General features: G+C 58.9%; 56 protein-coding genes (1 of these 56 only partly in view). 24 read left to right on the plus strand and 32 right to left on the minus strand.

Annotation, left to right across the window (positions count from 1 at the left end; all coding sequences use genetic code 11):
• Positions 1 to 80: 80 nt before the first annotated feature.
• Positions 81 to 1,103 (minus strand): GGDEF domain-containing protein, encoded by a 1,023-nt coding sequence (locus NOM06_RS12330; protein WP_019445736.1) that lies wholly within the window; start codon positions 1,101 to 1,103, stop codon positions 81 to 83.
• A gap of 134 nt (positions 1,104 to 1,237) precedes the next feature.
• On the opposite strand from NOM06_RS12330, the gene rnr reads away from it, so the two are divergent.
• The 5 genes from rnr (at position 1,238) to NOM06_RS12355 (ending at position 6,753) form a co-directional block, all read left to right on the plus strand.
• A complete protein-coding gene (gene rnr, locus NOM06_RS12335; protein WP_106844083.1) occupies positions 1,238 to 3,631 on the plus strand; it encodes a ribonuclease R in 2,394 nt (797 codons plus the stop codon).
• Positions 3,628 to 4,377 carry a 23S rRNA (guanosine(2251)-2'-O)-methyltransferase RlmB gene (rlmB, locus tag NOM06_RS12340; protein WP_064339385.1) on the plus strand — a complete coding sequence of 250 codons (750 nt, stop codon included), beginning with the start codon at positions 3,628 to 3,630 and terminating at the stop codon, positions 4,375 to 4,377. The genes rnr and rlmB overlap by 4 nt, the downstream gene beginning before the upstream one ends.
• A gap of 2 nt (positions 4,378 to 4,379) precedes the next feature.
• Positions 4,380 to 4,943, plus strand: a complete 564-nt coding sequence (locus NOM06_RS12345) for a Crp/Fnr family transcriptional regulator (protein ID WP_255911788.1) — start codon at positions 4,380 to 4,382, stop codon at positions 4,941 to 4,943.
• Between the two features lie 95 nt (positions 4,944 to 5,038).
• Positions 5,039 to 6,208, plus strand: coding sequence for a lysozyme inhibitor LprI family protein (locus NOM06_RS12350; RefSeq protein WP_255911789.1), 1,170 nt, complete (start codon positions 5,039 to 5,041; stop codon positions 6,206 to 6,208).
• Between the two features lie 89 nt (positions 6,209 to 6,297).
• Positions 6,298 to 6,753: a GNAT family N-acetyltransferase gene (locus NOM06_RS12355; protein WP_255911790.1), complete on the plus strand. Its 456-nt coding sequence runs from the start codon at positions 6,298 to 6,300 to the stop codon at positions 6,751 to 6,753.
• A gap of 72 nt (positions 6,754 to 6,825) precedes the next feature.
• On the opposite strand, the gene srmB is transcribed toward NOM06_RS12355, so the two are convergent.
• Positions 6,826 to 8,049, minus strand: coding sequence for an ATP-dependent RNA helicase SrmB (gene srmB, locus NOM06_RS12360; protein WP_058059701.1), 1,224 nt, complete (start codon positions 8,047 to 8,049; stop codon positions 6,826 to 6,828).
• Positions 8,050 to 8,168: 119 nt separating this feature from the next.
• On the opposite strand from srmB, the gene NOM06_RS12365 reads away from it, so the two are divergent.
• From NOM06_RS12365 to brnQ (NOM06_RS12375), 3 genes are all read left to right on the plus strand, one after another.
• Positions 8,169 to 8,879, plus strand: coding sequence for a tRNA1(Val) (adenine(37)-N6)-methyltransferase (locus NOM06_RS12365; RefSeq protein ID WP_255911791.1), 711 nt, complete (start codon positions 8,169 to 8,171; stop codon positions 8,877 to 8,879).
• A 190-nt stretch (positions 8,880 to 9,069) separates the two neighbouring features.
• Positions 9,070 to 10,374, plus strand: a complete 1,305-nt coding sequence (gene brnQ / locus NOM06_RS12370; RefSeq protein WP_005335813.1) for a branched-chain amino acid transport system II carrier protein — start codon at positions 9,070 to 9,072, stop codon at positions 10,372 to 10,374.
• A gap of 451 nt (positions 10,375 to 10,825) precedes the next feature.
• On the plus strand, positions 10,826 to 12,103 hold the full coding sequence (gene brnQ / locus NOM06_RS12375) for a branched-chain amino acid transport system II carrier protein (RefSeq protein WP_255911832.1): 1,278 nt from the start codon (positions 10,826 to 10,828) through the stop codon (positions 12,101 to 12,103).
• A 73-nt stretch (positions 12,104 to 12,176) separates the two neighbouring features.
• On the opposite strand, the gene NOM06_RS12380 is transcribed toward brnQ (NOM06_RS12375), so the two are convergent.
• Genes NOM06_RS12380 through zur form a run of 3 tightly spaced genes read right to left on the minus strand, consistent with a single transcriptional unit; the run spans position 12,177 to position 13,321 of the window.
• Complete coding sequence (locus NOM06_RS12380) at positions 12,177 to 12,407, minus strand: hypothetical protein (RefSeq protein WP_118854576.1); 231 nt, start codon at positions 12,405 to 12,407, stop codon at positions 12,177 to 12,179.
• A 4-nt stretch (positions 12,408 to 12,411) separates the two neighbouring features.
• Positions 12,412 to 12,873 carry a chemotaxis protein CheX gene (locus NOM06_RS12385; protein WP_005335807.1) on the minus strand — a complete coding sequence of 154 codons (462 nt, stop codon included), beginning with the start codon at positions 12,871 to 12,873 and terminating at the stop codon, positions 12,412 to 12,414.
• Positions 12,863 to 13,321, minus strand: a complete 459-nt coding sequence (gene zur / locus NOM06_RS12390; RefSeq protein WP_005335805.1) for a zinc uptake transcriptional repressor Zur — start codon at positions 13,319 to 13,321, stop codon at positions 12,863 to 12,865. The genes NOM06_RS12385 and zur overlap by 11 nt, the downstream gene beginning before the upstream one ends.
• Positions 13,322 to 13,458: 137 nt before the next feature.
• Between zur and dusA the strand changes: the two genes are divergently transcribed.
• On the plus strand, positions 13,459 to 14,445 hold the full coding sequence (dusA, locus tag NOM06_RS12395; RefSeq protein ID WP_058059697.1) for a tRNA dihydrouridine(20/20a) synthase DusA: 987 nt from the start codon (positions 13,459 to 13,461) through the stop codon (positions 14,443 to 14,445).
• Positions 14,446 to 14,513: 68 nt separating this feature from the next.
• Here the strand turns inward: dusA and NOM06_RS12400 are convergent, their stop codons facing one another.
• From NOM06_RS12400 to NOM06_RS12410, 3 genes are all read right to left on the minus strand, one after another.
• A complete protein-coding gene (locus NOM06_RS12400; RefSeq protein ID WP_255911792.1) occupies positions 14,514 to 16,073 on the minus strand; it encodes a PAS domain-containing methyl-accepting chemotaxis protein in 1,560 nt (519 codons plus the stop codon).
• A gap of 136 nt (positions 16,074 to 16,209) precedes the next feature.
• Positions 16,210 to 16,509 (minus strand): hypothetical protein, encoded by a 300-nt coding sequence (locus NOM06_RS12405; RefSeq protein WP_013723462.1) that lies wholly within the window; start codon positions 16,507 to 16,509, stop codon positions 16,210 to 16,212.
• Between the two features lie 118 nt (positions 16,510 to 16,627).
• Positions 16,628 to 18,232 (minus strand): ABC transporter substrate-binding protein, encoded by a 1,605-nt coding sequence (locus tag NOM06_RS12410; RefSeq protein ID WP_255911793.1) that lies wholly within the window; start codon positions 18,230 to 18,232, stop codon positions 16,628 to 16,630.
• 184 nt (positions 18,233 to 18,416) lie between these two features.
• On the opposite strand from NOM06_RS12410, the gene NOM06_RS12415 reads away from it, so the two are divergent.
• Positions 18,417 to 19,124, plus strand: coding sequence for a ParB-like protein (locus NOM06_RS12415; protein WP_255911794.1), 708 nt, complete (start codon positions 18,417 to 18,419; stop codon positions 19,122 to 19,124).
• Between the two features lie 94 nt (positions 19,125 to 19,218).
• On the opposite strand, the gene NOM06_RS12420 is transcribed toward NOM06_RS12415, so the two are convergent.
• Positions 19,219 to 19,878 (minus strand): CatB-related O-acetyltransferase, encoded by a 660-nt coding sequence (locus tag NOM06_RS12420; RefSeq protein ID WP_255911795.1) that lies wholly within the window; start codon positions 19,876 to 19,878, stop codon positions 19,219 to 19,221.
• A 285-nt stretch (positions 19,879 to 20,163) separates the two neighbouring features.
• Here NOM06_RS12420 and NOM06_RS12425 point away from each other — a divergent pair, with 285 nt between their 5' ends.
• Positions 20,164 to 20,592 (plus strand): DUF2753 family protein, encoded by a 429-nt coding sequence (locus tag NOM06_RS12425; RefSeq protein WP_255911796.1) that lies wholly within the window; start codon positions 20,164 to 20,166, stop codon positions 20,590 to 20,592.
• A gap of 17 nt (positions 20,593 to 20,609) precedes the next feature.
• Here the strand turns inward: NOM06_RS12425 and NOM06_RS12430 are convergent, their stop codons facing one another.
• Positions 20,610 to 21,359 carry an enoyl-CoA hydratase-related protein gene (locus NOM06_RS12430; RefSeq protein WP_255911797.1) on the minus strand — a complete coding sequence of 250 codons (750 nt, stop codon included), beginning with the start codon at positions 21,357 to 21,359 and terminating at the stop codon, positions 20,610 to 20,612.
• A gap of 90 nt (positions 21,360 to 21,449) precedes the next feature.
• Here NOM06_RS12430 and NOM06_RS12435 point away from each other — a divergent pair, with 90 nt between their 5' ends.
• From NOM06_RS12435 to NOM06_RS12445, 3 genes are all read left to right on the plus strand, one after another.
• Complete coding sequence (locus NOM06_RS12435; RefSeq protein ID WP_005335782.1) at positions 21,450 to 21,899, plus strand: copper chaperone PCu(A)C; 450 nt, start codon at positions 21,450 to 21,452, stop codon at positions 21,897 to 21,899.
• A gap of 95 nt (positions 21,900 to 21,994) precedes the next feature.
• Positions 21,995 to 22,627: a TIGR04219 family outer membrane beta-barrel protein gene (locus NOM06_RS12440; RefSeq protein ID WP_167557605.1), complete on the plus strand. Its 633-nt coding sequence runs from the start codon at positions 21,995 to 21,997 to the stop codon at positions 22,625 to 22,627.
• Between the two features lie 31 nt (positions 22,628 to 22,658).
• Positions 22,659 to 23,339, plus strand: coding sequence for an SDR family oxidoreductase (locus tag NOM06_RS12445; RefSeq protein ID WP_255911799.1), 681 nt, complete (start codon positions 22,659 to 22,661; stop codon positions 23,337 to 23,339).
• Positions 23,340 to 23,433: 94 nt separating this feature from the next.
• Here NOM06_RS12445 and NOM06_RS12450 read toward each other — a convergent pair whose 3' ends face one another.
• Positions 23,434 to 25,158: a proline--tRNA ligase gene (locus NOM06_RS12450; protein ID WP_040066982.1), complete on the minus strand. Its 1,725-nt coding sequence runs from the start codon at positions 25,156 to 25,158 to the stop codon at positions 23,434 to 23,436.
• A 274-nt stretch (positions 25,159 to 25,432) separates the two neighbouring features.
• Between NOM06_RS12450 and rlmD the strand changes: the two genes are divergently transcribed.
• A complete protein-coding gene (rlmD, locus tag NOM06_RS12455) occupies positions 25,433 to 26,785 on the plus strand; it encodes a 23S rRNA (uracil(1939)-C(5))-methyltransferase RlmD (RefSeq protein ID WP_255911801.1) in 1,353 nt (450 codons plus the stop codon).
• A 188-nt stretch (positions 26,786 to 26,973) separates the two neighbouring features.
• Here rlmD and thyA read toward each other — a convergent pair whose 3' ends face one another.
• The 4 genes from thyA to rppH all read right to left on the minus strand — a co-directional run bounded on the left by thyA (position 26,974) and on the right by rppH (position 31,481).
• Positions 26,974 to 27,768: a thymidylate synthase gene (thyA, locus tag NOM06_RS12460; protein ID WP_255911802.1), complete on the minus strand. Its 795-nt coding sequence runs from the start codon at positions 27,766 to 27,768 to the stop codon at positions 26,974 to 26,976.
• Positions 27,768 to 28,592, minus strand: coding sequence for a prolipoprotein diacylglyceryl transferase (gene lgt / locus NOM06_RS12465; RefSeq protein WP_041201849.1), 825 nt, complete (start codon positions 28,590 to 28,592; stop codon positions 27,768 to 27,770). Before lgt ends, thyA begins: the two co-directional genes overlap by 1 nt.
• Positions 28,593 to 28,659: 67 nt before the next feature.
• Complete coding sequence (gene ptsP / locus NOM06_RS12470) at positions 28,660 to 30,939, minus strand: phosphoenolpyruvate--protein phosphotransferase (RefSeq protein WP_255911803.1); 2,280 nt, start codon at positions 30,937 to 30,939, stop codon at positions 28,660 to 28,662.
• A 14-nt stretch (positions 30,940 to 30,953) separates the two neighbouring features.
• A complete protein-coding gene (gene rppH, locus NOM06_RS12475) occupies positions 30,954 to 31,481 on the minus strand; it encodes an RNA pyrophosphohydrolase (RefSeq protein ID WP_005340421.1) in 528 nt (175 codons plus the stop codon).
• A 733-nt stretch (positions 31,482 to 32,214) separates the two neighbouring features.
• Between rppH and mutH the strand changes: the two genes are divergently transcribed.
• Positions 32,215 to 32,889: a DNA mismatch repair endonuclease MutH gene (mutH, locus tag NOM06_RS12480; RefSeq protein ID WP_042084339.1), complete on the plus strand. Its 675-nt coding sequence runs from the start codon at positions 32,215 to 32,217 to the stop codon at positions 32,887 to 32,889.
• Positions 32,890 to 32,969: 80 nt separating this feature from the next.
• Entirely contained in the window at positions 32,970 to 33,293 is a 324-nt protein-coding gene (locus tag NOM06_RS12485; RefSeq protein WP_005348910.1) for an isoamylase early set domain-containing protein, read from the plus strand.
• Between the two features lie 108 nt (positions 33,294 to 33,401).
• Here NOM06_RS12485 and rplS read toward each other — a convergent pair whose 3' ends face one another.
• The 5 genes from rplS to ffh all read right to left on the minus strand — a co-directional run bounded on the left by rplS (position 33,402) and on the right by ffh (position 36,914).
• Positions 33,402 to 33,749, minus strand: a complete 348-nt coding sequence (gene rplS / locus NOM06_RS12490) for a 50S ribosomal protein L19 (protein WP_005313505.1) — start codon at positions 33,747 to 33,749, stop codon at positions 33,402 to 33,404.
• Between the two features lie 32 nt (positions 33,750 to 33,781).
• Complete coding sequence (trmD, locus tag NOM06_RS12495; RefSeq protein WP_005340400.1) at positions 33,782 to 34,531, minus strand: tRNA (guanosine(37)-N1)-methyltransferase TrmD; 750 nt, start codon at positions 34,529 to 34,531, stop codon at positions 33,782 to 33,784.
• Positions 34,532 to 34,565: 34 nt separating this feature from the next.
• A complete protein-coding gene (gene rimM / locus NOM06_RS12500; RefSeq protein ID WP_005340394.1) occupies positions 34,566 to 35,087 on the minus strand; it encodes a ribosome maturation factor RimM in 522 nt (173 codons plus the stop codon).
• 24 nt (positions 35,088 to 35,111) lie between these two features.
• Positions 35,112 to 35,360 carry a 30S ribosomal protein S16 gene (gene rpsP / locus NOM06_RS12505; RefSeq protein WP_005340392.1) on the minus strand — a complete coding sequence of 83 codons (249 nt, stop codon included), beginning with the start codon at positions 35,358 to 35,360 and terminating at the stop codon, positions 35,112 to 35,114.
• Between the two features lie 177 nt (positions 35,361 to 35,537).
• Positions 35,538 to 36,914, minus strand: a complete 1,377-nt coding sequence (gene ffh / locus NOM06_RS12510; protein WP_005340391.1) for a signal recognition particle protein — start codon at positions 36,912 to 36,914, stop codon at positions 35,538 to 35,540.
• A 202-nt stretch (positions 36,915 to 37,116) separates the two neighbouring features.
• On the opposite strand from ffh, the gene NOM06_RS12515 reads away from it, so the two are divergent.
• Positions 37,117 to 37,905: an inner membrane protein YpjD gene (locus tag NOM06_RS12515; protein WP_005340390.1), complete on the plus strand. Its 789-nt coding sequence runs from the start codon at positions 37,117 to 37,119 to the stop codon at positions 37,903 to 37,905.
• 42 nt (positions 37,906 to 37,947) lie between these two features.
• The gene (locus NOM06_RS12520) at positions 37,948 to 39,228 is read left to right on the plus strand and encodes an HlyC/CorC family transporter (RefSeq protein WP_058058355.1); all 1,281 of its coding nucleotides are present in this window, start codon (positions 37,948 to 37,950) and stop codon (positions 39,226 to 39,228) included.
• A 27-nt stretch (positions 39,229 to 39,255) separates the two neighbouring features.
• On the opposite strand, the gene NOM06_RS12525 is transcribed toward NOM06_RS12520, so the two are convergent.
• Positions 39,256 to 39,726 carry an Rrf2 family transcriptional regulator gene (locus NOM06_RS12525; protein ID WP_158109146.1) on the minus strand — a complete coding sequence of 157 codons (471 nt, stop codon included), beginning with the start codon at positions 39,724 to 39,726 and terminating at the stop codon, positions 39,256 to 39,258.
• Between the two features lie 111 nt (positions 39,727 to 39,837).
• Between NOM06_RS12525 and hmpA the strand changes: the two genes are divergently transcribed.
• Entirely contained in the window at positions 39,838 to 41,031 is a 1,194-nt protein-coding gene (gene hmpA / locus NOM06_RS12530; RefSeq protein ID WP_255911804.1) for an NO-inducible flavohemoprotein, read from the plus strand.
• 99 nt (positions 41,032 to 41,130) lie between these two features.
• On the opposite strand, the gene NOM06_RS12535 is transcribed toward hmpA, so the two are convergent.
• The 6 genes from NOM06_RS12535 to NOM06_RS12560 all read right to left on the minus strand — a co-directional run bounded on the left by NOM06_RS12535 (position 41,131) and on the right by NOM06_RS12560 (position 46,087).
• Positions 41,131 to 41,715, minus strand: a complete 585-nt coding sequence (locus NOM06_RS12535) for a tetratricopeptide repeat protein (protein ID WP_026034955.1) — start codon at positions 41,713 to 41,715, stop codon at positions 41,131 to 41,133.
• A 392-nt stretch (positions 41,716 to 42,107) separates the two neighbouring features.
• Positions 42,108 to 43,043, minus strand: a complete 936-nt coding sequence (gene mdh / locus NOM06_RS12540) for a malate dehydrogenase (protein WP_005340384.1) — start codon at positions 43,041 to 43,043, stop codon at positions 42,108 to 42,110.
• Positions 43,044 to 43,264: 221 nt separating this feature from the next.
• Positions 43,265 to 43,927, minus strand: a complete 663-nt coding sequence (gene artM, locus NOM06_RS12545) for an arginine ABC transporter permease ArtM (RefSeq protein ID WP_005348902.1) — start codon at positions 43,925 to 43,927, stop codon at positions 43,265 to 43,267.
• A gap of 3 nt (positions 43,928 to 43,930) precedes the next feature.
• Complete coding sequence (artQ, locus tag NOM06_RS12550; RefSeq protein ID WP_139741551.1) at positions 43,931 to 44,581, minus strand: arginine ABC transporter permease ArtQ; 651 nt, start codon at positions 44,579 to 44,581, stop codon at positions 43,931 to 43,933.
• 3 nt (positions 44,582 to 44,584) lie between these two features.
• Positions 44,585 to 45,322 carry a transporter substrate-binding domain-containing protein gene (locus NOM06_RS12555; protein ID WP_005348898.1) on the minus strand — a complete coding sequence of 246 codons (738 nt, stop codon included), beginning with the start codon at positions 45,320 to 45,322 and terminating at the stop codon, positions 44,585 to 44,587.
• A gap of 24 nt (positions 45,323 to 45,346) precedes the next feature.
• On the minus strand, positions 45,347 to 46,087 hold the full coding sequence (locus NOM06_RS12560) for an ATP-binding cassette domain-containing protein (RefSeq protein WP_255911805.1): 741 nt from the start codon (positions 46,085 to 46,087) through the stop codon (positions 45,347 to 45,349).
• A gap of 201 nt (positions 46,088 to 46,288) precedes the next feature.
• On the opposite strand from NOM06_RS12560, the gene argR reads away from it, so the two are divergent.
• Positions 46,289 to 46,759 carry a transcriptional regulator ArgR gene (gene argR, locus NOM06_RS12565; protein WP_005340378.1) on the plus strand — a complete coding sequence of 157 codons (471 nt, stop codon included), beginning with the start codon at positions 46,289 to 46,291 and terminating at the stop codon, positions 46,757 to 46,759.
• 90 nt (positions 46,760 to 46,849) lie between these two features.
• On the opposite strand, the gene NOM06_RS12570 is transcribed toward argR, so the two are convergent.
• From NOM06_RS12570 to dmeF, 5 genes are all read right to left on the minus strand, one after another.
• On the minus strand, positions 46,850 to 47,755 hold the full coding sequence (locus NOM06_RS12570; protein ID WP_139408499.1) for a Dyp-type peroxidase: 906 nt from the start codon (positions 47,753 to 47,755) through the stop codon (positions 46,850 to 46,852).
• Positions 47,756 to 47,858: 103 nt separating this feature from the next.
• Positions 47,859 to 48,893, minus strand: a complete 1,035-nt coding sequence (locus tag NOM06_RS12575; RefSeq protein ID WP_255911806.1) for an ABC transporter ATP-binding protein — start codon at positions 48,891 to 48,893, stop codon at positions 47,859 to 47,861.
• An 82-nt stretch (positions 48,894 to 48,975) separates the two neighbouring features.
• Positions 48,976 to 50,601 carry an iron ABC transporter permease gene (locus tag NOM06_RS12580; protein ID WP_255911807.1) on the minus strand — a complete coding sequence of 542 codons (1,626 nt, stop codon included), beginning with the start codon at positions 50,599 to 50,601 and terminating at the stop codon, positions 48,976 to 48,978.
• Positions 50,602 to 50,640: 39 nt separating this feature from the next.
• Positions 50,641 to 51,648 (minus strand): Fe(3+) ABC transporter substrate-binding protein, encoded by a 1,008-nt coding sequence (locus tag NOM06_RS12585; protein WP_005340374.1) that lies wholly within the window; start codon positions 51,646 to 51,648, stop codon positions 50,641 to 50,643.
• 202 nt (positions 51,649 to 51,850) lie between these two features.
• Positions 51,851 to 52,807 carry a CDF family Co(II)/Ni(II) efflux transporter DmeF gene (gene dmeF, locus NOM06_RS12590; RefSeq protein WP_255911809.1) on the minus strand — a complete coding sequence of 319 codons (957 nt, stop codon included), beginning with the start codon at positions 52,805 to 52,807 and terminating at the stop codon, positions 51,851 to 51,853.
• Positions 52,808 to 52,878: 71 nt separating this feature from the next.
• Between dmeF and NOM06_RS12595 the strand changes: the two genes are divergently transcribed.
• From NOM06_RS12595 to NOM06_RS12605, 3 genes are all read left to right on the plus strand, one after another.
• Entirely contained in the window at positions 52,879 to 53,154 is a 276-nt protein-coding gene (locus tag NOM06_RS12595) for a metal/formaldehyde-sensitive transcriptional repressor (protein WP_005340299.1), read from the plus strand.
• A 127-nt stretch (positions 53,155 to 53,281) separates the two neighbouring features.
• Entirely contained in the window at positions 53,282 to 54,478 is a 1,197-nt protein-coding gene (locus tag NOM06_RS12600; RefSeq protein WP_255911810.1) for an amino acid aminotransferase, read from the plus strand.
• 164 nt (positions 54,479 to 54,642) lie between these two features.
• Positions 54,643 to 55,494, plus strand: the 5' portion of a protein-coding gene (locus NOM06_RS12605; RefSeq protein WP_058056481.1) for a LysR family transcriptional regulator. Its footprint extends 81 nt past the window's final position; the window shows 852 of its 933 coding nt (coding positions 1–852); its start codon is at positions 54,643 to 54,645; its stop codon lies beyond the right edge, outside the window.

Raw genomic sequence — 55,494 nt, forward strand, 5'->3', positions numbered from 1 at the left:
TATCCACCTTGCGTTACTGACGCTGGCTTGCGCCGTGATCTGCTCGCGCTTCGCTGAGAGGTTTTGTTAGCGGCTCTAAATCAGGAAGGGAGCGGCATCACCCGGTTGCGTCCCAGCTCCTTGGCCTTGTAGAGCAGCTTGTCGGTACGTTCGACCAGACAGTCTGCGCTCTCCTGACCGTTGAACTCGCCCACGCCAAACGAGGCTGTGATGTGGTCGATGCGGCGGCCCGATTTGCGATCCAGAATCGACATCCGCTCGATGGCCCGGCGCATGCTTTCCGCCATCTGTCTGGCCAGCGCCAGAGAGCGATGGGGGACCAGCATGGCGAACTCCTCCCCACCCAGCCGATAGGCGGTGACCCCCTCCTTGCAGGCATCGCGCAGCCGTTTGCTGAAGGCGCGCAGCACCTGATCGCCGAGCAGATGCCCATATTCGTCGTTGAAGTTCTTGAAGCGATCGATATCGGCGAGGATCAGCGAGAAGGGGTGCTGGCTGCGGATCAATCCTTCCAGCTCCAGATCGAAGGCGCGGCGGTTGAGCAGGTTGGTGAGGGCATCCTCGTTGGCCAGTTTGCGTGTCTCGTTGAGCGCCGCCCGCAGTTCCTTGATCTCTTTTTCCGCATTGCTGAGCTGGTTGCGAAAGTGCATGGTGGACATGCGCACATCCCGCGATTCGCGCACCAGCTCCCGCAGGATCCCCATGGTGTCTTCCAGGCTGAAGCCCTCGTCATCAATGCGGCTGAGCTTGTCAAAACTCTTGTCGAGCATCTCCTGAAACATGCCGGTATCGGAGATGGCGTCCTGCATGGAGTGGCCGAGCTCGTTGGCCATGGCGGCGAGGCTCAGTTTCATCGCCTCCATCTGCTTCTCGTCCTGAGCGGCCAGATACTGGTGATAGAGCCGCTCGCAGGTGGTGAGCGAGCAGGTTCCCTGCATTTTGACTGCCTGATCAATCGCCTGGTTAAGCTCGGGCATGCTGGCCGAGACATAGTTGTACCACAGGTGGTAATTGTCCGGCGTCGTGGGGATCTGGTACTTGATCATCAAGGGAACCGCCTGTTTGAGATAGGCGGCGGATTGGGCAAATGTGTCCTTACTCATGAGTTCTGTGTCTCATCATGCCAGCGAACTGAAGATAGTATGACAGAGAGATTGGCCAAAAGGCAGCCGATGGATGCCATTCGCCCCCCCCTCCGATATAATGGCACCGTTACCACCTACCCTAAGGCCTGCTTATGTCTCAAAAAGATCCTTTCCTCGAACGCGAGGCCGAAAAATACGATAACCCCATCGCCAGTCGCGAGTTGATCCTGGAACTCATCAAGGGCCATGAAAAGCCCATGTCCCGTGAAGAGTTGGCCAAGGTCCTCAAGCTGAAAGATGAAGAGCCGTTGGAAGCCTTGCGTCGTCGTCTGCGCGCCATGGAGCGCGATGGACAACTGGTATTCACTCGCAACCAATGTTATGCCCTGCCGGATCGCCTGAATCTGGTCAAAGGTTATGTAATCGGCCACAAGGATGGCTTCGGTTTTCTGCGTCCGGAAGGTGGTGGTCCGGATCTGTATCTGAACAACCGAGAGATGCAACGCCTGATGCATGGCGATTACGTGCTGGTGCAGCCGACCGAGATCGACCGCAAGGGTCGTCAGGAAGCGCGTCTGGTGCGCCTGCTCAAGTCCCGTGAGGCAGACATTGTCGGCCGTTACTTCGTCGAGAATGGCGTTGGTTTCGTGGTGCCGGATGACAGCCGTATCGGCCAGGACATCATCATCCCGGAAGGGGAGAACAAAGGGGCTCGCCAGAGCCAGGTCGTGGTTGTGCGCATCAATCAGCGCGCCACCTCCCGCATCAATGCCGTCGGCACCGTACTGGAAGTGCTGGGCGAGAACATGGCACCGGGCATGGAGATCGAAATTGCCCTGCGTACCCACGGTATCCCGCACACCTGGCCGGAAGAGGTGACCAAAGAGGTTGCCGGTCTCGGTGAGCAGGTGCCTGAGAAAGCCAAAGAGGGCCGCATCGACCTGCGCGCCCTGCCGCTGGTGACCATCGACGGGGAAGATGCCCGTGACTTCGATGACGCCGTCTTCTGTGAAGCCAAGCGTGGTGGCGGCTGGCGTCTGTGGGTTGCCATTGCGGACGTTTCCGCTTACGTGAAGCCCGGCACGGCGCTGGATGCCGAAGCGTATCAGCGTGGCAACTCCGTCTACTTCCCCGAGTTCGTGGTGCCCATGCTGCCTGAGGTGCTCTCCAACGGCTTGTGTTCCCTGAACCCGCAAGTTGACCGCCTCTGCATGGTGTGCGAGATGACCATCTCCGCCGCTGGCCGCATGTCCGGCTACAAGTTCTACGAAGCGGTAATGAACTCTCACGCCCGTCTGACCTACACCAAGGTTGCCGCGATCCTCGATGGCGATCCCAAGCTGCGCCAGCAGTATGATCCGCTGGTGGGCCACATCGAAGAGCTCAACAACCTCTATAAGGCGCTCAAGCATGCCCGTCATCAGCGCGGTGCGGTGGAGTTCGAGAGCGAGGAGACCCGCTTCATCTTCAACGCCCAGCGCAAGATCGACCGCATCGTGCCGCTGGTGCGTAACGACGCCCACAAGATCATCGAAGAGTGCATGATCCAGGCGAACGTGGCTGCTGCTCGTTATATCGAGAAGAACGAAGCCGCCGCCCTGTTCCGGGTCCACGACCGTCCGGGCGAAGAGCGTCTGACCGGTTTCCGCGATTTCCTGGCCGAACTGGGTCTGGAGCTCAAAGGCGGTCTCGAGCCCGAGCCGAAAGACTTTGCCGAGCTGGCAGCCAAGTTTGAAGGGCGCCCGGATGCGGAGCTGCTCTCCACCATGCTGCTGCGCTCCATGCGTCAGGCCATCTATCAGGCCGACAACATCGGTCACTTCGGTCTGGCGTTGAAGTCCTATGCGCACTTCACCTCGCCAATCCGTCGCTACCCAGATCTCATCCTGCACCGGGCGATCAAGTATCAGACCGCCAAGGAGCAGCAGGGCAACCTGCGCCACAAGTGGACCCCGAGCGGTGGTTATCACTACCAGCTGGAAGAAGTGGACCCGATGGGCGAGCACTGCTCCATGACCGAGCGCCGTGCCGACGATGCGACCCGCGACGTGGCCGACTGGCTCAAGTGCGAGTACATGCTGGATCACGTGGGTGACGAGTTTGACGGCGTTATCGCCAGCGTCACCGGCTTTGGCTTCTTCGTGCGTCTGGCCGAGATCCACATCGATGGTCTGGTGCACGTCAGCACCCTCACCAACGACTACTACCAGTTTGATCCCCTGCACATGCAGCTGATTGGCGAGAACTTCCGCCGTCGCTACCGTCTGGGTGACAAGGTGCGGGTCAAGGTGATGGGCGTGAACCTGGATGATCGCAAGATCGACTTCGTGATGGTCGAAGAGCCGCTCAAGGCTACCGGCAAGAACGCCAAAGAGATGGCGCGCAAGCAGGCCGAGATCAAGAAAGAGAAGGCCAAGAGCGCCCAGCGCCACGAAAAACGTAAAGAGGGCAAGGATCACGGCAAATCCGACAAGGGTGGCCGCGCCAAACCGAGCAACAGACGACCGAGCAAAAAGGCTCGCGATAAGGCCAAGAGCACTAAATGAGTACTGAACTGATCTACGGCATTCACGCTGTCACCGCGCTGCTGGAGCGCACTCCCGAGCGCTTTATCGAAGTGTGGGCCCTCAAGGGGCGGGATGACGACCGGCTGCAACCCCTGCTGAACGAGCTGGAATCCCTCGGCCTTAAGGTGCAGAGCGTGAACCGCAAGACCCTTGATGACAAAGCGGAAGGCAACAATCACCAGGGCATCATGGCCCGGGTGAAAGAGGCGCCGAAGCTGGCCGAGCACGATCTGGCCAGCCTGCTGGACGAGCTGGCGGCACAACAGAGCCAGCCCTTCCTGCTGGTGCTGGATGGCGTGACCGATCCGCACAACCTCGGCGCCTGCCTGCGTAGCGCCGATGCTGCCGGGGCTCATGCGGTGATCGTGCCGCGGGACAAGGCCACTGGTCTCACCCCGATCGTGCGCAAGGTTGCCTGTGGCGCCGCCGAAGTGGTGCCGCTCATTCAGGTCACCAACCTGGCCCGGACCCTGCGCGAATTGCAGGAGCGTGGCGTCTGGATCGTCGGTACCGCTGGCGAGGCCGATCACGACCTCTATCAGGCCAAGCTGACCGGCCCGATGGCGCTGGTGATGGGAGCTGAAGGTAAAGGCATGCGCCGTCTGACCCGCGAGCACTGCGACGAGTTGGTGAGTATCCCGATGGCGGGGGCGGTATCCAGCCTCAACGTCTCGGTGGCAACCGGCGTTTGCCTGTTTGAAGCCGTGCGTCAGCGTCGCGGTTAATCATGTTGACTGACAGACCCCCCTTCGATTGGGCGCAGGTCGCAGATAAAGAGGAGGCCGCGCGCCTCCTCTCTTTTGCCCGCCCGCTGACCCTCAGCCCGAAAAGCTGCCTCTGGCTCGCCGGCGACAGCCCTGATCTGCTGGTCAGGGTTGAGCAGGGGCTGCTGCGGGCCAAGCTGGTGCTGGAGGATGGCCGCGAGTACATCAAGGAGTTCTACTGGGAGGGGGACGAGTTTCTCGACTTCCACCACCTGCTTAGTGGCGAGCCAGCCCGCTACAGTGTGGAGGCGCTGGAGCCCTGCCGTCTGCAGCTGTTCAGCCTGGTCGACTTGCGCCAGCTGCCCGGCTGGCCGCGCTGGTACCAGCACCTGTTGGAGGTGCAGCTGCGCATCAAGGAGGAGAAGGAGCAGTTGCTGCTGACCGGCAGCCCGCAGGCGCGCTATCAGCACTTTCTGGATAGCTTTCCTGCACTCGATGCCAGAGTGCCCGACCACCAGATCGCCGCCTATCTCGGTATCACTGCCATTAGCCTTAGTCGCATTCGCAAAAGGTTGCGTTTTGTTTAATAAAGGCTGAGGTTCATAGTCTTACGTTAGCGTTGTTCTCATTTGAGTTCAAAATTACCATGTGTAGTATTTTCAACAGAATGTGGAATTTATCCATGAGATGGTCATTAACTGTGGGTCAGTTAGTTTTAATGCTTTTTGGCAGTGTTTCGGCGGCTTACTCTGCTTCATTTGACTGCTCAGTTGCTGGCACAGTAATAGAGCGAGAAATTTGTCATAACCAGGGACTTGGTGTTCTGGATGAACAACTTGCTGAATCATATCGGGATCTGATCAAAAGAGCCCCGTTAGCTAAACGGAGTGTGCTGCGCACTGAACAGCGACAGTGGTTGAAACAGCGTAATAGCTGTAGTGAACAGTCATCAATGCTGGTGCATTGTCTGAAAAATAGTATGACTGAACGGCTCAAAGCGCTTGATGAGCGTCTGTCACTTCAAGAGCAAGAGTTTGCCAAGGTTGTGAGTTCAATTCCTGGCAACCCTGCTGTCGCCGCGACCAAATTAAAGGACTACAGCACAGCAGAAGCATCAGCCTGGTTGGTCTATCTCAATCAGTTTGAGCCAACTAGCAAGGTGAGTGATGAACTGGCTCAAGCCCGCTATGAACAAGCGTTGGCTAATTTCAGCGACAAATCTGTCGCTCTTATGGCATCAGACAATGGTTACGATGCGGCTGCCACAAAGGCTAAGGCTGCGCTCATTCTGCTACGTTTAGCCCTCGAAGATGCCTCCAGAAATGAATCACAGATGCACTGTTTTATTTTTAAGCGGGTCGGTTGGCCTGCGTATGAGGCATTTGGCGGGTTCTGGGGTTCCAGTCGTGACAGTCAAGTGCCCTATTGCACAGTGCCGAAGAATTTGTTCAATCAACCCGCATGGAAACGGCTGTGGCAGACACTGGAGGTCCAGATGGGGCGAGTGTCCCCGAATTTTGGCACGATCGTGCATGGATACTATGCCAGTTGGACGATCAATGAGTTGCACGTCAATATTGCTCCGCAGGATTTTATGGCAATAGATCAGAAGTTCATGTCAACCCAACCAGTCGAGCCGCGCCTCAGCAACTGGGATGAGAAATCTTGGCCGGCCATAGAACGTGACGCTGTGATTAAGGCTCTTCCTACTGTTCGCCAGATCACCAAGATGTGGTTGCAGGATGAGAAGGGAATGCAGGCATCGGCTGCCACAATTGCTGCGAACAATATTGTTGCAATTTGGATGAACCAGAGACTTGATCTCATCGAAGAGTTTTCTGGGGCTGAATAACTCGTTACAGGCACTGAACTTAACAAAGGTTAATGCGGGGCGCTGGCGCCACGATTATGCTGGCAGGCCGAACTGATAAGGAGTTGCCGATGAACTGGATCCTGAAACCCTGGTCTGAACTGACCACAGACGAGTTGTATGAGTTGCTGGCGCTGCGGGCCGAGGTGTTCGTGGTGGAGCAGACCTGCCCCTTTCAGGATCTGGACGGGCTCGATCGCCGCGAAGGGGTCTTGCACCTGCTCGGATATCAGGGCGACCAGCTTGCTGCTTACGCGCGGATCATGGCGCCCGGCATCGGCGATGAGAGCGGCGCCGCTATCGGCCGGGTGGTGACCTCACCCAAGGCGCGTGGCGGTGGTCTTGGTCACCAGCTAATAGGCGAGGCGGTCAAGGCGTGCGAGGCGCGCTGGCCGACTCACAGCATCTGGCTGGGGGCACAGGCCCATCTGCAGGGCTTCTATGGCCAACACGGTTTTGTGGCGGAAGGAGAAGGCTATCTCGAAGATGATATCCCCCATATGGGAATGCGCAGAGTGGTGGCATAACCACTCGTCAGCGTGATTCAGAATGCAGAAGGGCCATCCCGCGGGATGGCCCTTCTCTTTATCGCCAGGCGATCACTTCTTCTTTTTCTTCTTGGCGGACTTCTTCTTGTCGACCGGCTTTTTCTTCTTCACCGGTACCCGCGCTTCCTTGTGTTTCGGGCGCAGCTCGTCGATCACCCGGCGCTTGAGGCGCTCCTCGGTGTAGCGTTCGATTTTGGCGACCATCGCCATGTCGTGGGCTTCCACCAGGCTGATGGCACAGCCACGGTTGCCGGCGCGGCCGGTACGGCCGATCCGGTGGACGTAAACGTCGGCGCCGTAGGGCATGTCGTAGTTGATGACATGGCTGACGTTCGGCAGGTCGATGCCGCGGGCGGCGACGTCGGTGGCGATCAGGAAGGGTACTTCCCCTTCGTGGAACTTGCGGATCGATTCGATACGCTTGCTCTGCTCCATCTCGCCACGGATCCAGGCGCAGGAGATACCTGCAGCCTGCAGCTGGCCGGAGAGCTCCGCCAGACGCTCGCGAGTCTTGACGAAGATAATGGCCTTCTGGGTTTCCGGATCTTTCAGGATATGGGTCAGCAGCGCCAGTTTGTGGGTGGCGTCATCGGCCAGATGGATCCACTGGGTAATGGGGCGACGTTCGCTGCGGGGCGGTTCGGCATGCAGCTCCACCGGATCCTTGAGGATTTCGTTGGCGAACTTCTCAAGGCCGGCCCCTTCCAGGGTGGCGGAGAAGAGCATGGTGTGCTTGCGGTAGCGCGCCTCTGCCACGATGCGGTTCACATCCTTGATAAAGCCCATGTCCAGCATGCGGTCCGCTTCATCCAGCACCAGCACTTCGATGTCGTGGCTCTCGAACTCCTCTTTCTCGATGTACTCGAGCAGACGGCCCGGGGTGGCGACCACGATGTCGGTGGTCTTGGTCAGGGCAGGCAGCTGCTCTTCATGGCTGACGCCGCCGATGATGGTCTCGATGCTGAGGTTGGTGTGAGCCGCCAGCGCCTTGGCGTGGGCGGTCACCTGCAGCGCCAACTCGCGGGTCGGGGTCAGGATCAGCATGCGGCAGGGGCCCGGCTTGCGGCGCGGGAAATCCAGCAGGTGCTGGAGTGCCGGCAGCAGGAAAGAGGCGGTCTTGCCGGTACCGGTCGGAGCGGATGCCAGAATATCGCGGCCGTCCAGGGCTGGCTCCAGCACCATCTGCTGGATGGTGGTGGGGCGGGTGAATCCCATCTCGGCCAAGGCCCGGTTGAGGGCTGGGTGCAGGTCGAAATCATCAAAGGACTGGCTCATGGCAATACTCGGTCATTAAGGAAACGGCAGATTATAGGCGATTATCTCGTCGGCTCCTATTGGTGAGTGTGTCTTAGCCGCTATAATCGCCCACCATTTTTGCAGATGACGGGGGCCAGATGGGACGTAGTCGCGGATTTACCTTCAAACAGTTCCATATCAATCACGATTGCTGCGCCATGAAGGTGGGCACCGATGGCATTTTGCTCGGTGCCTGGGCGCCGGTCGAACAGGCGCGTCGAGTGCTCGATATCGGCACCGGCAGCGGCCTGATTGCCCTGATGCTGGCCCAACGCAGCAGATCAGACTGCCGTCTTGATGCGGTCGAGCTGGATATTAATGCGGCCAGTCAGGCGCGGGAGAATGCTGCTGCTTCTCCCTGGGCCGATCGGGTGACCGTCATAGAGAGTGCCATTCAGGATTATCAGGCCGACCCTTACGATCTTGTCGTCTCCAACCCTCCCTATTTCGTGGCAGGCCAGTCATTTAGCGATCCGGCGCGGGCGTTGGCCCGCCATACCGGTGCCCTCGACAGCCACGCATTACTGGCGGCCTGCGATCGTTTGCTGAGCCCGAACGGGCAGGTGGCGCTGGTGCTGCCGACGGCGATGGCCGATGAAATTTTATGCATTTCGGCGAATTATGATCTGCATGGCATTTGTTATACAGCTGTTATCACCAGAGGGGGTAAAGAGGCAAATCGTGTTTTATTGCTACTTGGCAGAGGATTAAACAGGTGTGAGAGGGGTGAAATTGTGATCCATTCTGCTGATGGGGCCTATTCCGACAGATATATCCAACTGACCAACCCCTTCTATTTGAAGATGTAAATTTCGTCTTGAACTATTTTTTCACGCCATTATGCTGGTTCCAGATCGAGCGCCCGCTCCAGACCAGCTAAAACCACTGGTTGCGATGAAAAAACATGCGGGGCTCTTTTTTTATACCCCCTGAACACACCGGTCAGCGACCGATAAAAACTATAACAAGCAATAATTTACAAGACAGACGAGGTTGAACTTGACGAAATCACTCACATTGTCCGATGTACTCGGATTAGGGTTTATGACCTTCGCCTTCTACCTGGGCGCCGGTAACATCATTTTCCCGCCGTTGGCCGGTTACATGGCTGGTGAGCACCTCTCCCTGGCGATGTTTGGCTTCCTGGTCACTGCCGTGGGCCTGCCTCTGGTGACCATTCTGGCCGTGGCGAAAGCCGGTAACGGTTGGGCTGGCATGACCAAGCTGCTGCCTGCCGGTGTCGCGACTGCGCTGGCCGTTGCCATCTATATCATCATCGGCCCGGCCTTTGCCGCGCCCCGTACTGGTCTGGTTGCCTACGAGATGGGCCTCAAGCCGTTCATCGGTGACATGGGGCAAGCGGGTCTGGCTGCCTATACCGTGATCTTCTTTGGTGTGGCCATTCTGGTTTCCATGAACCAGGGCAAGCTGATGGACGCCATCGGCAAATACCTGACTCCGGTACTGATGCTGCTGCTGCTGACTCTGGCGATCGGGGTATTTGTTGCGCCGCAAGGCTCCATGCCTGATGCATCCGGTGACTATCAGAACAGCCCCTTCGTGAAAGGGATCCTGGAAGGCTACAACACCATGGACACCCTGGCGTCCCTGATGTTTGGCGCCCTGATCGTCGATCTGCTGCGCCAGAAAGGCATCAACGATTACAAGAGCCAGTTCAAGTATCTGGCCATTGCCGGCCTTATCTCTGCCGTTGGTCTGAGCGTGGTGTACGTCTCCCTGTTCCAGCTGGGTAACACTGCCGCCGGTGTGGCGACCGATGTCAGCAATGGTGGCGCCATCGTCAACGCCTACGTACTGAGCCTGTTTGGTCAGCCGGGTCAGTTCATTCTGGCGGCCATCATCACTCTGGCGTGCTTTACCACTGCAGTCGGTCTGATCTCCGCCTGTTCCGATTTCTTCCACAATCTGACCGGCATGGCTTACAAGAAGCTGGTGGTGTTGCTGGGCGTTATCTGTGCCGTGGTGGCCAACGTGGGCCTGAGCCAGTTGATCAGCCTCTCCATTCCGGTGCTGGTTGCCATCTATCCCGTTGCTGTGGCGCTGGTACTGGTCACCTTCCTGAAGGGTTATTTCGGCCGTCCCCGTCTGGTGTTCCGTGGCGTGTTGATGGTTGCCTTCCTGTTCGGTTGCCTGGATGGTCTGGGTGCTGCCGGGATGAAGATGGATGCGTTTGCCTTCCTGCCGCTGTTCGACAAGGGCCTCGCCTGGCTGATGCCGACCCTGCTGGCTTGCGTAGTTGGCGTGATGGTGCGTCCAACCGAGATGGCTGCCGAAGCTGCCTGATCACACCCGATCTGATATTGCCAAGAGCCTGCCCCGTGCAGGCTCTTTTGTTTTCTGTGAGCCTAGCTTCTCGCCTCGCTTTGCACTGCCGTAGTTGTCCCCGTGCTCAGATAGCATCTGAGCAGCCGTATTTGGCCGCTATAACCTGTTCCCCCCTTCTCACCTCCCATACGCCACATGCGACACCTGTTTATGGAGCGCTGAGTTATTCGGTGATTAATTCCACAGCGGTAAATTGTTTCAAGATATTAATTGGTGATTGAGATCGAACTCCTCTTCTTTATGCTAAAGGTGGTGCGCCTCATCCGGTCCGCGGGCCGTGTGGGGACGAGAGGTATTGTTACCGGTTATCTGCCAGGCAGTGGGTGCAATCAATAACAAGCTGATAAGGCAGATGAGGTTGAGTTTGACGAAATCATTGAAGTTGTCCGACGTATTCGGATTGGGGTTTATGACGTTTGCCTTCTATCTGGGGGCTGGCAATATCATTTTTCCGCCGCTGGCCGGTTTTATGGCCGGTGAGCATCTGCTGGCCGCCATGTGCGGCTTTTTGCTGACGGCGGTGGGTTTGCCGCTGATCACCCTGATTGCGGTGGCCAAGGGGAGCTCGGGGGGTGGCGCGAGTGGCTGGACCGGAATGACCCGCTATCTGCCCGCCGGGGCGGCGACGGCGCTGGCCATCGCCATCTATATCATCATGGGGCCAGCCTTTGCCATTCCCCGCACCGGTCTGGTCGCCTACGAGATGGGGCTCAAGCCCTGGCTCGGCGATGCCGGTCATGAGGGGCTGCTGATCTACACCCTGAGTTTCTTCGCGCTGGTGATCCTGGTGGCGCTTGATCGGGGCAAGCTGCTTGATGCGGTCGGCAAGTATCTGACCCCAGCCCTGATGGCGATGCTGCTCATTCTTGCGGTCGGGGTCTTTATGACGCCGCAGGGCACCATGCCTGATGCCAGCGGTGAGTACATAGATGCGGCTCTTACCAAAGGAATGCTGGAGGGGTACAACACCATGGATACCCTGGCCTCCCTGATGTTTGGTGCCCTGATCATCGGGTTGCTGCGCCAGAAGGGGATCGAGGATTATCGCAGCCAGTTCAAATATCTGACCATCGCGGGCTTGATCTCGGCGGTCGGGTTGTCGGCGGTGTATGTCTCGCTCTTTCAGCTGGGCAACAGCGCCGGTGGGGTGGCGAGCGATATCAGCAATGGAGGCGCCATCGTCAATGCCTACGTCCTGAGCCTGTTTGGCCAACCGGGTCAGTTTATTCTGGCTGCCATTATCACCCTGGCCTGTTTTACCAGTGCGGTCGGCCTGCTCTGTGCCGGTGCCGACTACTTCCATGGCCTGACAGGTTGGGCCTATCGTAACTGGGTGATCCTGCTGGGGGCGCTCTGTGCACTGGTGGCCAATGTGGGGTTGAGCGAATTGATCGGCCTCTCCATTCCGGTGCTGGTGGCCATCTATCCGGTTGCCATCGCGCTGGTGCTGGTGACCTTCCTCAAGGGATGGTTTGCCCAGCCACGGCTGGCGTTTCGCGGCGTGCTGACGGTCGCCTTTTTGTTTGGTTGCCTCGATGGGCTGGGGGCTGCCGGGATGGCGATGGACGGCTTTGCCTTCCTGCCGCTGTTCGACAAGGGGCTTGCCTGGCTGCTGCCGACTCTGTTGGCCTGCATCGTTGGCATCCTGGTGCGACCAAGCGGTAAACTGGCGGCCGAAGCGGCTTGATTCAGAAACAACGAGATAGCAAAGAGGCCAGCAGCTGCTGGCCTCTTCTGTTTCTGCCGGATCCGTTACCGGATCAGATTTGCGGGCCTTTCGGCTTGGGTTTGCCCTCCAGACCATACCAGTGGGTTTCTACCCGTCCGGCATGCCACTCGAAGGAGCCCCAGGGCTGCTTGGCTTCCCAGCGCGGGAAGTTGATGAGCACCCGGTTATCTTCGTACTTGTAGAGGGAGGTGCTGATCTGAATGTCCGACAGGATCAACAGCAGGGCCCAGCAGATGAAAATCCATTTCAATGCTTTCCACATAGGGTTACTCGAAGCAAATTTCGATAGTGGCGCGACCGAAATCCGATTCGAACGGCATCATGATCTTGGTGCCATCGGCACGGTGGGTAATGGTGTGGTTGGGGCCGGAGACGATGATGGGGGTAGCCATGTCAAACTCGTAGCCCTTCTCGCCCAGCATCCGCTTGGCACCGCCGGTCACCATGTTGGTGATTTCACCGACCATGTCGGTCACCTCTTCGTTGATGTTGGCGGGAGCTTCCCCCAGCATGCGGCGCATGATCTCCAGCGCCAGTCCCTTCTCGAAGCTGATGGAGAGGGAGCCACGGGTCTGCGGGCCGACCATGCCGATCAGGCCGGAGACGTCGCCGCGCGCCAGCTCATCCATCTTGCGTTTCGGTTTGCCCGGTTTGAGTTCCAGCTGTGCCATGGTCGAGAGCACATTGAGCAGGGATAGCAGGAACGGATTTACAAAATCAGCCTTCATGATGACTTCCTACAGTGGGCGTACAACGGGCACATTGGCCATGTGCCTCTATCGTCTTATTGGTAATAGTAAAACCATGCAAGTGGGCCTGCTCGGAAAACGCGCTATCGATCGCCGTATCGTGAAGCTCGACCACATCCCCGCACTCGTCGCAGATCAGCAACTGCATCGGGTGAGCGTGATCGAAGTGGCAGCAGAAGATAAACGCGTTGAGAGATTCCACCTTGTGAGCAAAGCCCTGTTCGAGCAAAAAATCGAGTGCCCGATAGACGGTTGGCGGCTTGGCATTGGCTTCGGTTTGTTGCAGCTGGGCCAACAAATCATAGGCGCTGATGGCGTTGCCGTGTGCCGCCAGCAGGCGAAATACCTGACGTCGGGTCGGGGTGAAGCGGATCCCTCGCTGTATACAGAGTCGCTCGGCTCGTTGTAAAAGTTGGTCTTGATTCATGATCGCGCAGATACCCTTTCTATTAGCCGGATACTATCACAGGGCCTCGCATGGCGCGGCGACAAAATTCATTTTCTGGGGCTGCTTCACGTTGTGATAAAATCCGCCCCTTTCTTTAGCCAACCCGGATGATTTTTATGCAGGCGCAGCGTTTTTCCATCGCCCCCATGCTGGACTGGACTGATCGGCATTGCCGTTACTTTCATCGACTGATGAGCCGCCAGACCTTGCTCTATACCGAAATGGTGACCACCGGTGCCATCATCCACGGCAAGGGGGATTATCTGGGTTACAGCGAGCAGGAGCACCCCATCTCCCTGCAGCTGGGTGGCAGCAATCCGGCTGATCTGGCGCGATGTGCCAAGCTGGCCGAGGAGCGCGGCTATGACGAGGTGAACATCAACGTCGGCTGCCCCTCCGATCGGGTGCAGAATGGCCGCTTTGGTGCCTGCCTGATGGGTGAACCGGCGCTGGTGGCGGACTGCGTCAAGGCGATGCGCGATGTAGTCGATATTCCGGTGACGGTGAAGACCCGTATCGGCATCGACGATCAGGACTCCTACGAATTTCTGCAGGCTTTTATCGAACAGGTGCGCGATGCTGGTTGCGATACCTTCATCGTCCATGCCCGCAAGGCCTGGCTGAGCGGCCTGAGCCCCAAGGAGAACCGCGAGATCCCGCCCCTCGATTATCCCCGCGTCTATCGGGTCAAGCAGGATTACCCGGATCTCACCATCGCTCTCAACGGCGGCGTCACCTCCATGGAGCAGACTCTGGAGCACCTGCAACACGTCGATGGCGTCATGATGGGGCGTGAAGCCTATCAGAACCCCTACATTCTGGCGCAGGTGGACAATCTGGTGTTCGGCCAGAACAACGCCGTGCCGAGCCGCCACGAAGTGGTGCGGATGATGCTGCCCTATATCGAGCAGGAGCTGGCCAAGGGCAACTACCTCTCCCACATGACCCGCCATATGCTGGGGCTGTTCCAGAACATGCAGGGGGCTCGCGCCTGGCGCCGTCACCTGAGTGAGAACGCCTGCAAACCGGGCGCCGGTATTCAGGTGGTGCTGGATGCCATGGCCAAGGTGCCGGAGTTTGCCAGCAGCGAGGCGGCCGAATAAGCCAGTTGTGCCAAGACAAGAGCAACAAAAAGCGCGTCAGTTGACGCGCTTTTTTGATCGCTATCGCTTCAATATCTGAACTGGTTGATCAGCCGCGAGAGATCCTGCAGCCGCTCTACCAGCAGGGTGATGCCATCTAGCGCCTGCCTGCTGTTGTCGGCAGTGTGGCTGGCCAGTTGGTGGATCTGGTGCACCCCTTCATCGAGGGTCGCCGTGACGTCGGCCTGCTGACTCACCGCCTGGGCGATCTCGTCGCTGGTGCGGGTTACCTGCCCCAACATTTGGTTTATCTGGGTAAGCACATCGGCGGTGGTGCCCGCGTGCTGCTGGCAGCGCACCGAGGTCTGCGCCCCTTGTGTCATCCCCTCCGACAGCTGTCGTGTAGTCTGTTGCAGCGCCTGGATCATCTCGTGGATCTCGCTGGTCGAGGCACGGGTCTTCTGGGCCAGCGCCCTCACTTCATCCGCCACCACGGCAAAACCGCGCCCCTGTTCGCCCGCCCGGGCGGCCTCGATGGCCGCATTGAGTGCGAGCAGGTTGGTCTGGTCGGCGATTTGACTGATCACCTCCAGAATACCGCTGATCTTCTGGCTGTCGCTGGTGAGCTGGGCCAGCACGGCGTGGTTGGCATCCAGCTCCTGATGGAGTTGGTTGACGGCAGAACGGGTGGTCGCCAATGCTTGCAGCCCCTCGTCGGAGACCTGCTGTACCTCTATGACCAGATTGCTCGCCTCATGGGCACTGTGGGCCACATCGCGAATGGAGTGGCTCAGCTCGGTGATGGCGGTCGCCAGCTGCTCGCTGTGGGCGCGCTGCTGCTGCAGATGGGTATCGATGGTCTGGATATTGCCCCGGTCATCTTCGGCTGCCTGCAGGATCTGCTGGTTGGTGTCGGCACTGCGCCCGACCACTGCCTTGAGCTCGGCCTGCTTCATCCGCAGGGCCAGTTCGACGGCAGCCAGGGTGTCGCGCCGTCGGGTGTAGAGCACCTGACAGAGGCGGGTTCCCTTGTCTTGAGCGGCAAGGGTAAGCAGATGAGCCAGCCGTTGCTGCAATCGCCAGCCGTGGATTGCCTGTGCCAACAGCAACAAGGCGGTGGGCAGCAGCCATAACAGGTTGCCGGTGGCAAAGGTAGCAAGGGTGGTGAGCAAGGCAGAAATGGAGAGCCAGAGGGTCAGCCGACCCGGTTCAATGTGACACCGGCTCAGCCAGGGGAGCGCCTTGCCGCTGCGCAGCAGGCCATAGAGCTGCTCGGCCCAGGCCACATCGCTGGCGGCGGGTTTGGTGCGCACCGACTGGAACTCGACGATCTCCTTCTGCGCATTGAGGATCGGGGTGACGTAAGCGTTTACCCAATAGAACTGACCGCTTTTGGCGCGGTTCTTGACCAGTCCCATCCAGCTTTTGCCCTGTCGCAGCCGCTGCCACATGTCGGTGAAGGCCGCCTTGGGCATGTCGGGGTGTCGCACCAGATTGTGGGGTACCCCTTCCATTTCGGCAGCACCATACCCGGCCACATCACAGAAATGCTGGTTGGCATAGGTAATATGACTGGCGGGATCCGTGGTCGAGATGAGTGCGATGTTGTCGGGGAAGTGTATCTCCCCCTCCTGATGGAGTTTGGTCATGTGTCGTTCCTGAAAAAGCCAAGTAACTGATAAATATATTTTTATTGTCGTTCTCAGTTAATCATTCTAAGGCTCTTCAGTGACCCGAACTTGGCTTGGGTCAATTAATCAACACAATGAATTGATGAAGTGAGGGTCAGCTGGCCGGTGTGAAATCGTGAACTTCACCCTTTCTTGGGGCGAGGCGAGGATCATCATCTTTGTACTCATGTACAAGCTGCATGGTTTTGCAGAAGCTGGCTTGTTTGTCGTACTCCTGACGAGCCAACTCGATGGCCCGCTCGGCCCGGCGCCGCTCCATCTTGTCAGACTTGCGATCGCTGAACTGTTGCTGCTGGTGCAGCATCCAGCCGACAAACTCTTGCTGGCATTGGGATTCGCTGTTGGCCTGAGCAGGCAGGGTCCACAACAATGAGAGCAGTATCAAATAACGCATGTCTGACTGGGTATTGAAGATTAATTGAACAGAAGGGGCGGCATTTTAGGCTGGAAATCGGGGTGTGAACAGTATCAATAGCGAGGCCCTGCGGGGCCTCGCATCGTTGTGGCCGGTCTCAGTGTTTGACGAGGTACAGCTGGCGGCTGTAGGCCACATCTTCCGGGTTGTTGATGGGGTAGCCCTTGAGCCATGGCTTGATGAGGCGGGCATTGGTGTACTGGTAGATGGGGGCGATGGGGGCTTGATCCAGCAGGATCGCCTCCGCCTCGCCAAACAGCTTGCTGCGGCTGGCGGCATCCTGAGTGCTGGCCGCCTCTGCCAGCAGCTGGTCATAACGGGCATTGGCAAAGCCAGCCATATTGCCGCTGTGACGGGAGCCCCACAGGCCGAGGAACACTGACGGGTCGTTGTAATCTGCGACCCAGGAGGAGCGTATCACCTCGAACTGACCGCTCTGGCGACTGTCGAGATAGGTTTTCCACTCCTGATTGGTCAGCTCGACCTCGGCGCCCAGCTTCTGCTTCCACATGCTGGCAATCGCCAGTGCCATCTTCTTGTGAATTTCCGCGGTGTTGTAGAGCAGGGTCAGCTTGAGCGGCTTGTCCGGGCCGTAACCAGCCTCCTTGAGCAGGGCCTTGGCCTTGCTGTCCAGCTCCGGTTGGCTGCTGGTGGAGAGCAGGTTGGCGGCCGGGGTAAAGCTGGCGGTCACATCCGGAGTGAAGTGATAAGCCGGTTTCTCGCCGGTACCGAGCACCTTGTCGGCGATCAGGGCGCGGTCGATGGTGTAGGAGAGCGCCTTGCGTACCCGCACATCGTTCAGTGGTGCCTGACGGGTATTGAAAGCGTAGTAGTAGGTGCCGAGCTGATCCGGGGTGTAGACCTCATTCGGGATCTGCTGCTTCAGCTTGTCGTACTGCTCCTTGGGGAAGGATTCGGTGATATGCAGATCGCCAGCCAGGTAGCGGTTGGTCGCCGCGCTCTCCTGATTGATCGGCATGAAGATCACCTTGGTCAATACGGTATGGGCCCGATCCCAGTAATAAGGGTTGGGGGTCAGCTCCAGCTTCTCGTTGACCACCCGGTTGTTCAGCACAAATGCACCGTTGCCCACCAGTTTGCCGGGTTGGGTCCACTGGTTGCCGTACTGCTTGATGCTGGCCTGATGGAGCGGCGACAGGCTGGGGTGGCTCAGCAGGTTCAGGAAGTAGGGTACCGGCTGGGAGAGGGTCACCTGCAGGGTGTGGTCATCGAGGGCCTTGACCCCCAGCTCGCTGGCAGGCAATTTGCCAGCCACGATCTCGTCCACCTTGTCGAAACGGGCCAGTTGGGCAAACCAGGCGAAGGTGGCCGCCTCTTTCGGGTCGACCAGCTTGCGCCAGCCGTAGACGAAGTCGCCGGCCTTGACCGGATCGCCGTTGGACCAGCGCGCATCCGGGCGCAGATGGAAGGTAAAGAACTGGTTGCCCTTGTTCTCCCAGCTGGCCGCCACCCCGGCAACCGGTTTGCCATCCGGCCCCTGGGTCAGCAGCCCCTCGAACAGATCCCGCAGTACCTGCAACTCCGGCAGGCCGACCAGCTTGAGCGGGCTCAGGCTCGCAGGTTCATCCTTGAGGTGGCGAACGACAATCTGCTCGGCGGCGAGTTGTGTTCCGGCGGGAATATCGGCAGCCTGGACAGCAGCACAGCCCAGCAGGGCCAGCAAGGGGCTCCATCCTTTCATGGGTCGGATCCTTCAAATAGTGTGAAGCGGGGAGAAAACTCGGCGAGAAAATATCGCCGACAGATGGGAAATCATGATATCCCGTTTGCTGGTCTGACCGCCAGCATTCGACTCTCACTCCCAATCGGGGTAGAAGAGCGTTCCCGGCGTCTGAGCAGTTCAATGTGGTGAGGAGTGTCAAACGATGAAAGCATGGTTATTGCTGGCCTGTGTGCTGAGCCAGGGTGCCTGGGCGTTGGCCCCGTGCCAGAGCGACACGGCGGTGGGCAACTGGTGCGAGATCGGCATCGATGCCTTGCACCCGACCCAGGGGGGCGTCGGCCAGATCCAGGTCGATGAGACCCAGGCCACATTGGTGGGCATGAGCGCAAAGCAGCTCGACAAGTTGATGAAAAAGAAAGAGATTCCTGTAGTGATTGCGCCGGATGGCAGTTACTGGCTGGTGGACAGGCACCATCTCACCAAGGCGTTGTGGCAGCAGGGCGTCAAGGATGCCCGGGTCAAGGTGATTGGCCGTCTGCAGGACAAAGCCAACTTCTGGAGCCAGATGCAGAACAACCATTGGGCCTGGCTCAAGGATGAGAAGGGGCTGCCGCTGACCCCGGAGCAGTTGCCGACCAGTATCGACAAGCTGCCTGATTACCCCTATCGCACCCTCGCCGGACTGCTGCAGAATGCGGGCTACTTTCGCAAGGATAAACAGGTCTATTTTGTCGAGTTTGCCTGGGCCAGCTGGCTCGGCAAGCAGATGCAGTGGATGCCGGTGGACAGCGCCAATCTGGCGGCCCGGCTGCAACAGGCCAAACGGCTCGCCTGCGGCAGCGATGCCAAGGATCTACCCGGTTATCCCGGCAAGCAGTGCAGCCTCAACCAGTCCAAAAGCGCGCAATGAGTGGATGTGCGATGACGGCATCCAGAGCATGCCGGAGATAAAAGAGGGCGACCCCGGGGTCGCCCTTATGCTGTCAGCTACTGGTTAGCGGTGGTCACTCATGGCGCTCCGCCCAGTGGGCAGCCGCCTGTTCAAGCAGGGCGACGTCACCTTGCTGGATCAGCGGCAGCAGATCGTTGACCTGTTGATCCGGCCAATCCCACCAGGCGAGGGCCTGTAGCCGGGCTATCTCCTCCTCGCCAAAGCGCATTCGCACCACCCTGGCCGGGGTGCCCGCCACCATGGCATAGGGCGGCACATCCTGATTGACCAGCGAGCGGGCGGCGATGATGGCGCCGTCGCCAATGGTGACGCCGGGCATGATCATCGCCTCCATGCCGATCCAGACATCGTTGCCGATGCGGGCATCGCCAGCGGGGCGGTAGCTGCGCTGGAGCGCCGCCAGATCGGCGAACGGATAGGTGCTGATGAAGGCCGTATTGTGGGTGTGGTTGCCCCCCATGATGATCTTCACTCCGGCGGCAATCTGCACATAGTCGCCGATATGGAGGCGGTCGATATGCCAGAGCGGCTCCCAGCCGGTTTCCGGGCTGCGGCTGAAGGGATCGCCATGGAGGTAGCGCACTGCCACCTCTTCGAAGGGGCCATCCCAGGCACCCGAGTAGTAGCTGTGTTGCCCCTTGAGGCAGATATTGGGGTTGGTCACCGTCAGGTGCAGGTATTCGACCTGCGACCAGTGTTGGCAGGTGCTCATATTGGTACTCCTTTGCTGAATGGATCGGATGGGTTGCGTTCGCTTGAGCGCAGCTAATAGATCCAGACCAGCATGCGGGGCACGCAGAGCAGGGAGCAGCCCAGCATCTGCGGGAGGCGTGGTCGCATTGTGGTGTGCTCCAAAGAAGGGGGGAAGGGCACGATCATAAGGTCGGGCGCCGGGTTTGCCAAGGTTGCGCAGAGATCCTGCACTAACCCTCTGGTTGATATTTATTCTCAATTAGCCATGATAACACTCCCACCATGACGGACTCGGGAGAGCGAGATGACACCGCAAAGTTGGCAACGATACATGCTGGAGGCGGAGCGTGCCTGGCAGGCCGGTTCGCTGGGGGCGGCGATCTGCTTTTATCAGCAGGCGCTGGGGGATGTTTACGAGATGACCCAGGTGGAGTTGACCGAACTGGCCACCATGCGGGTCGCCACCTGTCACCGGCTGGCTGACTTCTGGCGGGCGATGGATGAGCCGACTTACGAGTTGCGCTACCTGAAGCTTGCCTCCGAGCTGGTGACTGCGCTGGTGCCACAATGCCCGAACTGGGAATGCGAGGCGCTGATCAGCGAGCTGGGTTGCTGTCGCGGTGCCCTGCTCGCCTTTCTCAAGCGCCACCCCAATCCGGAAATTGCCCGGCTGATCCAGTTGCAGGACAAGGTGCAGGGCTGCGAGCTGATCGGCCGTTTTCGCCTCAACTGAACGGGTTTGGGCGCGGCTCAGCTCCGCCGTTTGAGTTTCTGGGCGATGCGCTGCTGCGCCTCTTCCCCTTGCAGTGCCTGGGCGAAGGCGCGCGCTTCCAGATCAATGACGAAGTGCACCGCCTGTTTAAGCTCCTGTTTCAGCAGCACCTTGCTCTTTTGCAGCGCTCTGGGCGGTTTGGCCGCCAGCTTCAGTCCCTGCTCGCGGGCAAGGGAGAGCACTCCATTGGCCGCCACCACCTTGTTGGCCAGCCCTAGCCGCAGAGCCTCTTCAGCATCCATCGCCTCGGCCAGCAGCAACAGCTCGGCCGCCTTGAGGTGTCCCACCAGACGCGGCAGCAGCAGGCTGGAGGCGAACTCCGGCACCAGTCCCAACTCGACGAAAGGAAGCTGCAAGCGGGCATTATCCCCTAGATAGACCAGATCGCAGTGCAGCAAAATGGTGGTGCCAATCCCCACTGCAGGGCCTGCAACAGCGGCGATCACCGGTTTGGGGAAATCGGCCAGGGTATGGAGGAACTGCAGGATGGGGTCGTCGGGCTCCAGCGCGCTCTTGCCCATAAAGTCAGCCAGATCATTGCCCGCGGTAAAGCAATCCTGCTGCCCCTGCAACAGCAGGACATGCACCTCCTCATCGGCTGCCGCCTCTCGCAGCACTGCCACCAGTTGCTTATAGAGCTCGGTATTGAGAGCGTTGCGTTTGTCGGGGCGGTTGAGGGTCAGGGTGAGCAAGCCATCCTGCTGCTCGGCAATGAGAATGGGGGCCATGTCTAAATCCTTGTTATTGAAAGGTGCAAAAAAGGTTGCTGCTGGGGTAACCTTGGCGCCGTTTAACAACATCATAAAAGGATTTCAACCATGTTTAAACGTGCGTTTTATTCTCTGCTGGTTCTGGGGATGACTGCGCCTGCACTGGCCAAGGTCGAGGCCGTCGACGGCTATGTGCGCCTGTTGCCGCCTGGCTCCCCCAACACTGCCGCCTTTATGGTGCTGAAGAATGACGCCGACCAGCCGGTCAAGCTGGTGGCGGCGGCTTCTGCTGCGGCCGGGCGTGCCGAGCTGCACACTCATCTGCACGAAAATGGCGTGATGAAGATGCGTCAGGTCGAGAACATCGAGATCCCGGCCAAGGGCGAGGCGGTGCTGAAACCGGGCAGCCTGCACATCATGCTGTTCGAGGTGGGCACGCTCTCCGAGCAGACCCCTTTCCCGCTCACCCTCACCATGGATGATGGTCAAAAGCTGGATCTGTCACTGCCGGTCAAGCCGATTGAGCCGATGGCAGAGATGAAGCATATGAAGCACTGACATTTGTCGTCGTTTGTTCAGGATTGACGCTGGGTATTTTGGCTGCACCGAGTAAAATAGTGCTCTTTTCCATGTATGCAAGAGGAAGTGACGTAATGAAAAAGACGCTGATTGCCGGTTTTGTGCTGGCTCTGTGCAGCCAGAGTGCCATGGCCGCTGACGACTGGCGTTTTGCCGCCGGTGCCGACGTATGGGCCGCCAAGGGCAGTGGTCAGGCTTATGGCACCAGTGCTGATGGCAGCTATGACGACAGCTACAACTGGAACGGCTATCTGCAACTGGAACACGGCATCATCTTCTTGCCGAACGCCAAGTTTGAAGTCTCCGATTTCAGCACCTCCGGCGGCAACTTCAAGAACGATCTGACTGCCTACGATCTGAGCCTTTACTACCGTCTGTTCAACAACGATCTGTTCAAGATCGATCTGGGTATGACCGGCCGTCACTACGATGGCGAGCAGGTCTACTTCGGTCGCAAGGGTTATGACGAAGATACCCTGATGGCCTATGCCGGCAGCGAAGTGAAGATCCCGGGCACCGGTATCTCCTTCTTCGGCGACCTGCGTACCCACGATGCAGACAACTATGACTACCGTCTGGGTGGCGCATACAAGTTCTCCTCCATGCCGATCAAGCTGCGTGCCGGCTGGCGTGAAGCCAAGGTCGACTTCGCCAATATCGACCAGTCTGTCGATGGCTGGTTCATGGGCGGCGAATTCACTTTCTAATCTGACCGTCAACTGACGACGAGGAGCGATAATGGGCCACATCATAGTGACAGGTGCCGGTTCTGGTCTCGGCCGGGCGCTGACCATCGGACTGGTTGAGCGGGGCCATCAGGTCTCCATGATGGGGCGCCGTTATCAGCGACTGCAGGAGCTGGAGCAACTGCTCGGCAGCGCGGTGATCGGCATTGCGGCCGATCTGGCGCACCATGAAGAGGTTGATGTCGCCTTCGCTGCGGCGGTGGAATGGGGTGGTCTGCCCGACATGGTGATCCACTGCGCCGGGGTGGGCGAGTTTGGCCCGGTCGGTGTCTACACCGCCGAGCAGATCCGCCGGGTGGTGGAGAGCAATCTCATCTCCACCATTCTGGTGGCCCAGCAGACGGTGCGGCTTATCGGGGAGAAAGGCGGAGTGCTGGCCAATGTGCTCTCCTCCGCCGCTCAGGTGGGCAAGGCCAACGAGAGCCTCTACTGCGCCTCCAAATGGGGGATGCGCGGCTTTCTCGAATCCTTGCGCGCCGAGCTGAAAGGCTCGCCACTGCGGCTGGTCAACCTCTATCCGAGCGGGATCCGCAGCGAATTCTGGGACAACTCGGATCACGTGGACCCGAGTGGCTTCATGACCCCGGAAGATGCGGCGGCCTATATGCTCGACGCGCTGGAAGCCAGAAGCAGCTGCCACGTGACCGACCTCTTTATCGGTCGCAATCCCTGAGGCGAAGCCCGCCATCCGGTTGCCGTCGTCAGAACATACAGAAACAAAAAGCGCGCCAAACGGCGCGCTTTTCTATTCAGGTAAGGGGGCGGAATTAACGGCCCAGCTTGGCCTTGAGCATGGCGATGATGTCGCTGATGGCCACTTCCTGCTTCTCGCCGGTGCGGCGGCACTTGTACTCCACCACGCCGTTGTCCAGACCGCGATCGCCGATGACGATGGCGTGCGGGATGCCCAGCAGCTCCATGTCGGCGAACATCACGCCCGGGCGCTCTTTACGGTCGTCGAACAGCACGTCCACACCGGCGGCTTTCAGCTCGGCGTAGAACTGCTGTGCCTGCTCGGCCACGCGCTCGGACTTGTGCATGTTCATCGGCACGATGGCCACTTCGAACGGGGCGATGGCGTCCGGCCAGATGATGCCGTACTGGTCGTTGTTCTGCTCGATGGCGGCAGCCACCAGACGGGAAACCCCGATACCGTAGCAACCCATCTCCATGGTGACGGATTTGCCAGCTTCGTTCAGCACGCTCGCCTTCATCGCTTCGGAGTACTTGGTACCCAGCTGGAAGATGTGGCCCACTTCGATACCGCGCTTGAGCAGCAGTTTGCCCTGGCCGCACGGGCTCGGGTCGCCTTCCACCACGTTGCGCAGGTCGGCAACTTCGTAGGTAGCGATGTCGCGATCCCAGTTGGCTCCGGTCAGGTGGAAGCCGGTTTCGTTGGCGCCGCAGACGAAGTCCGCCAGATGGGCAGCGCTGCGATCGACGATGATGCGACCGGCAAAGCCGACCGGGCCAATGGAGCCTGCGTCGCAACCGGCGGCAGCTTTGATCTGCTCGTCGTTGGCGAAGGTCAGCGGGTTAGCCACGCCAGCCAGTTTCTCGGCCTTGATTTCGTTCAGCTCGTGGTCGCCACGCAGTACCAGCGCAATAACGGCCTGCTTGCCGTGCTCATCTTCCTCTGCCAGTACCAGCAGGGTCTTGGCGATGGCGGTCGGAGCCACGTTCAGGAAGGCAGCCACTTCGTCGATAGTGTGGACGTTCGGGGTGGCAACCTTGGTTAGGGCTGCGGTGGCGGCAGCGCGCTCGCCAGCCGGTGCCAGCGCTTCGGCCATCTCGATGTTGGCGGCGTAATCGGAGCTGTCGGAGAAGGCGATCAAGTCTTCACCGCTCTCGGCCAGTACCTGGAATTCGTGGGAACCGGTACCACCGATGGAGCCGGTATCGGCCTGCACCGGACGGAAGTTCAGGCCCATGCGGGTGAACGCCTTGCAGTAGGCGGCGTGCATCTTCTCGTAGGTATCGACCAGAGACTCTTTGTCGATGTGGAAGGAGTAGGCATCCTTCATCAGGAATTCGCGGCCGCGCATCACGCCGAAACGGGGGCGCACTTCGTCGCGGAACTTGGTCTGGATCTGGTAGAGGTTGAGCGGCAGCTGTTTGTAGCTGTTCACTTCGTAACGTACCAGCGCAGTGATCACCTCTTCGTGGGTCGGGCCCAGCACGAAGGGGCGGTTGTGACGGTCGGTCAGACGGCACAGCTCGGGACCGTAGTCATCCCAGCGGCCGGACTCCTGCCACAGCTCGGCGGGTTGCACTACCGGCATGGAGACTTCGACGGCACCAGCATTGTTCATCTCTTCGCGAACAATGTTCTCGATTTTCTTCAGTACCCGCAGACCGGTTGGCAACCAGGCATACATGCCGGAGGCCAGTTTACGGATCATCCCGGCGCGCAGCATCAGCTGGTGGCTGACAACTTCAGCGTCGGAGGGGGTTTCCTTGAGAGTGGAAAGCAGATATTGGCTGGTACGCATCGCGGTAGACCTTAGCTAGAACGGGCGCGGGGCCCAGGATAATTTCAAGGGCGGAATTTTAACAGGCTGGGCGTTATGGCCCAAGGGCTAAATTTGCCGCAACCCGAAAGGTGGCCACGCCCGGCAGATGGCCAGGGGCAATGACCATTGCAACAAGCTGGCTTTTTATGCCTGCAATTTGGCCGGATCTCCGCTAAACTCTGCCACCCTTTCTCGATGGGCATGGCTTTTCCGCGTCCATCACCCCCCATTTTTAGTACTTTTGGAGCCGCTCATGCCGTTAGTGGGACATCAACACCAGATCGAGATCCTGGAACTGACCGACAAAGGAGATGGCAAAGGACGCCTGTTCGATCGCCCCCTGTTTGTCGAAGGTCTGCTGCCCGGTGAGCAGGCGCTGGTGGAGCTGACCGAGGTCAAGCCGAACTATCTGCACGGCAAGGTTGCCGAGCTGCTCCAGCCCTCTGCCGATCGGGTTGCCGATTTCTGCCCCAACACCGAGTGTGGTGGCTGTCAGGTTCGTCCGCTGGCCTATCCGGCCCAGCTCAAGCTCAAGCAGGCACTGGTGCAGAGCGCACTGGAGCAGGCCGGGCTGGGTGACACCCCGGTCAAGGATATCCTTGGCATGGAGAGCCCGTTCGCCTATCGCAACAAGGCGCAATATGCGGTGCGTGGCTGTGACGCCGGTGCCGAGATCGGTTTTTATCGCAAGCACTCTCACGATCTCATCACCGCCGATGATTGTGCGGTGCAGGATCCGCTGCACGTGGAGCTCAACGCCCGGGTGCGCAACTGGATGCGCGCGCATGACATTGCGGCCTATGACGAAGTAAACCACAGCGGCTGCGTGCGCAACCTGATGACCCGCAAGGGCTTCAAGAGCGGTGAGCTGATGGTGGTGCTGGTGACCCTGGGCGAGGAGCTGCCGTTCGAAGCCGAACTGCTGGCAGCCCTGATCGATCTGCCGGTCACTACTCTGGTGCAGAACATCAACGATGAGCGCACCAACCGCATTCTGGGCGCGACCAACCGGGTGCTGCTCGGCGAAGGGGTGATCCGCGACAAGATCCACGAACTCGAGTTCGAGATCTCGCCGCTCTCCTTTTTCCAGAACAACCCGACCCAGACCGATGTGCTCTACTCCAGCGCCCTCGAGTATGCCGAGCTGACCGGCAACGAGACGGTGTTCGACATCTATTGCGGTATCGGCACCATCTCCCTGTTCCTGGCTGGCAAGGCCGCCAAGGTCGTCGGGATCGAGTCGGTGGAGAGCGCCATCAGCGATGCCCGTCGCAACGCCGCCCTCAACGGTATCGAGCACACCGAATTCCACGTTGGCAAGGCCGAGCAGCTGATGCCCGAGCTGCACGCCCAGGGCGTGACCGCTGACGTGGTGGTGATGGATCCGCCCCGCAAAGGCTGTGACAAGGCCGTATTGCAGACCCTGGTCGCCATGGCGCCCCGCCGTCTGGTCTATGTCTCCTGCAACCCGCAGACCCTGGCCCGCGACCTCGCCTGGCTGGTCAAGCAGGGCTTCGTGCTGGACGAAGTGCAGCCGGTCGATATGTTCCCGCACTCCATGCATGTGGAAGCGGTTGCCCGCCTGAGCCTACCTGCCAAGGCATAAGTCTCCCCCGACTCTTGCCCATAAAAAAACGACGCCAACTGGCGTCGTTTTTTTATGGGCAATACCCCAGAGGTTAGATGAGTCGCAACAAGTGTCTTATCGCACAGTCACCAATAACTGCATGTCTATTTTGGCAACCTTACCGCACCGCATATTAATAGTATCAGGCACCCTGAGGCGCCTTGTTATCAGATGGCGACGGGCGCCTTGATGCCGGGGTGGGGGTCATAACCCTCGATCTCGAAATCCTCGAACTTGTAATCGAAAATGGAGTCAGGTTTGCGCTTGATCATCAGGGTCGGCAGCGGGCGCGGCTCGCGGGAGAGCTGCAGGGCTGTCTGCTCCATGTGGTTGGAGTAGAGGTGCACATCACCGCCAGTCCAGACGAAGTCACCCACTTCCAGATCGCACTGCTGGGCCATCATGTGGGTCAGCAGGGCGTAGCTGGCGATGTTGAACGGCAGGCCGAGGAACACATCACAACTGCGCTGGTAGAGCTGGCAGGAGAGCTTGCTGTCCGCCACATAGAACTGGAAGAAGGCGTGGCAGGGAGCCAGCGCCATCTTGTCCAGTTCGCCCACGTTCCAGGCGGATACGATGATACGGCGCGAATCCGGGTTGTGCTTGATGTCATCCACCGCCTTCTGGATCTGGTCGATGACAGACCCGTCAGCGGCAGGCCAGGAGCGCCACTGCGCGCCGTAAACCGGCCCCAGATCGCCATTCTCGTCGGCCCACTCATCCCAGATGCTGACACCATTTTCCTTCAGATAGGCGGTATTGGTATCGCCATTGAGGAACCAGAGCAGCTCGTGAATGATGGAGCGCAGGTGGCACTTCTTGGTGGTCACCAGCGGGAAACCTTCCGCCAGATTGAAGCGCATCTGATGGCCGAACAGGGAGACAGTACCGGTGCCGGTACGGTCTGACTTGACGGTGCCCTCATCGAGGATTTTCTGCATCAGGTCGAGATAAGCTCGCATTATTTCGCCTCCTTCATGGCATTACCGAACAACTGTGGACGCTTGTAGGCGGCCCAAATCATCAGGGCACCGGCGATAATCATCGGGGTGGAGAGGATCTGGCCCATGCTGATCTCCTGGAAGTAGAGACCGAGCTGGCTGTCCGGCTGGCGCACAAACTCCACCAGGAAGCGGAACAGGCCGTAGAACAGCAGGAACATGCCGGAGATGGCACCGCGCGGCGGATTCTTGCGCCAGAACAGGTTGAGGATGATGAACAGCACCACCCCTTCCAGTGCGAACTGGTAAAGCTGGGAGGGATGACGCGGCTCGGGGCCAGCCTCCGGGAAGATGATGGCCCAGGGTACATCGGTGACCCGGCCCCACAGCTCGCCGTTGAGGAAGTTGCCGATCCGGCCAACGCCGAGACCAAACGGAATGAGCGGTGCCACAAAGTCGGCCACGGTGAAGAAGTGGCGCTTGGTCTTGTGGGCAAACCAGATCATCGCGGTGATTACCCCGATCAGACCACCGTGGAACGACATACCGCCGGTCCAGATCTTGAACAGGTAGGTGGGATCCGCGAGGAAGAGATCGAAGTTGTAGAACAGCACGTAACCGACACGGCCACCGAGGATCACCCCGAGGAAACCGTAGAACAGCAGATCCGACACCTCGTTGCGGGTCCAGCCGCTGTTCGGTGCATCGGCGCGACGGCCAGCCAGCCACATGGCAAACGCAAAACCGAACAGGTACATGAGACCATACCAGCGTACCGATAGTGGTCCCAAACTGAATGCTACGGGATCAATCTGCGAGAAAACCCAATATCCATCGTGCTGCATATGCGGCCCCAGTCAAAATAAAAGCCGCATTTTCCGATCATTCGTCAGCAGGGACAAGGCATGATTATCAATCACTCTGTTTCGATTTATGACCGGCTCTCAGCAAACCGCCCAAACCATGCTCTTCCAGATAGCGGGCAAACAGGCCGCGCAGTACGTGGGGGTTGTCATGTTTGAGGCCATCGGCCATCAGTTCGGTCAACTCGCTCAGAGTGGATTGACGCAGCACGTACTTGATCCGGGCGATGTTGTGAGTGTTCATACTGAAGCGGCGATAACCCATAGCAAGCAGCAATAGTATGCCGACCGGATCACCGGCCAGCTCGCCACAGACCGACACCGGCTTCTGGTAGCGATGGGAGGCATCAACCAGCTGTTGCAGGGCGCGGATCACCGCAGGATGGAAGGCATCATAGATGTTGGCAACCCGAGAATTGTTGCGATCTACCGCCAGCAGATACTGGGTCAGGTCATTGCTGCCCACCGACCAGAAGTCGATGAGCTGCGCCATCTCCGGCAAGATAAAGAGTGCTGAGGGCACCTCGATCATCACCCCGAGGCTGGGGTAGCGGATCACCGCATCGCGGCTCGCCGCCTCTTCCGACACTTCCCGCCACGCCTGATCCAGCAGACGACGGGAGGCTTTGATTTCGCTGACGCTGCTGATCATCGGCAGCATGATGGCCAGATTGTCCAGCCCTTCACTGGCCCGCAGCATCGCCTTGAGCTGCACCAGAAACAGTTCGGGGTGATCCAGGGTGATCCGGATCCCCCGCCAGCCAAGGAAGGGATTTTCCTCGACGATGGGGAAATAGGGTAACGGCTTGTCACCGCCCACATCCAGCGTCCGCATGCAGACCGGCCGGTTGCGGTAGGTCTCCAGAATGCCGCGATAGCGGGCAGTCTGCTCCCACTCGGAGGGGAAGCTCTCCTGCAGCATAAAGGGGATCTCGGTGCGATAGAGACCCACCCCGTCCGCCAGCTGGTTGAGGGAGATCTCGGTATCGGCACTGAGGCCGGCGTTGAGCAGCAGGGAGACCTTGGTGCCATCGGCGGTTTCGGATGGCAGGTTATCGACGCTGCGCACCAGGGTATCGAGCGCCCGCTCTTCGCTCAGCAGCTGACGATACTCAGTCAGAATCACCTGATTGGGTTCGATGAAGAGATCACCGCTGTAACCATCGACAACCAGCATGCGACCGCCGATGTCGCCGAGGGGCAGATCGACCCCCATGATGGCGGCGACCCCCATGGCGCGGGCCAGAATGGCGGCGTGGGAGTTGGTTCCCCCCTTGAGCGAGACCACCCCGGTCAGATACTCGCGGGGCACTTCTGCCAGAATGGTGGCGGTCACCTCATCGGCAACCAGCACCACCGGCTCGCCGATGGAGATATGTTCCGGTTCATTCTGCACCAGTCGGCTGATCAGCCGCTGGGCAATATCCTTCACGTCGGTGGAGCGCTCCTGCAAGTAGGGATCCTTCATCCCCTTGAACTGCTCGATCAAGCGATCGCTGATGAGCTTGACCGCAGAGACCGCAGTCCAGTGCTCCTTGCTCACCTTGTTGCGAATCGGCTTGATGTAGCCGGGATCGTTCAGCAGATGGAGATAGATATCGAAGATCGCCACCGAATCCTGGCTGTAGCTCTCGCGAAAACGCAGCGCCAGACTCTCCAAGTCGTGCCGCACTTCCTCAACCGCCAGCTCCAGCCGCGCCAGCTGGCTGGCATGGTCTTCATCCTTGCGCGGGGTAATGGACGAGAGCGCCTTGCGGGGCCGCCACACCCAGGCCTTGGCCATGGCGATGCCGCTGGCACCGGCAATACCGCGCAGCGGCTTGCTCCAGTCGGTCTTCTGCAACCACCCCTTGGCCTGCGCCTGGGCGATCCGCGCCGCCAGCTGGGCCGCCAGGGTGACCATGAAGGACTCTTCCCCCTCATCGAAGCGGCGACTCTCCTTCTGCTGCACCACCAGAATGCCGACCACCTGACGCTGATGCATGATGGGTGCGCCGAGGAAGGAGCGGAACGCCTCTTCGGCAACATCGGGCAGGAATTTGAAACTGGGATGCGCGGGGGCATCAGCCAGGTTGATCAGCTCTTCCCGCTGACCCACCAGACCGACGATGCCCTGCTCGTAGGGCAGGGTCACCTTGCCAACCGCGGACGGGGCCAAGCCGTCGGTAGCCGCCAGGCGATAGCGGCGCACCTCGGGTTCCGAGACATAGACGGAGCAGCAGTCCACTGCCATGGCGTGCCGGGTCTGGCTCACCAATGCCTGCAAGGCCTGCTCGAGGGTATTGGCCTCGGCCATACTCTCGACGATACGTCTCAGTTCCGTTAACAACTAATCTGTGCTCCTTAACGGGCGCGGTTGCGCCGCCCATCCTTCTTGTTGACCTGCACTGCCGGCACTGGCATCGCCAGCGGGGCAAACTCTTTCATGACCCGGCGGTAAACCTCCCGCTTGAACGAGACGACCTGACGCACCGGGTACCAGAAGCTGACCCAACGCCAGTCGTCAAATTCGGGATGGCCATGACAGCCGAACTGGATCCGCGACTCCTTGCCCGAATTCAGCTGTAACAGGAACCATTTTTGTTTTTGGCCAATACAGACCGGTGAACTGTCCCAGCGGACAAGACGTTTGGGTAAACGGTACTTTAGCCAGTTACGACTGGTGGCCATGATGGTCACATCTTCGGGCTTGAGGCCAATCTCCTCATACAGCTCTCGATACATGGCCTGCTCTGGCGTTTCACCATCATCAACCCCCCCCTGCGGAAACTGCCAGGAGTGCTGCCCATAGCGTTTAGCCCACAACACTTGTCCTTCACGGTTACAGATCACGATACCGACATTGGGACGAAATCCGTCGCCATCAATCACGTGATCACCTTATAAAGGCTGAATCTATAAGGAGATTGTTCCACATTCACTCCGTGGCAGCAAACAAGGAGTGAATCCCCTGTTTCATGAATAACTTTCGATTTCAAACATACTTATAAACAAATCCAAGGATCCGCGCCCCCAAGTTGCCCACCCAGACTGTGCATAAAGCTGTTAGCAAACGGGTATATACAGTACTTTTTAACTGTACGCGAAAAGTGACTCTCCGTATCACCACGCGACATAAAATATAAAAAATCATTATTTTTTATAAACTTGAGATAAAACAACTGGATCTAGATCCATGTTCCCCCAAGAGTCAGATCCATGATCCGGATTGTGAACAAGTTCAACTGCTCAAAGATCCACCGCGGCGAAATTATCCACAGGAGTGGCACAGTATCTACCCCGTTTACCCTGTAAAAATGGGGTGGCATTCACAATTTTTTGTAACATATCAGCGACTCCATCCACTTTCATCCACTTATCCAAGATTTCTGTGGATAACTGTGTGTAACATCATGCACAAACCCTTGGACAACTATTTAGAGGTCAAACCAGACCTGGAACACTACTCGATAAAATAGACAAAACCCTTTAAAATCATAACGATGAGCTGATGTCTCCCAAATTCTCTGCATTTGATCTTATCCACTCGGGATCGGTTATAAAAACAGCGATCCTTCTCGGGATCCTCCCCTGTTAGAATATGGCGAGCAAGATGGAGCCAACTATGCCAAGCAATCCCCAATCCGAGCAGGAGTTATTGAGCCGCGCCTATGCCATGGCCGGCTTCACGCTGGCACAGCTGGCCGCCGAGGCTGGTGTCGCTGTGCCCAAAGACCTGCGCCGTGACAAGGGGTGGGTCGGTCAGTTGATCGAGCTGCAACTGGGGGCCAGCGCAGGGAGCAAGCCGGAACAGGACTTCCCGGAGCTGGGGATCGAACTCAAGACGATCCCCGTGGATCCTCAGGGCAAACCGCTGGAGACCACCTTCGTCTGCGTTGCCCCGCTGATCGGCGTCAGCGGCCAGCGCTGGGAGGAGTCCAACGTGCGCAACAAGCTATCCCGGGTGCTCTGGATCCCGGTGGAAGGCAGTCGCGAGATCCCGGTTGGCGAGCGGCGAGTCGGCATGCCGCTGATGTGGAGCCCAAATGAAGAGGAAGATCGGCTACTGCGTCAGGACTGGGAGGAGCTAATGGACATGATAGTGCTGGGAGAAGTGGAGCAGATCAGCGCACGCCACGGCCAGGTGATGCAACTGCGGCCCAAGGCGGCCAACAACAAGGCGCTGACTCGCGCTATCGGCCGCGATGGTCAACCCATCATGACCCTGCCCCGCGGCTTCTATCTCAAGATCGACTTCACACACAGTTTGCTGCAACGCTATTTTGCCTTGCCGACTTGATCTGCCTTATCAACATCTTTGTCATATGGTGGTATAAAAATAGACAGGAGCCATTTTTAACTCACAGACAAGGAGGCGTCATGCCACTGATCAAACAGTTTTTGAAGTCCAAGCCCGAGGTCAAGGTGACCTTTGCAGTAGAGAAAGAGGCGGCTGCAGGGGCAGAACAGGTGATGCTGATCGGCGAGTTCACCCAGTGGCAACCGGTCGAGCTGAAACGCATGAAGAGCGGCGAGTTCAAAGCCACCCTCAATCTGCCGACCGACGGCCCGGGGTACTTCGAATACTGCTACCAGCTCATCACACCGGCAGGGGAAACCCTCTACGAGAATGACTGGGCAGCGGATGACTATGTGCCAGGCCCCTTCGGGCGAGACAACTCGGTAGTTCGGGTCATCCAGTAACGGCACCCAGATAGCCAATAGACGGATACAAAAAAGGCTCGCCATTGGCGAGCCTTTTCACTACCTGTCGAGCTATTTGCCGACATACCGACACCAATTCGAATCGAATTAGTTGAGCTTCTCTTTGATACGAGCAGCTTTGCCGGACAGGTTGCGCAGGTAGTACAGTTTGGCGCGGCGAACATCACCACGACGCTTCAGTTCTACACTGTGGATCAGCGGAGAGTGAGTCTGGAATACACGCTCAACACCTTCGCCGTTGGAGATCTTGCGAACGGTGAAAGCAGAGTGCAGACCGCGGTTACGCTTGGCAATAACGATGCCTTCGAAAGCCTGCAGACGCTCTTTACCACCTTCTTTAACACGAACTTGAACACGTACAGTGTCGCCCTGGGCAAAAGCCGGGATGTCGGTACGCAGTTGCTCTTGTTCAAGCTGCTGAATAATCTTGCTCATTGTCTTTCCTTACCTAGGATAAACTGAAAACTCTACTTAACGCTGTCACGCACTTCGCGGACATACTCGGCAAGAAGTGATTCTTGCTCGTCAGTCAGAGCTAGGTTGTTAATAAGTTCCGGCCTTCTTTGCCAGGTTCGTCCGAGCGACTGCTTGAGACGCCAGCGTCGAATCACTTCGTGATTGCCGCTTGTCAGCGCCTCGGGCACCGCCAATCCATCCAACACCTCCGGCCGAGTGTAGTGGGGATGATCCAGCAAGCCATCCGTAAAGGAGTCCTGCTCGGCACTGGCCTGATCGCCCAAAACCCCAGGGACCAGACGCGAAACCGCATCGATCAGGGTCATGGCAGGCAACTCGCCACCACTTAACACGTAATCCCCGATAGACCACTCTTCGTCGACTTCGGTTTGTATCACGCGTTCATCGATACCTTCGTATCGACCGGCTACCAGAATCAGTTTCTGATTCGTCGCCAACTCGGTTACGCCCGCTTGAGTCAGCTTGCGTCCCTGAGGAGAGAGATAGATGACTTTCGCCCCGTCTCCCGCCGCTTGCTTGGCTGCATGAATCGCGTCACGCAGCGGCTGAACCATCATTAACATGCCGGGCCCACCACCATAAGGACGATCATCGACCGTACGGTGTTTGTCGTGGGTAAACTCCCGGGGGTTCCAGCACTCAATCTGCAGCAGGCCACTCTTGACGGCCCGACCCGTTACCCCGTGCTCGGTAATGGCTCGGAACATTTCAGGGAAGAGGCTAATAACCCCAATCCACATAAGAAACCTCCGGCACCCGTGTTAGCGCGGGAAACTAGAAACCAGGATCCCAATCAACTTCGATTGTTCGAGCAGTCAGATCAATATTCTTGATCACCTGCTCTTCCAGGAACGGAATCAACCGCTCCTTTGCACCAAAGGCATCTTTTACATTGGCCTCAACCACCAACACATCGTTGGAGCCGGTTTCCATCAATTCGGTCACCTTGCCCAGGTCGTATCCCTTGGTGGTCACCACGGAGCAACCAATCAGGTCACGCCAGTAGAACTCACCTTCAGGCAACGCAGGCAACAGATCGGCGGGTACGCCAATCTCGACATTGGTCAATGCCAGGGCATCTTCGCGCACATCGATACCATCGAGTTTGCAAATCAGACCCTTGTTGTGACGTTTCCAGGATGAAACCCGAATTTCACGCCACGCCCCGTTCTGATTAATCAGCCAGGGGTTGTAATCGAAAATCGCTTCGGCAACATCGGTGAAGGAGTTCACTTTAAGCCAGCCCTTGATGCCATAAACGGTACCCAGGGTGCCCAGAACTACAGGTTTTTCCACCTTAACTCCTTACCGTTGGGCTGATTAAGCAGCTTTTTTAGCGTCTTTGATCAGCTTGGCAACGCGGTCAGAAACAGCGGCACCAGTAGCAACCCAATGCTCGATACGAGCCAGGTCCAGGTTCAGCTTTTCAGCTTGACCAGCAGCAACCGGGTTGAAGAAACCAACGCGCTCGATGAAGCGACCGTCACGGGCGCAACGGCTGTCAGAAACTACTACCTGGTAGAACGGACGCTTTTTCGCGCCACCACGTTGTAAACGAATGGTTACCATATCGTCCTCATTAACATCTAATGAACAAGGCCCGCAAACACGCGGACCCTAGCTTAAAATAAGCCGCGTAATTCTACTTGGATTCGTAATAATTGCAACCAAGCCAGCCATTTTTTGCGCAGAGCGGCAATGAAAAGGGGCCTGCCGCAGCAGACCCCCATCAACACGCAGGCCGGATCAGAACGGGCCGCGACCGCCACCGAAACCGGGGGGCATCATGTTCTTCATCTGGCTCATCATCTTGCGCATGCCGCCCTTGCCGGACATTTTCTTCATCATGCGCTGCATCTCGGTGAACTGCTTGAGCAGCTTATTCACGTCTTGAACCTGCATGCCGGAGCCTGCAGCGATACGGCGTTTGCGGGAACCCTTGATGAGGTCAGGATGGGCACGCTCCTTGGGGGTCATGGAGCTGATGATCGCCTCCATCCGCACGGTGAGCTTGTCATCCATCTGATCTTTCACGTTATCCGGCAAACCGGACATGCCGGGCAGCTTGTCGAGCATCCCCATCATGCCGCCCATGTTGCGCATCTGGGCCAGCTGCTCGCGGAAATCTTCCAGATCGAAGCCTTTGCCACTCTTGACCTTGCTGGCCAGCTTGGCCGCTTTCTCTTTATCGACGTTGCGCTCAACTTCCTCGATCAGAGAGAGCACATCGCCCATACCGAGGATACGGGAGGCGAGACGATCCGGGTGGAACGGCTCCAGCGCATCGGTCTTTTCACCCATACCGATAAACTTGACCGGCTTGCCGGTGATGTGACGTACCGACAGCGCGGCACCACCACGGGCGTCGCCATCCGCCTTGGTGAGGATCACACCGGTAAGCGGCAGCGCTTCGTTGAACGCCTTGGCGGTGTTGGCGGCATCCTGACCTGTCATGGCATCCACCACGAACAGGGTCTCGACCGGCTTGATGGTGGCATGCAGATCCTGGATCTCGGCCATCATCTCGCTATCGACGTGCAGACGACCGGCGGTATCGACGATCACCACGTCATAGAATTTCTTGCGCGCCTGATCGATGGCGGCGGTGGCGATGTCAACCGGCTTCTGGCTGGCATCACTCGGGAAGAAGTCGACGCCGATGTCGCTGGCCAGGGTTTCCAGTTGCTTGATCGCTGCAGGGCGATAAACGTCAGCACTGACCACCAGCACCTTCTTCTTGCTGCGCTCTTTGAGCAGCTTGGCCAGTTTGCCAACCGTGGTTGTCTTACCGGCACCCTGCAGACCGGCCATCAGGATGATGGCGGGCGGCTGGGCAGCCAGGTTGAGCTGTTCGTTGGCCTCCCCCATCACGGTAACCAGTTCACCGTGTACAATCTTGATGAATGCCTGGCCCGGGCTCAGGGATTTGGCCACTTCCTGCCCGACTGCGCGCTCTTTGACACGCGCCACGAAATCACGCACGACCGGCAGGGCGACATCCGCCTCGAGCAGCGCCATGCGGACTTCGCGCAGGGTTTCCTTGATATTGTCTTCGGTCAGGCGACCACGGCCACTGACATTGCGCAAGGTGCGCGAGAGTCGTTCAGTCAAATTCTCAAACATGACGGATTCCGGTTCTTGGCGTAATAAATTGGGGGCATTATAACCCAGAGCGGGCGCGAGGACGATTATTCACCGCACCGCAGCAGCAGGGAGCTTCTCCCTATATATGGGCAGATCGGCCGTTGCACAACTGGCGAGCACTTCTCGTGCAAGGTATACTGCCCCTCTTACCCTCAAAAGCTTGTGCAACAACGACCTGGTTATGATCGTAATCTCTGTTCTGGCCCTGGCGTTTTATCTGCTGGCCATCATCGCCTCCCTGCATCTGTTACTGAGCGCCAAGCCGGTGGGACAGCGCTCCCTGTTTGCCTGTATCGGATTGGCCCTGATCGCCCATGCCAGCGCCCTCGGTTCAGAGGTATTGCAGAGTTACGGCCAGAACCTGAGCATGCTCAACGTTGCCTCGCTGGTCAGCCTCATCATCAGTTGCTTCATGACCTGCGTGACCCGCCGCTTCAACGGCTGGATCCTGCTGCCGGTGGTCTACAGCTTCTCGGCCCTGCTGCTGGCTGCCAGCGCCTTGATCCCGGGTCGCTACATAACTCATCTGGAGGCCCATCCCCAACTGTTGCTGCACATCGGCCTCGCCCTGATGGCCTACTCGGTATTGATGATCGCCTGTCTGTTTGCGCTGCAGCTCGCCTGTTTGGACAAGCAGCTTAAATCGAGAAAAATCAGTAATCTGCCAGCCATGCCGCCACTGATGACGGTGGAGAAACGGCTGTTTCAGTTGATCTCTGCAGGGGTGCTGCTGCTGACACTCTCCATCGCCTCCGGCCTCTTCTTCCTCGAAGATATGTTCGCCCAGGGCAAGTCTCACAAGGCCGTGCTCTCCATCCTGGCATGGTGTGTTTACGTGTTGCTGCTGTGGGGTCATCACACCTATGGCTGGCGCGGCCGTAAAGTCATCACGCTCAGTCTGATCGGCAGCTTCATCCTGACTCTTGCCTACTTTGGCAGCCGCTTCGTCAAAGAAGTGCTGTTGAGCTGACACCTATACTCTTTTAGCCATACCATCCAACAGGAGCCCTTTTTGGACAGCATCTCAACGAGTACATTACTGATTGTTCTCGTTATCTTGATCCTTCTTTCCGCCTTTTTCTCCAGTTCCGAAACCGGCCTGATGTCCATCAACCGCTACAAACTGCGGCATCTGGCACAGACCAAACACAAAGCCGCACGTCGCGTCGAGCAACTGCTCGCCCGCCCCGATCGCCTGCTGGGGCTGATCCTGATCGGCAACAATCTGGTCAATATCCTCGCCTCCGCCATCGCCACCATCGTCTGTATCCGGCTGTTTGGTGATCTAGGGGTCGCCATCGCCACCTTCGGCCTGACCTTGGTAGTGCTGGTATTCGGTGAAGTGACGCCAAAGACCCTGGCAGCAATGTTTCCGGAGAAGATCGCCTATCCCGCCTCCTGGATCCTCAAGGGGCTGATGGTGCCGCTCTCGCCGCTGGTCTGGCTGATCAACGGCATCACCAGCGGCCTGCTCAAGATGCTGAAAATCAATCCCAACAAGGATGACTCCCTCAACACCGAGGAGCTGCGCACCATAGTCAATGAGGCGGGTAACCTGATCCCCCAGCGTCATCAGGAGATGCTGTTGAGCATTCTGGATCTCGACAAGATGCTGGTCGAGGACATCATGGTGCCGCGCAGCGATATCTACGCGATCGACATCAACGATGACTGGAAGAGTATCCAGCGTCAGCTGGCCCACTGCGCTCACACCAAGATCCTGCTCTATCGCGACAATATCGACGACGTTGTCGGCTTTTTGCACGCGCGCGATGCCCTGCGACTGGTAGCCAGGGATCAGTTCAACAAATCGAGCCTGTTGCGGGAAGTGGACGAGATCTACTTCATTCCGGAAGGAACGCCGCTCAACGTGCAGCTGGCCAAATTCCAGCGCAACAAGGAGCGAATTGGCCTGATCGTCGACGAATACGGCGACATTCAGGGGCTAATCACTCTGGACGACATTCTGGAAGAGATCGTGGGCGACTTCACCACCTCCATGACGCCAGCGCCGAGCGACGAGATCCATCCACAGTCAGATGGTTCTTATCTGGTCGAAGGCTCAGCCAATATTCGTGAGCTGAACAAGGAGATGAACTGGCACCTGCCCATCGACGGCCCGCGTACCCTCAACGGCCTGATCCTCGAATATCTGGAGGAGATCCCCCAGCCCAACATCGGGATCCGGTTGGCCGGTTATCCTATCGAGATCCTCGATGTGGAGAACAACATGGTGAAGATGGCGCGGATCATGCCGGCATCGTACCGGGCGGAGTCGGATTCACAAGATTGAAAAAGGGCTGCCAGTGGCAGCCCTTTTCTATTGCTCATCGTCATCATCCGGCTCCAGCACCAGCGTCGGGATCAACTCGCCAAACACCCGTTGCAGCTCGTCACGGTTGGCCAGCAGGTCTTGCAGCGTATAGCTGTCCATCACCGCCAGAAACGCATCCATCGCCTCTTTCAGCGCACTCTTGAGCAGACAGACAGAGACGATGTGGCAAGCGGGCGAGCCGCAGTCAATGCCGTCCAGATTGCCTTCCAGCGCCCTGATCACCTGCCCGATATTGATGCTAGCGGGATCGCAAGCCATGCGAATGCCGCCATTCTTGCCCCGCTGGGATTGCAGATAGCCCAGCTTCACCAGCTGATTGACCACCTTCACCATGTGATTGCGGGAAACGCCATACAGGGCCGATACCTTGGCAACGCTCGACAACTCCCCTTCCGGCAGGGTGGCAAGATAGAGCAGGGCTCTCAATCCAAAATCTGTATAACTGGTTAGTCTCATAAAACCTGATTAGCGCGATGCGAAAAGTGGAGTATTGATTCAAATCAAATAAACATCTAGGATGCCACTTATTAAATGACATTTTATATGTTCAATTAGAACGAGGCCCCTATGCTAGATCAAACCACCGTTGCCGTCATCAAAAGCACCATTCCGCTGCTCGAATCGGCAGGCCCTGCCCTCACCCAGCACTTCTACCAGCGGATGTTCAGCCATAACCCGGAGCTGAAAGATATCTTCAACCTGGCCCACCAACGCAGTGGCGGCCAGCCGCTGGCCCTGTTCAATGCAGTCGCCGCGTATGCAAAGAATATCGACAATCTGGGAGCGCTCGCCGGTGCGGTCGAGCGGATTGCGCACAAACATACCGGATTCCTGATCCAGCCGGAACAATATCACATTGTAGGTAGTCATCTCTTGGCCACGCTCAAAGAATTGGGCGGAAGTGCGGTCACCGACGAGGTGCAGGAGGCATGGGGCAAGGCGTATGGCGTGCTGGCCGACATCTTCATCGGCCGCGAGCAAGAGATCTATCAGGAGAAAGCAAGCCAGGATGGCGGCTGGCAAGGTACCCGCACCTTTATCATCAAGGAGAAGCGGGCCGAGAGCACCCTCATCACCTCCTTCCTGCTGGCGCCGGAAGATGGCAAGCCGGTACTGACCTTCAAACCGGGCCAATACCTCAGCATCAAGCTGGTTCACCCCGAGCTGGAATATCAGGAGATCCGCCAATACTCCCTCTCCGATGCCCCCAACGGGCAGGATTACCGCATCAGCGTCAAGCGTGAGCCGCAGGGTCAGGTCTCCAACCTGCTGCACGATCACCTGCAGGCGGGTGACAAGATCGAGGTGATGCCCCCTACCGGCGATTTCTACCTGAAAGCCGACAGCCAGACCCCGGTGGTACTGCTCTCCGCCGGTGTCGGCGTGACGCCGATGATGAGCATGCTCAACAAGCTGCTGGCGAACGGCCATCAGGCTGATGTCACTTGGCTGCACGCCTGCGAACAGGGCGCTGTACATGCCTTCCGGGAGGATATTCAGCAAAAATCCCGCCAGCATCCCAACTTGCTGAGCCGGACCTGGTATCGGGAGCCGGAGGCCAGCGATGTACAGGGTGAAGATTACGACCTGGCCGGCACCATGGATCTGACGGCTGTGAAGGAGCGCATCACGCCAGAGGCCCACTACTACTTCTGTGGCCCTGTCGGCTTCATGCAAGAGATCAAGCGGCAGCTGCTGGCGGCTGGGGTGCCAGCGGGGCAGCTCCATTACGAAGTTTTTGGCCCCCATCAAGATCTCTAAGGAGCGGGCAGCCATATAACAGAGGGAGGTTCCGGCCTGTCATGGCACGGCGGCTGGAACCGGACCCACAGGTGCAGATCTGTGGGTCATTTTTTTGGATCAGTGCATCGCCTTGGCGCGGGCCACCACGTTGGCCGGCATCCGGTTGCCAAGACGGTTGAGCAGACTCGCCGCCTTCTGGTGCAGCGCCTTGTCACCGATGACGGAGCCATGGAGCCAGCGATAGGCGTCCTCATAATCGAGCGGACTGCCCATCCCCTGCAACAGCATCTCGACCCACTCGATGCGAGCCCGCAGAAAACCGAGGCTGGCCGCCTCGCGCATCAGGGTTTCGGCTCGCACCAGATCCTTCTGCACCAAAGTTCCTTTCCAGTAGTAGCGACCCAGCTGCTCCAGCGCCGGCGCCAACCCCTGATTGGCCGCCTCCCACATATATTGCACCCCGAGCTCGGCATTGGATTTGGTGCAGACCCCCCACGCCAGCATATCCCCCCAGAGGAATTGATAGGCCGGGATCTTCATCACCGAGGCGCGCGCTTCGATATCCTGAGTCAGCTGACAGCGATCCTGTTTAACCTGAGTGAGGTGGCGCCCCTGCTCAATCCAGTTGAGCAGCTCGTCCTGACGATAGAGCGGCACCGCCTGCAACTCGCCAGCGGCTAGAGGTGCGGGAGGAGCCACCACCACAGCAGGTTCCGCCGGTTTTGGCAGCGGCGCGGCCCCCTCGCCACTGCTGGCAACGGGTGTAACCGGCTCGGCCGGAAGCAAGACGGGGACAGCCTCAGAGGGCGCCGGCGTAGCAGAGACAGGGGCCGTTGCCACCGCAGCACTGCTTGCTGTCGGTGCCGATGCACTTGCTGCAGGCGCATCGCTCGATACGGCAGCCGATACCGCCTCGGCACCATAGAGAGGCGCGGTGAATGCACCGACAAGAACGAGAAGGGTAAGGGGTTTCATCATAAGGATCTCCTGCTGCACTCTGTTATCGGCACCAAGCCCCATCCCCTTAGCCTGCCGGGCGGCTCTCATCAATACAAAAGGGAGCCGAAGCTCCCTTGTTGGCACGGTTGACCCGCTTACTTGACGAAATCGACACCCAGCTGGATATCGGCTTTCAGGGTAGCCAGCATGCCTTCCATCGCTTCCTGCTCGAAGGCGCTCAGCTTGCCGTAATCCAGTACGGTCTCGACGCCATTCTTGCCCAGCAGTACCGGCTGCGCGAAGAAGGTGGCGTGCTCGCCGTTGCCTTCCACGTAGGCGCACTCAACAACGTTGGCTTCGCCCTGCAGACCCTTGATGAGGGAGAGACCGAAACGGCAAGCCGCCTGACCCATGGAGAGGGTCGCAGAACCGCCACCGGCTTTGGCTTCCACCACTTCGGTACCGGCATTCTGGATGCGCTTGGTCATGGCTGCCACTTCTTCAGCAGTGAAGGAGGCACCTTCAATCTGGGAGAGCAGCGGCAGGATGGTGACGCCACTGTGACCACCGATCACATTGACGCGTACTTTGTCGATGTTCAACCCTTTGGCAGCGGCCACGAAGGTCTCGGCGCGGATCACGTCCAGGGTGGTGACACCGAACAGGCGACGCTTGTCATAGACACCGGCTTTCTTCAGCACTTCGGCGGCGATGGCCACAGTGGTGTTGACCGGGTTGGTGATGATGCCGATCAGTGCTTTCGGGCAAGTGGCCGCGCACTTCTCGACCAGATTCTTGACGATACCGGCGTTGATGTTGAACAGGTCGGAGCGATCCATCCCCGGCTTGCGTGCCACACCGGCGGAGATCAGCACCACATCGGCCCCAACCAGCGCAGGAGTCGGATCTTCGCCGCAGAAGCCCTTGATGGCGACGTCGGTAGGAATATGACTGAGGTCAACGGCCACACCCGGAGTAACCGGGGCGATGTCATACAGGCTCAGCTCGGAGCCAGCCGGCAGACGGTTTTTCAACAGCAGAGCGAGGGCTTGACCGATGCCACCAGCGGCACCCAGAACGGCAACTTTCATGATCAACTCCATGTTTAAGCGTAGGTTTAAGGTTGTTTGTTGTTGTGCGCCCAACCTTAATGGATCCCCCCATAAAAAACAATCTGATAACAGTTGCAGTCACGGGTTCTGTGAGCCACGAAACATGCGGGAGCAAAAATTGGAGGGAAATACAAAAAGTTGGAGGAGAAGCACAGTTTTTCTGCACTTCCCCTTACCATAAAGAGGTAGATTTGAGGGTCTCAGGATTGGAATGCCAGCGCCCGTTTTTCACACCAGCGAAAACCAATTGTTAACAATCCGTTCATCGCCAGATAAAGCCCGCCAGCCACCCCGAACACAGCCAGGGTATCGTAGGTCTGGGCGTTCAACCCCTGCGCCAGCCCCATGATGTCCATGATGGTGATAGTACTGGCGAGGGAGCTCCCCTTGAGCACCAGGATCACCTCGTTGGAGTAGGCAGGCACCAGATGACGGGCGGCATGGCGCACCTTCATCCACAAGGTCTGGCGGCCGTTAAAGCCAAGCGCACGACACGCCTCCACCTCACCGGCCGGGATGGCATCGAGCGCCCCCTTGAACAACCGGGTGGAGTAGGCCGCCGTGTTGAGACCCAGCGCCAGCACGGCGCAGAACCAGGGCTGCTTGAGCAACGGCCAGAGCGGGCTGGCTTTCAGCCACTCGAACTGGCCCGGCCCATAGTAAATCAGGAAGATCTGAATGAGCAGCGGCGTCCCGGTAAAGAGCAGCACCCACAGTTGCACCAGCTGGGTCGCTACCGGCAGGCGCAGCTCCAGCACCCAGGTCATCAGGGCCGCCAACACAATCCCCAGCAGCAGGCTGAACAGGGTCAGTTCCAGCGTGGTGACCAGACCGCCCAGCAACGTAACGAGATACTCTTGCATCAGTTAGCCTCCGTAGCGGCGGGTGTAGCGGGCAGCCAGCCCGAGGCCGTACTCGCTCACCAGACTGATAGCGAGATAGATGAGAGCCGCAGCGGCATACCAGGTGAAGGGCTGATAGGTACTGGCCGAGGCCATCTGGGCCTGACGCATCATCTCGTTGACCCCGATAAGCGACACCAGCGCGGTATCTTTCAGCAATACCAACCACTGGTTGCCGAGACCCGGCAAGGCATGACGCCACGCCTGCGGCAACACGATGCGAAAGAAGATGTGGCTCTTGCTCAAACCCAGCGCCAGCGCCGCCAGCCGTTGACCTGAAGGCACCGCATTGAGCGCCGCCCGCAGGGTCTGGGTCGCATAGCTGGCGAACAGCAGGGAGAGCGCCAGCACGCCACAGGCGAACGGGCTGAACTCCACATACTCGCCAGTGATGAGGAACAACACCTGGGTCGAGCCGAAGTAGATGAACAGCACCACCAGCAACTCGGGCAGGCCACGGATCAGCGTGGTCAGGGTGGCCACAGGCCACACCAGCGCACGCTTCTTGCTGAGCTCGGCGGCACTGAACGCCAGTGCCAATACCATGCCCCCGACCAGTGATGCCAAGGCCAGCCCGAGGGTCATCCAGGCTGCATCCAACAACAGGCTCAACATGGCTTACTGCGCGAAGTATTTGTCGAAGATTTTCTGATAGGTGCCGTTGGCCTTGATCTCGGCCAGCCCCTTGTTCAGCTGGGTCAGCAGCTCCTGATTGCCCTTGGCGACCGCGATGCCAAAGCCGGTACCGAAGTACTTGGCATCGGTCACCGGCGTACCCACCACCGCATACTCCTTGTGCTGCTTCAGCCAGTCGGCAGCAACGGCGGTATCGGCAAAGACACCGTCGGTACGACCATTCATCATGTCGAGGAAGGCGCTCTGGTAGCTGGCGTACGGCACGGTCAGCAGGCCCTTGCTCACCCAGTTATCCACCAGATAGGACTGGTGAGAGGTGCCGTTCTGCACGCCGACAGTCTTGTCGACCATCTCTTCCGGCCCCTTGAAGGCCCCTTTCTTGGCGACGAATACTGCCGAGTTCTCGTAGTAGATGTCAGAAAAGTCGACCTGAGCGGCCCGCTCCGGGGTCACGTCCATGGCGGCGATCGCAGCATCGTAGCGACGGAATTTCAGGCTGGGGATCAGGCTGTCAAAGGCCTGGTTGTGGAAGCTGCACTCCAGCTTGGCCTGCTCGCAGATGGCGCGCGCCAGATCGATGTCAAAACCCTGAAACTCGTTCTTGTCATCCAGGTATTCGAACGGTGCGTAGGTGGCCTCGGTGGCGAACTTGATCTCTTTGGCCATGACGGAGGTACTCAACAGGCCCATGGCAGCAACCAACAACAGACTCTTTTTCATGACAGCTTCCTTATCGATTCAATATCAATGCATCAAGAATTCGGCAAACCGGCTGGTTTGCGGGGATTGGAAAATGGCGGCGGTGCCGGATTCGATGATCCGCCCCTTCTCCAGATAAATCACCTGACTGGCCACCTTGCGGGCAAAATCGACCTCGTGGGTCACCACCACCTGGGTAATGCCGGTCTGGCTCAGGTTGCGGATGATCTCGGCCACCTCCTTGGTGATCTCGGGATCGAGGGCAGCAGTCGGCTCGTCAAACAGCAGCACTTCCGGGTCCATCATCAGGGTACGGGCAATGGCCACCCGCTGCTGCTGACCGCCGGAGAGACGGGCAGGCCAGGCATCGCGCTTGTCGGCCAGTTGCAGCTGGGTCAGCAGATAGGCCCCCTTCTCGATGGCGGCCTCCTTGCTCATGCCAAGCACCTTGACCGGCGCTTCAATCAGATTCTCCATCACCGTGAGATGTGGCCAGAGATTGTACTGCTGGAACACCATCCCCACCTTGCGACGCAGCAGTTGGGACTGGCGGTTGAATTCGGCAGCAGAGAGGGAGTTCGGGAAAGAAAATTCACTTTCACCAATCCGCAGAACACCCGCATCCGGGGTATCCAGCAGATTCATCATCCGTAGCAGGGAACTCTTGCCAGCACCGCTCGGGCCCAGCAACACCAAGGTTTCACCGGGGGATGTCCGAAAGCTGACCTGTTGCAGAACCGGCACCTTGTGCCAGGACTTCTCGATACCTATTAATTCAATACCCATACAGCCCAATTGAATAAGTTTTCAAAATTTCATCCCGATTCTATCCCTAATAAAGGTTGATGCAAGCCATTTTTGAATCAATATGCAGAACAAGCGCCGCTTCCTTGCAAAAAACGGCATATGAATGCAAAATGGCCCCGCTGTTCGTATCTGCCGCCTGTATCGCACAGGCCGCCACACCTCCTCATTCGTGAGACCAAGATGAAACACAACGACAAGCAAGAAAAACTGGCCAAGGCCTTTAAAGCCTTGCTGAAAGAAGAGCGCTTTGGCTCCCAGGCAGAAATCGTCACCGCCCTGCAAGAGCTGGGTTTCGAGAACATCAACCAGTCCAAGGTATCGCGCATGCTGAGCCGCTTCGGCGCCGTTCGCACTCGCAATGCCAAGATGGAGATGGTCTACTGCCTGCCGGTGGAACTGGGCGTGCCCACCACCTCCAGCCCGCTCAAGAATCTGGTACTGGACGTCGATCACAACGGCGCACTGGTGGTGATCCACACCAGCCCGGGCGCAGCCCAGCTGATCGCCCGCCTGCTCGACTCCCTCGGCAAGGCAGAGGGGATCCTGGGCACCATCGCCGGTGATGACACCATCTTCATCACCCCGACCAGCGATACCGATATCGAAGAGCTCTACCTCTCCGCCCTCGAGCTGTTCGAACAGACTCCGTAATGGCCGCTACCGCGTCATCGCGGTCACGCCAGAACGAAAAATCCCGGCCAAGGCCGGGATTTTTGTTTTCTGAGTCTTCGTCAAGCGGGCTTATTTGCCCTGCGCCATCAGAAAACCTTCCGATGGGGCGAAGAAAGCCGCGCCGGTCACCGCCCTGGTGAAGCGCAGCAGGTGGTCGAAGTGGCTACCCTCCCCTTTGTACATGCTGGCCAGCATGGCGTTGAAGTGCTGCGGTGTGCGGCAGCAGGAGATGAAGTAGAGCCCCTGCTCGGTCATGGTGCCCCAGGGCATACTCTGGCGCAGGATCTCCATGGACTCCCCTTTCGGGGTCTTGAGGTTGACCCGCTTGATGTGGGCGGTCAGCGGCTTGGCGGCAGACTCATACTCGATGTTGTCGGGCTTGGTGCGACCGATAATGTCTTCCTGCTCTTTCTGCGCCAGCTTCTCCCAGTCGCTCATGGCGTGCACCCAGCGCTGAACGTGGATGTAGGAGCCACCGGCAAACTCGCCTTCCGCCAGCAGCGCCACTTCGGCACGGTGTTCATCCTGCGGGTTCTCGGTGCCATCGACGAAACCGGTCAGGTCACGGCAATCCAGATTGCGGAAACCGCGCACCTCTTCGGCCAGCTCTACCAGTCCGGCCAGCAGTGCCATCACACGGTGACCGGCGTGGTGCAGCACATCCACCCGATCGGCGCGCAGCTGAATAAAGAGATCAAACGGGGTGTTGGGCGCTTCCTGACCGTTGGCGGATTGCGCCATAAAGCTGCGGAACTGGGGCGGACGGGCGGCAGGGTAGAGACCATCCCAGGCATCGGCGCCAACGGCAACCAGACCGCTGAAACCGGCATCGGGGAAATCGGCGGCCACAGCCTGCCACAGGGCGGGCAGTTTGGCCAAACGGCCGACCAGTTCGGCGGCATCGCCGGTACGATTGAACATCAGATAGAGGGCGTGCAGATTCGGCTCTGCGCAGATCCCGGCTTGGGCTTTCATATATCTCTCCCCTGAGTAGGCGTTAGCGTTACGGGCTATTTGCGTTGCGCGATTATAAACCAGAGTGGATCCAGTTCTTTGATTTCACGACGATATCACGCGTTCAGGGCAAAGGGTCAAACAACACCAGCCCATGGGGGGCAACCTTGACCCGTGCCCGCATCCCATCAAGGGGCTCGCCAATGCTCGCCTCCAGCTGCAGATCGCCACACTCGAACAGCACCCGGCAGTGGTGACCGAGGAACTGCAGCTCCACCACCTTGAGCTCGCCATCTGCGGCGCTCTCCAGCAGCAGTTGCTGAGGGCGGAGCATCAGCTGTAACTGCTCACCCACCGCCCGGCCATGAGGCTCGCTGCCACAAATGACCCCGAGCGCCGTCTGCACGCAGTGGCTGTCCACCACCTCGGCAGCCAGATAGTTGACCCCACCGAGAAACTCCGCCACGAAGCGGTTTTGCGGGCGGCGATAGAGCTGCTCAGGCTGGCCCACCTGCTCGATGTGACCGGCGCGAAACAGCGCCAGCCGATCGGCGAAGGCGAACGCCTCCTCCTTGCTGTGGCTGACGAAGATGGCGCCGATCCCCTGCTGCTTGAGCAAGGCGCGGATCTCGAGGATCAGCTTCATCCGTACCTGGGTATCGATGTTGGAGAAGGGCTCATCCAGCAGCATCAGCCGCGGCTTGCACACCAGCGCCCGGGCGATAGCCACCCGCTGCTGCTGACCACCGGAGAGCTGATGTGGATATCGATCCCCCAGCCCCTGCAGATTGACCAGCGCCAGTGCCTCGTCCACCTGCTGCTGGCGGGCACTGCGGTCGAGTTTGGTCAGACCGAAGCCGACGTTGTCAGCCACCGTCAGGTGGGGGAAGAGGGCGTAATCCTGAAAGATCATGCCGATGTTGCGCGCCTCGGGCGGCACGCTGGCCCCCGGCCCGTCGAGCAGGGTATCGCCGAGGCGAATAGAGCCCTCTGCCAACGGCAGCAGCCCGGCGATGACCTTGAGCAACGTGGTTTTGCCGCAGCCACTGGCTCCCAGCAGGCAGACGATCTCGTTGTCTGCCACCGTCAGGGAGAGCTGCTCCAGCACATTGCGGCCGTTGTAACGGCAGCTGACATTTTCAACCTGCAAACAGGACAAGGCTGACTTCCTCTCGTTTCTGGCGGCGCGCTGCCTTTCGGTTCAGCACACCGCATGCAATTTCATTGACCGACGCGGCGACTCAGTGGCCCGGACTATCCAGACTGCGGTTGACCCAGATCAGCGGCAACAGCCCCACCAGCACAATGACGATAGCCCCCAGCGCACCGCGCTCCAGCATCTCGTCCGAGACGAACTGGTAGACGTGGGTCGCCAGAGTATCGAAGTTGAACGGCCGCAGCAGCAAAGCGGCGGGCAGCTCCTTCATGGATTCGATGAATACCAGCATGGCACCGGCAAACAGACCTCGGCGCACCAGCGGCAGATGGACCCGCCGCAGCATGCCGCCATCCCCCTGCCCCAGAGAGCGGGCAGCCATATCGAGGCTGGGAGAGATCTTGCCCATGCTGCTCTCCACCGAGCCGATGGCGATGGCCACGAAGCGCACCAGATAACCGAACACGATGGCGGTGATGGTGCCGGTCAGCAACAAGCCTGGGCCCTGACGCCCGAGCCACTCGGCCAGATCGTTGATGGCAAAGTCGAGGGCGGTGAGCGGCACCAGCACCCCGATGGCGAGCACGGTACCCGGCATGGCGTAGCCCATGGCGGCGATGCGCAGAGGCAGCAGACTCTTTATCCCGCCATCGAGACGGCGGAAGAAGCCAAGCAGCAGGGCAATCCCCATCGCCAGCAGAGCGGTCAGCGCCGAGATAGCCAAGCTGTTGCCGGCGAAGCGGACAAACTCCGGCGTCCACGACAACTCGAAGTAGCGCACCCCGTAATCGAGCAGGATGACGAACGGCAGGCCGAAACCGGCCAGCACCAGCCCCCAGCACCAGAGACCAGCTAGCCAGCGACTCATCCCCTTAAGCGGATAGCGCAGCGGCTGCTCATGACCCATGGACTTCTGGAACACCTGCTGCCGACTGCGCGAGCGGCGCTCCAGCGCGATCAACAGCACCACCGCCAGCAGCATCAAGCAGGAGAGTTTGGCCGCAGTGGCCAGACTGCCGTAACCGAGCCAGGTGTCGTAGACCGCAGTGGTCAGGGTGTTGATGGCAAAGAAGTGGACGGTGGCGAAATCGGCCAGCGTCTCCATGGCCACCAGCGATACCGCCACCATGATGGCGGGGCGCGCCAGCGGCAGACTGAGGCGGCGAAAGCTCTGCCAGGGGGTACAGCCGAGCAGGCGGCTGGAGTGGATCAGGCTGACTGACTGCTCGAGAAAAGAGGTGCGGGTCAGCAGATAGACATAGGGGAACAGCACCAGCGCCAGCACCCAGGCGGCGCCACCAAGGGAGCGAATGGCAGGAAACCAGTAATCGGCAGGGCTGTTCCAGCTAAAGAGCGCTCGCAACCCTGCTTGTAGCGGGCCCGAGTAGTCGAGCAAGTCGGTATAGACGTAGGCGACGATATAGGAGGGCATGGCCATTGGCAGCATCAAGGCCCACTGCAAAGCGCACCGTCCCGGTACCTGACACATGGCCACCAGCCAGGCGGTAGGCACGCCAAACAGCAAGCTGAGCAATACTACGCCGACCACCAGCCCCAGGGTATTGCCCAGATAATCGAGCAGCACGGTATCGGCGAGGTGGCGAAACAGCTCCCCCTCAGCCGAGAAGGCAGAGAAAAGCAGGGCTATAACCGGTAAACCCAGCAGCAGGGCGATGGCCCAGCTGCCGGTCATCCATCCAAAATTTTTCATGAGACCACAGATGTTGATGGGGCCGTTGGCCCCATCTGATTACAAGTCGAACTTCACTTCATCCAGCAACTGCAAGGCGTCCTTGCGGTGCTTGGCGTAATCGCTGACCGGTAGTGCGTCAGACTTGAAACTGCCCCAGGACTTGACCATGGCAGAAGGCTCGACCCCAGCCTTGACCGGATATTCGGCGTTCACGTCCGCATACATGTGCTGGGCGGTGTCACCAGCCAGAAACTCCATCAGCTTCTGGGCCTCGGCCTTGTTCTTGGCATACTTGGTCATGGCCACGCCGCTCACGTTGACGTGGGCACCGCGGTCAGCCTGGTTCGGGAAGTTGATATAGACTGCATCCGCCCAGGACTTCTGCGCCGGATCTTTCAACATGGCGCCCAGATAGTAGCTGTTGCCGAGCGACACGTCACAGATACCATCCTTGATCGCCTTGACCTGATCCCGGTCGTTGCCCTGCGGCTTGCGCGCCAGGTTGGCCTTGACCCCTTCCAGCCAGGTTTTGGTCTCGGCCATGCCGTGATGGGCAATCATGGAGGAGACCAGCGCCACATTGTACTCATGCTTGCCGCTGCGGGTGCAGATTTTCCCTTTGAATTCCGGTTTGGCCAGATCTTCGTAGCTGATGGTGTCGAGCTTGCCGAGGCGATCCTTGCTGGAGTAGATGGCGCGAACCCGGGTGGTCAGCGCGAACCAGCGATTCTCCGGATCACGATAGATGGCGGGGATGTTCTCCTGCAGGATCTTGCTGTCCACCGGCTGCACCAGCCCCTTGTCCACCAGATCGGTCAGACGGCTGATGTCGACGGTCAGCATCAGGTCGGCCGGAGAGAGTTTGCCTTCCCGCTCCAGACGCTCGTTCAACCCCTCTTTGGCAAACACCACGTTCACCTTGATGCCCGATTCCTTCTCGAACTGCTGGATGATGGGCTTGATCAGCTCATCCTGCCGGTTGGAGTAGACATTAACTTCCCCGGCCGCCAATGCCGACTGAGCTGCCAACGCAGAGAAAGCCAGTGCCAACATCTTCATTTTCATCATCCATTCCTTGATTAGCTATACAGAGTGATAACGATTTCCGTTTGCATTCTGCATACATCTTATAAGCGGATCAAGAAAGCTCGTCGTCGCCACATCACATATTTAATCCGAATAGATTCAAAAAAATCTCGCCTCAGTGACAAGAGATTCAAAAGAAGCATGACAGCCTCAGTGGCGTCTCTCGTTACATCCTCCATATCTATTCGCTGGCGATCTCGATGGTCACATGTACCAGCTCTTCATGGATCGCCAACCGTTCGCGGATCTGCTGCGCCGGTAGCGGATTGACCATCAGCAAAGAGAGCACACAGGCATACTGCTGCTGCCCTACCCGCCAGACATGCAGATCGCGGATATCAGTGCCCGGCAGCTCGGCGATGACCTCGCGGATCTCCGCCACCAGCGGGGTATCCATCTCGGCATCCAGCAGCACCCGACCGGAGTCGCGCAACAGACCCCAGGCCCACACAGCGACCAGCCCTGCACCCACTATGCCCATCAGCGGATCCAGCCAGTCGGCCCCCCACAGCATGCCCCCCACCAGCGCCAGAATCGCCAGCACGGAAGTGGCCGCATCCGCCAGCACGTGGATATAGGCGGCGCGCAGGTTGAGATCCTGATGGCCGTGCTGATCGTCATGGTCATGATGATGATCGTGGTCGTGATGCTCATGATGGTGGTCATGCCCATGATGATGGTGGCCGTGATCATCCTTGAGCAGCCAGGCACAGGCGAGGTTTACCAGCAGCCCCACCAGCGCGATAGCGATCGCCTGTTGATAGTGGATCGGGCTGGGATCGAGCAGCCGGAACACCGACTCGAACAGCATCAACCCGGCCACTCCCACCAGCAAGAGAGCGCTGGTGAAGCCACCCAGCACCTCGATCTTCCAGGTGCCGAAGCTGAATCTGTGGTCGCGGGCGAAGTGGCGGGCGGCGCGGTAGGCCAGCACCGAGAGGCCGAGCGCCAGCGCGTGGGAGCTCATGTGCCAGCCATCGGCCAGCAGCGCCATGGAGTTGTAGAACCAGCCGCCGCCGATCTCCGCCACCATCATGATGACGGTCAACAATACGGCCCAGCGGGTCTTCTGTTCGGCCAGCGGATTGCCCTCGTGGATGACGGGTTGATGGCAGTGTGATTGAGCGAGGGATGACATGAATTTCTCCTGAGAGCGATGATGCAATATACTATACCCCAGTATAGTTTTATTGATCGAGAGGATCCTGCATGTCACACACCATCCACGACAAGAAGAAGCTGCTGGCACGGGTGCGCCGCATCAAGGGACAGGCCGGTGCGCTGGAGAGCGCGCTGGAGCAGGAGAGCGACTGCACCGCCATTTTGCAGCAGATCGCCGCCATCCGCGGCGCCGTCAACGGCTTGATGCTGGAGGTACTGGAGGGACACATGCGCGAGCATCTCGGCGCCCCCGATGCCACCCCGGCCGAGCGGCTGGAGGATCTGGATCAGGTGGTCAGCGTCCTGCGATCCTATTTGAAGTAAGCAGGATGGCGGTGCCATCCCTTCAGGCTAGACCAGCGTCAGACTTGAGCCACCGCCAGCTTTGCGCCATGATGTCCAGCCCGGCTGACCGCCGGTTTTACTGGACAGTCAATTTCAAGGATCCCCCATGTTTGAACACGTCGATGCCTACGCTGGCGACCCCATCCTGACGCTAGTCGAGACCTTCCACAAAGACACCCGCGAGCAGAAGGTGAACCTGGGGATCGGCCTCTACTACGACGAGCAGGGTCGCATTCCGCTGCTGCCGTCGGTGCAGCAGGCCGAAGCCCAGCGCGCCGCCGCCCCGGCCCCACGCCCCTACCAGCCGATGGAAGGCGCCGCCAACTACCGCACCGCAGTGCAACACCTGCTGTTTGGTGCCGACCATGAAGCGGTCAAGGCGGGTCGCATCGCCACCATCCAGACCATCGGCGGCTCAGGCGCGCTGAAGATCGGCGCCGATCTGCTCAAGCGCTACTTCCCGACCTCCGAGGTGTGGGTCAGCAACCCGACCTGGGACAACCACAAGGCGATGTTCGAGGGAGCCGGCATCAAGGTGCATGACTACCCCTACTACGATGCGGCCACTGGCGGCGTGCAGTTCGATGCCATGATCGACTGCCTGAGCACTCTGCCGGCCAAGAGCATCGTGCTGCTGCACCCCTGCTGCCACAACCCGACCGGGGTGGATCTCTCCCGCGCCCAGTGGGACCGGGTGATCACGCTGGTGGTCGAGAAGAACCTGATCCCCTTTATGGATATCGCCTACCAGGGCTTCGGTGACGGGCTGGAAGAGGATGCCTACGCCATCCGCGCCATGGTGGCCGCCGGTGTCAGCTTCTTCGTCAGCAACTCGTTTTCCAAGAACCTCTCCTTCTACGGCGAGCGCTGTGGTGGCCTGTCTGTCATCTGCAAGGATGCCGAAGAGGCGAGCCGCGTACTGGGCCAGATGAAGGCCACCGTGCGTCGCAACTACTCAAGCCCCCCCACCCACGGTGGCCAGATCACCGCCGCAGTGATGGGCCAGCCGGAGCTGCACGCCATGTGGGTCGATGAAGTGACCGAGATGCGCACCCGCATCAAGGCGATGCGCCAGAAGTTGTTCGAGGTGCTGAGCGCCAAGGTGCCGGGCCGCGATTTCAGCTACTTCATCAACCAGCGCGGCATGTTCAGCTACACCGGCTTCACCCCGGAGCAGGTGGACAGACTGCGCGAGGAGTTCGCCGTCTATCTGGTGCGATCCGGTCGCATGTGCGTGGCGGGCCTCAACAGCCGCAACGTCGACTATGTGGCTGACGCCATGGCCGCGGTGCTCAAGGGCTAATCTGCATCAGCCCCGCTTTGGCGGGGCTTTTTTTGTCTGTTGCGTTCGCAGTCACCTCTTGAGGGGTCTGCTCACCCTCCCCCTGCTGTGAGAGAATGCCAGCAGGTCACGTTGAATCTTTCTGATTCCAAACCTGTTTATCTTCATCAATTTCAGGAGCCACTATGGATCTGATCGCTCTCTCTCGGCTGGGAGGTCGCCATCTGGTCACCCTGCACCTGTTGCTCGACAACCAGAGCGTCACCCGCACCGCCGAGCGGCTCTGCACCACACCTTCCACCGTCAGCAAAACCCTCAACCAGCTGCGGGATCTGCTGGGGGATCAACTGCTCTACCGTCAGGGCAACCAGCTGCTGCTCACCCCCATGGCCGAGCGACTGGCGCCCACCCTGCACCGGTTGTTGGGGGAGCTGAACGGCCTCACTCGCCAGAACGCCTTCAACCCCCAACAGTGGCAGGGCAGCTTGCGGCTGGGATTGCGCGAGAGCGTGATGACCTGGCCGGTGGGCCCAATTCTGGGTCAACTGATGCAGGAGGTGCCGGGCATGGTGCCGGAGATCTGGAACAAGGATGAACAGGGGTTGGAGGCGCTGGCAGCGGGCAAACTCGACTTCGTGATCCTGCCCCATGACCAGAGCCAGCCGTTGCCGCGCCAGCCCGGGCTGGTGTGGGAGACCCTGCGGGAAGAGAAACTGGTCTGCCTGCTGCGCAAAGACCACCCCGCGCTGACCAAGCCCTGGGATCTCGATGCCTACCTGAGCTGGCGCCATATCGCCATCCGGGATCAGGAGCTGGCCAACCCCTTCTTCGAGCAGAGCCTGGCCCAGCAGCAGGTACGTCGCCAGATTGGCGCCACCCTGCCCGATTTTGCCAGCGCGGCGGCCCTGCTGCCCCAGACTGACCTGATCCTCACCGCCATCGGTGGCTGGGCGGCCTGCATGGCCAGTCAGCCGGATCTGGTGATGCGTCCGGCACCGTTCGATTACGGCAAGGTGAGTCACAGCCTGGTCTGGTAT

The sequence above is a fragment of the Aeromonas sp. JL9 genome (genome assembly GCF_024436075.1).
In the GTDB taxonomy this organism is placed as follows: Bacteria; Pseudomonadota; Gammaproteobacteria; order Enterobacterales; family Aeromonadaceae; genus Aeromonas; species Aeromonas veronii.

Excerpts from the sequence above, each read along its gene's own strand:
- NOM06_RS12445 (WP_255911799.1), top strand. The coding sequence starts at position 22,659 with ATGGGCCACATCATAGTGACAGGTGCCGGTTCTGGTCTCGGCCGGGCG.
- NOM06_RS12570 (WP_139408499.1), bottom strand. The coding sequence starts at position 47,755 with ATGAAAGCCCAAGCCGGGATCTGCGCAGAGCCGAATCTGCACGCCCTC.
- NOM06_RS12450 (WP_040066982.1), bottom strand. The coding sequence starts at position 25,158 with ATGCGTACCAGCCAATATCTGCTTTCCACTCTCAAGGAAACCCCCTCC.
- rpsP (WP_005340392.1), bottom strand. The coding sequence starts at position 35,360 with ATGGTAACCATTCGTTTACAACGTGGTGGCGCGAAAAAGCGTCCGTTC.
- rplS (WP_005313505.1), bottom strand. The coding sequence starts at position 33,749 with ATGAGCAAGATTATTCAGCAGCTTGAACAAGAGCAACTGCGTACCGAC.
- NOM06_RS12600 (WP_255911810.1), top strand. The coding sequence starts at position 53,282 with ATGTTTGAACACGTCGATGCCTACGCTGGCGACCCCATCCTGACGCTA.
- NOM06_RS12365 (WP_255911791.1), top strand. The coding sequence starts at position 8,169 with ATGGGACGTAGTCGCGGATTTACCTTCAAACAGTTCCATATCAATCAC.
- artM (WP_005348902.1), bottom strand. The coding sequence starts at position 43,927 with ATGCAAGAGTATCTCGTTACGTTGCTGGGCGGTCTGGTCACCACGCTG.
- zur (WP_005335805.1), bottom strand. The coding sequence starts at position 13,321 with ATGAATCAAGACCAACTTTTACAACGAGCCGAGCGACTCTGTATACAG.
- rlmB (WP_064339385.1), top strand. The coding sequence starts at position 3,628 with ATGAGTACTGAACTGATCTACGGCATTCACGCTGTCACCGCGCTGCTG.
- dmeF (WP_255911809.1), bottom strand. The coding sequence starts at position 52,807 with ATGTCATCCCTCGCTCAATCACACTGCCATCAACCCGTCATCCACGAG.
- trmD (WP_005340400.1), bottom strand. The coding sequence starts at position 34,531 with ATGTGGATTGGGGTTATTAGCCTCTTCCCTGAAATGTTCCGAGCCATT.
- NOM06_RS12410 (WP_255911793.1), bottom strand. The coding sequence starts at position 18,232 with ATGAAAGGATGGAGCCCCTTGCTGGCCCTGCTGGGCTGTGCTGCTGTC.
- NOM06_RS12525 (WP_158109146.1), bottom strand. The coding sequence starts at position 39,726 with ATGAGACTAACCAGTTATACAGATTTTGGATTGAGAGCCCTGCTCTAT.
- rnr (WP_106844083.1), top strand. The coding sequence starts at position 1,238 with ATGTCTCAAAAAGATCCTTTCCTCGAACGCGAGGCCGAAAAATACGAT.
- NOM06_RS12350 (WP_255911789.1), top strand. The coding sequence starts at position 5,039 with ATGAGATGGTCATTAACTGTGGGTCAGTTAGTTTTAATGCTTTTTGGC.
- rlmD (WP_255911801.1), top strand. The coding sequence starts at position 25,433 with ATGCCGTTAGTGGGACATCAACACCAGATCGAGATCCTGGAACTGACC.
- NOM06_RS12425 (WP_255911796.1), top strand. The coding sequence starts at position 20,164 with ATGACACCGCAAAGTTGGCAACGATACATGCTGGAGGCGGAGCGTGCC.
- argR (WP_005340378.1), top strand. The coding sequence starts at position 46,289 with ATGAAACACAACGACAAGCAAGAAAAACTGGCCAAGGCCTTTAAAGCC.
- hmpA (WP_255911804.1), top strand. The coding sequence starts at position 39,838 with ATGCTAGATCAAACCACCGTTGCCGTCATCAAAAGCACCATTCCGCTG.
- artQ (WP_139741551.1), bottom strand. The coding sequence starts at position 44,581 with ATGTTGAGCCTGTTGTTGGATGCAGCCTGGATGACCCTCGGGCTGGCC.
- NOM06_RS12585 (WP_005340374.1), bottom strand. The coding sequence starts at position 51,648 with ATGAAAATGAAGATGTTGGCACTGGCTTTCTCTGCGTTGGCAGCTCAG.
- mdh (WP_005340384.1), bottom strand. The coding sequence starts at position 43,043 with ATGAAAGTTGCCGTTCTGGGTGCCGCTGGTGGCATCGGTCAAGCCCTC.
- brnQ (WP_255911832.1), top strand. The coding sequence starts at position 10,826 with ATGACGTTTGCCTTCTATCTGGGGGCTGGCAATATCATTTTTCCGCCG.
- NOM06_RS12435 (WP_005335782.1), top strand. The coding sequence starts at position 21,450 with ATGTTTAAACGTGCGTTTTATTCTCTGCTGGTTCTGGGGATGACTGCG.
- NOM06_RS12345 (WP_255911788.1), top strand. The coding sequence starts at position 4,380 with ATGTTGACTGACAGACCCCCCTTCGATTGGGCGCAGGTCGCAGATAAA.
- NOM06_RS12560 (WP_255911805.1), bottom strand. The coding sequence starts at position 46,087 with ATGGGTATTGAATTAATAGGTATCGAGAAGTCCTGGCACAAGGTGCCG.
- NOM06_RS12555 (WP_005348898.1), bottom strand. The coding sequence starts at position 45,322 with ATGAAAAAGAGTCTGTTGTTGGTTGCTGCCATGGGCCTGTTGAGTACC.
- NOM06_RS12420 (WP_255911795.1), bottom strand. The coding sequence starts at position 19,878 with ATGAGCACCTGCCAACACTGGTCGCAGGTCGAATACCTGCACCTGACG.
- NOM06_RS12595 (WP_005340299.1), top strand. The coding sequence starts at position 52,879 with ATGTCACACACCATCCACGACAAGAAGAAGCTGCTGGCACGGGTGCGC.
- thyA (WP_255911802.1), bottom strand. The coding sequence starts at position 27,768 with ATGCGAGCTTATCTCGACCTGATGCAGAAAATCCTCGATGAGGGCACC.
- NOM06_RS12580 (WP_255911807.1), bottom strand. The coding sequence starts at position 50,601 with ATGAAAAATTTTGGATGGATGACCGGCAGCTGGGCCATCGCCCTGCTG.
- ffh (WP_005340391.1), bottom strand. The coding sequence starts at position 36,914 with ATGTTTGAGAATTTGACTGAACGACTCTCGCGCACCTTGCGCAATGTC.
- NOM06_RS12385 (WP_005335807.1), bottom strand. The coding sequence starts at position 12,873 with ATGAAGGCTGATTTTGTAAATCCGTTCCTGCTATCCCTGCTCAATGTG.
- NOM06_RS12415 (WP_255911794.1), top strand. The coding sequence starts at position 18,417 with ATGAAAGCATGGTTATTGCTGGCCTGTGTGCTGAGCCAGGGTGCCTGG.
- dusA (WP_058059697.1), top strand. The coding sequence starts at position 13,459 with ATGCAGGCGCAGCGTTTTTCCATCGCCCCCATGCTGGACTGGACTGAT.
- NOM06_RS12485 (WP_005348910.1), top strand. The coding sequence starts at position 32,970 with ATGCCACTGATCAAACAGTTTTTGAAGTCCAAGCCCGAGGTCAAGGTG.
- NOM06_RS12355 (WP_255911790.1), top strand. The coding sequence starts at position 6,298 with ATGAACTGGATCCTGAAACCCTGGTCTGAACTGACCACAGACGAGTTG.
- mutH (WP_042084339.1), top strand. The coding sequence starts at position 32,215 with ATGCCAAGCAATCCCCAATCCGAGCAGGAGTTATTGAGCCGCGCCTAT.
- lgt (WP_041201849.1), bottom strand. The coding sequence starts at position 28,592 with ATGCAGCACGATGGATATTGGGTTTTCTCGCAGATTGATCCCGTAGCA.
- NOM06_RS12515 (WP_005340390.1), top strand. The coding sequence starts at position 37,117 with ATGATCGTAATCTCTGTTCTGGCCCTGGCGTTTTATCTGCTGGCCATC.
- NOM06_RS12440 (WP_167557605.1), top strand. The coding sequence starts at position 21,995 with ATGAAAAAGACGCTGATTGCCGGTTTTGTGCTGGCTCTGTGCAGCCAG.
- NOM06_RS12330 (WP_019445736.1), bottom strand. The coding sequence starts at position 1,103 with ATGAGTAAGGACACATTTGCCCAATCCGCCGCCTATCTCAAACAGGCG.
- NOM06_RS12380 (WP_118854576.1), bottom strand. The coding sequence starts at position 12,407 with ATGTGGAAAGCATTGAAATGGATTTTCATCTGCTGGGCCCTGCTGTTG.
- NOM06_RS12430 (WP_255911797.1), bottom strand. The coding sequence starts at position 21,359 with ATGGCCCCCATTCTCATTGCCGAGCAGCAGGATGGCTTGCTCACCCTG.
- NOM06_RS12405 (WP_013723462.1), bottom strand. The coding sequence starts at position 16,509 with ATGCGTTATTTGATACTGCTCTCATTGTTGTGGACCCTGCCTGCTCAG.
- srmB (WP_058059701.1), bottom strand. The coding sequence starts at position 8,049 with ATGAGCCAGTCCTTTGATGATTTCGACCTGCACCCAGCCCTCAACCGG.
- NOM06_RS12400 (WP_255911792.1), bottom strand. The coding sequence starts at position 16,073 with ATGACCAAACTCCATCAGGAGGGGGAGATACACTTCCCCGACAACATC.